Annotated in this window: 53 protein-coding genes, 1 tRNA gene and 1 pseudogene (2 of these 55 running past the window's edge); 35 read left to right on the top strand and 20 right to left on the bottom strand. The window is 63.5% G+C overall.

Annotated elements, in window-relative coordinates:
* Together pyrF and E0E41_RS17965 are read right to left on the bottom strand one after the other, a co-directional pair.
* Positions 1–881, bottom strand: partial view of an orotidine-5'-phosphate decarboxylase gene (pyrF, locus tag E0E41_RS17970; protein WP_130871242.1) — the 5' portion only. The gene continues 46 nt to the left of window position 1, outside the view; only the first 881 of its 927 coding nucleotides appear in the window; it begins with the start codon at positions 879–881; its stop codon lies off the left edge, out of view.
* A 42-nt stretch (positions 882–923) separates the two neighbouring features.
* Positions 924–2,207, bottom strand: coding sequence for a dihydroorotase (locus E0E41_RS17965; protein WP_130871241.1), 1,284 nt, complete (start codon positions 2,205–2,207; stop codon positions 924–926).
* Between the two features lie 174 nt (positions 2,208–2,381).
* Here E0E41_RS17965 and E0E41_RS18665 point away from each other — a divergent pair, with 174 nt between their 5' ends.
* Positions 2,382–2,558, top strand: coding sequence for a hypothetical protein (locus E0E41_RS18665; RefSeq protein WP_165450611.1), 177 nt, complete (start codon positions 2,382–2,384; stop codon positions 2,556–2,558).
* 151 nt (positions 2,559–2,709) lie between these two features.
* Here E0E41_RS18665 and E0E41_RS17960 read toward each other — a convergent pair whose 3' ends face one another.
* The 5 genes from E0E41_RS17960 to E0E41_RS17940 form a co-directional block, all read right to left on the bottom strand.
* Positions 2,710–4,857 (bottom strand): leucine-rich repeat protein, encoded by a 2,148-nt coding sequence (locus E0E41_RS17960; protein WP_130871240.1) that lies wholly within the window; start codon positions 4,855–4,857, stop codon positions 2,710–2,712.
* 120 nt (positions 4,858–4,977) lie between these two features.
* Positions 4,978–5,706: an RNA polymerase sporulation sigma factor SigE gene (gene sigE, locus E0E41_RS17955; protein WP_130871239.1), complete on the bottom strand. Its 729-nt coding sequence runs from the start codon at positions 5,704–5,706 to the stop codon at positions 4,978–4,980.
* A 17-nt stretch (positions 5,707–5,723) separates the two neighbouring features.
* Complete coding sequence (locus E0E41_RS17950) at positions 5,724–6,578, bottom strand: sigma-E processing peptidase SpoIIGA (RefSeq protein ID WP_130871238.1); 855 nt, start codon at positions 6,576–6,578, stop codon at positions 5,724–5,726.
* A gap of 124 nt (positions 6,579–6,702) precedes the next feature.
* A complete protein-coding gene (gene hisC / locus E0E41_RS17945) occupies positions 6,703–7,770 on the bottom strand; it encodes a histidinol-phosphate transaminase (protein WP_130871237.1) in 1,068 nt (355 codons plus the stop codon).
* A complete protein-coding gene (locus E0E41_RS17940; protein ID WP_130871236.1) occupies positions 7,767–7,964 on the bottom strand; it encodes a DUF951 domain-containing protein in 198 nt (65 codons plus the stop codon). Before E0E41_RS17940 ends, hisC begins: the two co-directional genes overlap by 4 nt.
* 133 nt (positions 7,965–8,097) lie before the next feature.
* Between E0E41_RS17940 and E0E41_RS17935 the strand changes: the two genes are divergently transcribed.
* Entirely contained in the window at positions 8,098–9,042 is a 945-nt protein-coding gene (locus E0E41_RS17935) for a S1 RNA-binding domain-containing protein (protein ID WP_242623872.1), read from the top strand.
* 40 nt (positions 9,043–9,082) lie between these two features.
* Here E0E41_RS17935 and guaB read toward each other — a convergent pair whose 3' ends face one another.
* From guaB to E0E41_RS17920, 3 genes are read right to left on the bottom strand one after another with little or no spacing between them, the layout of a single operon-like run.
* Entirely contained in the window at positions 9,083–10,558 is a 1,476-nt protein-coding gene (gene guaB / locus E0E41_RS17930) for an IMP dehydrogenase (protein ID WP_130871235.1), read from the bottom strand.
* A gap of 42 nt (positions 10,559–10,600) precedes the next feature.
* Positions 10,601–11,359, bottom strand: coding sequence for an acyl-[acyl-carrier-protein] thioesterase (locus E0E41_RS17925; protein WP_242623871.1), 759 nt, complete (start codon positions 11,357–11,359; stop codon positions 10,601–10,603).
* 2 nt (positions 11,360–11,361) lie between these two features.
* Positions 11,362–11,979, bottom strand: a complete 618-nt coding sequence (locus E0E41_RS17920; protein WP_165450610.1) for a hypothetical protein — start codon at positions 11,977–11,979, stop codon at positions 11,362–11,364.
* A gap of 151 nt (positions 11,980–12,130) precedes the next feature.
* Between E0E41_RS17920 and spoVAD the strand changes: the two genes are divergently transcribed.
* Both spoVAD and spoVAE read left to right on the top strand, forming a co-directional pair.
* Complete coding sequence (spoVAD, locus tag E0E41_RS17915) at positions 12,131–13,153, top strand: stage V sporulation protein AD (protein WP_130871232.1); 1,023 nt, start codon at positions 12,131–12,133, stop codon at positions 13,151–13,153.
* Positions 13,153–13,521, top strand: coding sequence for a stage V sporulation protein AE (spoVAE, locus tag E0E41_RS17910; RefSeq protein ID WP_130871304.1), 369 nt, complete (start codon positions 13,153–13,155; stop codon positions 13,519–13,521). The genes spoVAD and spoVAE overlap by 1 nt, the downstream gene beginning before the upstream one ends.
* A gap of 35 nt (positions 13,522–13,556) precedes the next feature.
* Here spoVAE and brnQ read toward each other — a convergent pair whose 3' ends face one another.
* A complete protein-coding gene (gene brnQ, locus E0E41_RS17905; protein WP_130871231.1) occupies positions 13,557–14,849 on the bottom strand; it encodes a branched-chain amino acid transport system II carrier protein in 1,293 nt (430 codons plus the stop codon).
* 76 nt (positions 14,850–14,925) lie between these two features.
* Entirely contained in the window at positions 14,926–15,096 is a 171-nt protein-coding gene (locus tag E0E41_RS17900; protein WP_087241378.1) for a DUF362 domain-containing protein, read from the bottom strand.
* 325 nt (positions 15,097–15,421) lie between these two features.
* On the opposite strand from E0E41_RS17900, the gene E0E41_RS17895 reads away from it, so the two are divergent.
* The 7 genes from E0E41_RS17895 to E0E41_RS17865 all read left to right on the top strand — a co-directional run bounded on the left by E0E41_RS17895 (position 15,422) and on the right by E0E41_RS17865 (position 26,460).
* Complete coding sequence (locus E0E41_RS17895) at positions 15,422–17,908, top strand: ATP-dependent Clp protease ATP-binding subunit (protein WP_130871230.1); 2,487 nt, start codon at positions 15,422–15,424, stop codon at positions 17,906–17,908.
* Positions 17,905–18,414, top strand: coding sequence for a DUF4358 domain-containing protein (locus E0E41_RS17890; RefSeq protein ID WP_130871229.1), 510 nt, complete (start codon positions 17,905–17,907; stop codon positions 18,412–18,414). The genes E0E41_RS17895 and E0E41_RS17890 overlap by 4 nt, the downstream gene beginning before the upstream one ends.
* Positions 18,415–18,499: 85 nt before the next feature.
* Positions 18,500–19,978, top strand: coding sequence for a 4-alpha-glucanotransferase (gene malQ, locus E0E41_RS17885; protein ID WP_130871228.1), 1,479 nt, complete (start codon positions 18,500–18,502; stop codon positions 19,976–19,978).
* Between the two features lie 164 nt (positions 19,979–20,142).
* The gene (locus E0E41_RS17880; RefSeq protein ID WP_130871227.1) at positions 20,143–23,109 is read left to right on the top strand and encodes an acyl-CoA dehydratase activase; all 2,967 of its coding nucleotides are present in this window, start codon (positions 20,143–20,145) and stop codon (positions 23,107–23,109) included.
* Positions 23,110–23,156: 47 nt separating this feature from the next.
* On the top strand, positions 23,157–24,467 hold the full coding sequence (locus tag E0E41_RS17875; protein WP_130871226.1) for a 2-hydroxyacyl-CoA dehydratase: 1,311 nt from the start codon (positions 23,157–23,159) through the stop codon (positions 24,465–24,467).
* Positions 24,460–25,020 (top strand): GNAT family N-acetyltransferase, encoded by a 561-nt coding sequence (locus tag E0E41_RS17870; protein ID WP_130871225.1) that lies wholly within the window; start codon positions 24,460–24,462, stop codon positions 25,018–25,020. Before E0E41_RS17875 ends, E0E41_RS17870 begins: the two co-directional genes overlap by 8 nt.
* Positions 25,021–25,116: 96 nt before the next feature.
* Positions 25,117–26,460, top strand: coding sequence for an MATE family efflux transporter (locus tag E0E41_RS17865; RefSeq protein ID WP_130871224.1), 1,344 nt, complete (start codon positions 25,117–25,119; stop codon positions 26,458–26,460).
* On the opposite strand, the gene E0E41_RS17860 is transcribed toward E0E41_RS17865, so the two are convergent.
* A complete protein-coding gene (locus E0E41_RS17860; protein WP_242623870.1) occupies positions 26,457–27,071 on the bottom strand; it encodes a hypothetical protein in 615 nt (204 codons plus the stop codon). The genes E0E41_RS17865 and E0E41_RS17860 overlap by 4 nt on opposite strands.
* A gap of 15 nt (positions 27,072–27,086) precedes the next feature.
* Positions 27,087–28,616 (bottom strand): NAD(P)H-hydrate dehydratase, encoded by a 1,530-nt coding sequence (locus E0E41_RS17855; RefSeq protein ID WP_130871223.1) that lies wholly within the window; start codon positions 28,614–28,616, stop codon positions 27,087–27,089.
* 370 nt (positions 28,617–28,986) lie between these two features.
* Between E0E41_RS17855 and pheS the strand changes: the two genes are divergently transcribed.
* The 3 genes and pseudogenes from pheS to pheT all read left to right on the top strand — a co-directional run bounded on the left by pheS (position 28,987) and on the right by pheT (position 32,721).
* Entirely contained in the window at positions 28,987–30,012 is a 1,026-nt protein-coding gene (pheS, locus tag E0E41_RS17850) for a phenylalanine--tRNA ligase subunit alpha (protein ID WP_130871302.1), read from the top strand.
* Positions 30,013–30,030: 18 nt separating this feature from the next.
* Positions 30,031–30,420: pseudogene (locus E0E41_RS19360) on the top strand (phenylalanine--tRNA ligase subunit beta); the annotation flags it as partial.
* A gap of 240 nt (positions 30,421–30,660) precedes the next feature.
* On the top strand, positions 30,661–32,721 hold the full coding sequence (gene pheT / locus E0E41_RS17845) for a phenylalanine--tRNA ligase subunit beta (RefSeq protein ID WP_438819475.1): 2,061 nt from the start codon (positions 30,661–30,663) through the stop codon (positions 32,719–32,721).
* A gap of 49 nt (positions 32,722–32,770) precedes the next feature.
* On the opposite strand, the gene E0E41_RS17840 is transcribed toward pheT, so the two are convergent.
* Complete coding sequence (locus E0E41_RS17840) at positions 32,771–34,237, bottom strand: serpin family protein (protein WP_130871221.1); 1,467 nt, start codon at positions 34,235–34,237, stop codon at positions 32,771–32,773.
* Positions 34,234–34,707, bottom strand: a complete 474-nt coding sequence (locus E0E41_RS17835) for an RNA polymerase sigma factor (protein WP_165450609.1) — start codon at positions 34,705–34,707, stop codon at positions 34,234–34,236. The genes E0E41_RS17840 and E0E41_RS17835 overlap by 4 nt, the downstream gene beginning before the upstream one ends.
* Positions 34,708–34,931: 224 nt before the next feature.
* Between E0E41_RS17835 and E0E41_RS17830 the strand changes: the two genes are divergently transcribed.
* The 11 genes from E0E41_RS17830 (at position 34,932) to purD (ending at position 44,558) form a co-directional block, all read left to right on the top strand.
* The gene (locus tag E0E41_RS17830; protein WP_087341123.1) at positions 34,932–35,180 is read left to right on the top strand and encodes an IreB family regulatory phosphoprotein; all 249 of its coding nucleotides are present in this window, start codon (positions 34,932–34,934) and stop codon (positions 35,178–35,180) included.
* Between the two features lie 126 nt (positions 35,181–35,306).
* Positions 35,307–36,005, top strand: coding sequence for an ATP-binding protein (locus E0E41_RS17825; protein ID WP_130871219.1), 699 nt, complete (start codon positions 35,307–35,309; stop codon positions 36,003–36,005).
* A gap of 293 nt (positions 36,006–36,298) precedes the next feature.
* On the top strand, positions 36,299–36,793 hold the full coding sequence (gene purE / locus E0E41_RS17820; RefSeq protein ID WP_130871218.1) for a 5-(carboxyamino)imidazole ribonucleotide mutase: 495 nt from the start codon (positions 36,299–36,301) through the stop codon (positions 36,791–36,793).
* 1 nt (position 36,794) lies between these two features.
* On the top strand, positions 36,795–37,514 hold the full coding sequence (gene purC, locus E0E41_RS17815) for a phosphoribosylaminoimidazolesuccinocarboxamide synthase (RefSeq protein ID WP_130871217.1): 720 nt from the start codon (positions 36,795–36,797) through the stop codon (positions 37,512–37,514).
* 3 nt (positions 37,515–37,517) lie between these two features.
* Positions 37,518–38,939, top strand: coding sequence for an amidophosphoribosyltransferase (locus E0E41_RS17810; protein WP_130871216.1), 1,422 nt, complete (start codon positions 37,518–37,520; stop codon positions 38,937–38,939).
* Positions 38,940–38,944: 5 nt separating this feature from the next.
* Positions 38,945–39,988 (top strand): phosphoribosylformylglycinamidine cyclo-ligase, encoded by a 1,044-nt coding sequence (gene purM / locus E0E41_RS17805; protein ID WP_130871215.1) that lies wholly within the window; start codon positions 38,945–38,947, stop codon positions 39,986–39,988.
* Positions 39,985–40,617 carry a phosphoribosylglycinamide formyltransferase gene (purN, locus tag E0E41_RS17800; RefSeq protein ID WP_130871214.1) on the top strand — a complete coding sequence of 211 codons (633 nt, stop codon included), beginning with the start codon at positions 39,985–39,987 and terminating at the stop codon, positions 40,615–40,617. Before purM ends, purN begins: the two co-directional genes overlap by 4 nt.
* A 1-nt stretch (position 40,618) precedes the next feature.
* The gene (locus E0E41_RS17795) at positions 40,619–41,326 is read left to right on the top strand and encodes an IMP cyclohydrolase (RefSeq protein WP_130871213.1); all 708 of its coding nucleotides are present in this window, start codon (positions 40,619–40,621) and stop codon (positions 41,324–41,326) included.
* 17 nt (positions 41,327–41,343) lie between these two features.
* Entirely contained in the window at positions 41,344–42,516 is a 1,173-nt protein-coding gene (locus E0E41_RS17790; RefSeq protein ID WP_130871212.1) for a phosphoribosylaminoimidazolecarboxamide formyltransferase, read from the top strand.
* A gap of 1 nt (position 42,517) precedes the next feature.
* Complete coding sequence (locus E0E41_RS17785; RefSeq protein ID WP_130871211.1) at positions 42,518–43,291, top strand: TraX family protein; 774 nt, start codon at positions 42,518–42,520, stop codon at positions 43,289–43,291.
* Between the two features lie 10 nt (positions 43,292–43,301).
* Entirely contained in the window at positions 43,302–44,558 is a 1,257-nt protein-coding gene (gene purD, locus E0E41_RS17780) for a phosphoribosylamine--glycine ligase (RefSeq protein ID WP_130871210.1), read from the top strand.
* A 100-nt stretch (positions 44,559–44,658) separates the two neighbouring features.
* On the opposite strand, the gene E0E41_RS17775 is transcribed toward purD, so the two are convergent.
* From E0E41_RS17775 to E0E41_RS17765, 3 genes are all read right to left on the bottom strand, one after another.
* Complete coding sequence (locus E0E41_RS17775; protein ID WP_242623869.1) at positions 44,659–45,462, bottom strand: IS3 family transposase; 804 nt, start codon at positions 45,460–45,462, stop codon at positions 44,659–44,661.
* Between the two features lie 50 nt (positions 45,463–45,512).
* Complete coding sequence (locus E0E41_RS17770; protein ID WP_130868367.1) at positions 45,513–45,827, bottom strand: imidazolonepropionase; 315 nt, start codon at positions 45,825–45,827, stop codon at positions 45,513–45,515.
* A 99-nt stretch (positions 45,828–45,926) separates the two neighbouring features.
* Positions 45,927–46,631 (bottom strand): hypothetical protein, encoded by a 705-nt coding sequence (locus tag E0E41_RS17765; RefSeq protein WP_130871208.1) that lies wholly within the window; start codon positions 46,629–46,631, stop codon positions 45,927–45,929.
* Positions 46,632–46,806: 175 nt separating this feature from the next.
* Here E0E41_RS17765 and E0E41_RS17760 point away from each other — a divergent pair, with 175 nt between their 5' ends.
* From E0E41_RS17760 to E0E41_RS17725, 8 genes are all read left to right on the top strand, one after another.
* Entirely contained in the window at positions 46,807–47,673 is an 867-nt protein-coding gene (locus tag E0E41_RS17760; RefSeq protein ID WP_130871207.1) for a class I SAM-dependent methyltransferase, read from the top strand.
* A gap of 30 nt (positions 47,674–47,703) precedes the next feature.
* Entirely contained in the window at positions 47,704–48,567 is an 864-nt protein-coding gene (locus tag E0E41_RS17755) for an energy-coupling factor transporter ATPase (RefSeq protein WP_130871206.1), read from the top strand.
* A 36-nt stretch (positions 48,568–48,603) separates the two neighbouring features.
* Positions 48,604–49,467, top strand: coding sequence for an energy-coupling factor transporter ATPase (locus E0E41_RS17750; RefSeq protein WP_130871205.1), 864 nt, complete (start codon positions 48,604–48,606; stop codon positions 49,465–49,467).
* Complete coding sequence (locus E0E41_RS17745; protein ID WP_130871204.1) at positions 49,468–50,280, top strand: energy-coupling factor transporter transmembrane component T family protein; 813 nt, start codon at positions 49,468–49,470, stop codon at positions 50,278–50,280.
* 23 nt (positions 50,281–50,303) lie between these two features.
* A complete protein-coding gene (truA, locus tag E0E41_RS17740; protein WP_130871203.1) occupies positions 50,304–51,053 on the top strand; it encodes a tRNA pseudouridine(38-40) synthase TruA in 750 nt (249 codons plus the stop codon).
* 33 nt (positions 51,054–51,086) lie between these two features.
* Positions 51,087–52,280: a DUF5711 family protein gene (locus tag E0E41_RS17735; protein ID WP_130871202.1), complete on the top strand. Its 1,194-nt coding sequence runs from the start codon at positions 51,087–51,089 to the stop codon at positions 52,278–52,280.
* A 15-nt stretch (positions 52,281–52,295) separates the two neighbouring features.
* Positions 52,296–53,018, top strand: a complete 723-nt coding sequence (locus tag E0E41_RS17730; protein WP_130871201.1) for a CvpA family protein — start codon at positions 52,296–52,298, stop codon at positions 53,016–53,018.
* Positions 53,019–53,113: 95 nt separating this feature from the next.
* Positions 53,114–55,657: an ATP-dependent Clp protease ATP-binding subunit gene (locus tag E0E41_RS17725; protein WP_130871200.1), complete on the top strand. Its 2,544-nt coding sequence runs from the start codon at positions 53,114–53,116 to the stop codon at positions 55,655–55,657.
* Positions 55,658–55,705: 48 nt separating this feature from the next.
* Here E0E41_RS17725 and E0E41_RS17720 read toward each other — a convergent pair whose 3' ends face one another.
* The gene (locus E0E41_RS17720; RefSeq protein ID WP_130871199.1) at positions 55,706–56,341 is read right to left on the bottom strand and encodes a TetR/AcrR family transcriptional regulator; all 636 of its coding nucleotides are present in this window, start codon (positions 56,339–56,341) and stop codon (positions 55,706–55,708) included.
* Positions 56,342–56,514: 173 nt separating this feature from the next.
* Between E0E41_RS17720 and E0E41_RS17715 the strand changes: the two genes are divergently transcribed.
* Both E0E41_RS17715 and E0E41_RS17710 read left to right on the top strand, forming a co-directional pair.
* Positions 56,515–56,588 (top strand) — tRNA-Gly (locus E0E41_RS17715).
* 797 nt (positions 56,589–57,385) lie between these two features.
* A protein-coding gene (locus tag E0E41_RS17710) for a TVP38/TMEM64 family protein (RefSeq protein ID WP_130871198.1) crosses the window boundary here: on the top strand, positions 57,386–57,671 show its beginning. 389 nt of this gene lie beyond the right edge of the window; the window shows 286 of its 675 coding nt (coding positions 1–286); the start codon lies at positions 57,386–57,388; its stop codon lies off the right edge, out of view.

Below are 57,671 nucleotides of genomic sequence, written 5' to 3'. Positions count from 1 at the left end.
GCAGCATTGCGGGCGGCCTCCTGGTAGTCGGCCCCGTCCTTGCCGGTCTTCTGCCAGGCGCAGATGATGCCACGGGAGGAGTTGACAATGGCGCCCCGGCCCTTGGCCTGGAAGGCATACTGTACGTCCTCGGCGGTGCCGCCCTGGGCGCCGTAGCCGGGCACCAGCAGGAAGGTGTGGGGCATCCGGGCCCGGATCTGCTTCAGCTCGTCGGGGTGAGTGGCACCGGCCACGCCGCCGGCCATGGTATAGCCGTACTTGCCTTCGGTACCGGCGCCCCACTTCTCGATCAGGTCGGCCATCAGGCCGTACACGGTGTCTCCGTCGCCGGCGGTCACGTTCTGCAGCTCGCCGGAGCCGGGGTTGGAGGTCTTGACCAGGGAGAAGGTACACTTGTTGGTCTGCTTGCACACCTTCAGGAAGGGGTTGACGCTGTCGCCCCCCATGTAGCCGTTGAGGGTGACGCAGTCGGCGTCAAACACGCTCAGGTCATGCTCTCCCACCTTGGTGGTGCCCAGCCAGGCGTCGGCATAGGCCTCGGCGGTGGAGCCGATGTCGCCCCGCTTGATGTCGGCGATGACAAAGAAGCCCTTCTCCTTTGCGTAGCGGATGGTGCGCTCCAGCACCTCCATGCCCCGCCAGCCCAGGCGTTCATAGTAGGCGGACTGAGGCTTCACGGCGGGCACGATGTCACACAGGGCGTCCATCAGGCCGCAGTTGAAGCGGTACAGAGCCTCAGCGGCGCCCTCCAGGGTCTCGCCGTACTGCTCATAGCAGGCCTTGCGGATGTGCTCAGGCACATACTCGGGCTTGGGGTCCAGACCCACCACGGTGGGGTTCTTGCAAGCGATGATCTTCTCCTGCAGCGCGTCAAAGGACATAATTCTCAAACTCCTCTTTTTTCTATTTCTGTTTTCATGCGGTCAGGGCTTGTCCTGATAGACTACCTTGCCGCCCACGATGGTATATTTCACTTTCCCCTTCAGCTTTTTCCCCGCGAAGGGGGTGTTGCGGCCCTTGGAGGCGAACTGCTCCGGGTCCACCGTCCACTCTTCCATCGGGTCAAAGATGACCATATCGCCGTCCGCCCCGATGGACAGCCGGCCCTTGGTGGGCAGGCGGAGGATGCAGGCGGGGTTGATGGTCATTTTCCGCAGAATGTCGGACAGGGGCAGCTCCTTGGTGTGGTACAGATAGGTCAGGGTCACACCCAGAGCGGTCTCCAGACCCACCATGCCGCTGGGGGCCTCGGTCAGAGTGCGGGCCTTCTCCTCGGCGGAGTGGGGGGCGTGGTCGGTGGCGATGGCGTCGATGGTGCCGTCCTTCAGGCCCTCAATGATGGCCTCCACATCTGTCTTGGTCCGCAGGGGCGGGTTCACCCGGGCCATAGTGCCCTGGGTGAGGATCTCGTCCTCGGTGAGGCTGAAATACTGGGGGCAGGTCTCGCAGGTGATCTGCACCCCCTTGCGCTTATACCGGCGGACCAGAGCCACCGACTTGGCGGTGGAGATGTGGCAGATATGTACCGCCGCCCCCGTCTCCTCCGCCAGCATGGCGTCCCGGGCCACCATCAGCTCCTCAGCGATGGCGGGCCGGCCGTTGATGCGCAGCTGGCGGGAGATCCGGCCCTCGTTCACGGCGTAGTTCTTCACCATGTCCGCGTCCTCACAGTGGGAGAGAACCGTGAGATTCTGGCGGTGGGCCAGAATCAGGCCGTCCCGCATCAGGTTGGCATTCTGTACCGGCACCCCGTCGTCGGACAGGGCCACCGCGCCCGCCGCCTTCAGGGCCTCAAAATCAGTGAGTTCCTGCCCCTTCTGTCCCCTGGACACCGCGCCGATGGGCCAGACGTGGATGCCGCAGGCCTGAGCCGCCTTCTGCTTAACGAAGTCGATCCCCTCCGGGGTATCGGTGACAGGCCTGGTGTTGGGCATACAGGCGATAGAGGTAAATCCTCCGTGGGCGGCTGCCGCCGCGCCGGTCTCAATGGTCTCCTTATACTCAAAGCCGGGCTCCCGCAGGTGCACGTGCATATCCACCAGGCCGGCACATACCGTCAGGCCCCTGGCGTCGATGATCTCCGCGTCCGACTCTCTGATATCGCTGCCGATGACGGCTACCTTGCCGTCCTCCAGTAAAATATCCATGATGCCGCCGATGCCCCCCACCGGGTCCACCAGACGTCCCTGGCGTATCAGCAGTTTCACGCGATCGCTCCTTTCTCACGCAAAAAAAGGGTCCAGGCGTCTTCCCCCGACCCTCCGTACGAGTTTACTCTTCGTTTTTTCATTATACCTTGAATCGCATTTTTTAGCAACGGATTTTTCTGCATTTCGGGCAATAATAGAGACGGACACCAATGCAGAAGGGAGCGTCACAACATGACAAAGCACGCGTTTCTGGAAGGAATGGGCATGGGCATCATCGCCGGAGCCGCCATCGGTATGGCGGTGGCCACCAAAGGGATGCAGGGCCCCGATATGCGCCGGATGGCCAAGAAAGCCGCCCGCAAGATGGACCATATGAAGGACGATCTGGCGGACACCCTGGGCTTCTGAGGCAGAAGAGGTGCGGTTTCAAAAACCGCACCTCTTTTTTTATGCTCAATATTATTAAAACCAAAATGAAAGGGATCACACGGTATTTTTCAAAAATCTTGTCCTCCGGTCCGGCTTCTTGAAGAAGAATCTGCAGGAAGCAGACGGGCCGTTACTGCCGGGGAATGACTGGCTGGCCCAGCGGAATCAGATCTTCGTCCAGCAGGAAGCACTTCAGGACTGGCGCGTCAAGCGCTCCGGTGTCGATCAGCACCACGCTGTCCTCTTCCGCAGCGATATACTGCACATCCGTCAGCTTCCCTGTCTCCTCATAGCCGGCCAGAATCAGCTGGGGAGTGTCCGAAGAAGTGCCCAGATTGAGATAGCAGATTGTGTCCTCTTTCAGGGAGACGACGGGCTGGGCCTCAATATCTGAAAAAGACAGGGTGCCGGAGAGGCCGGGCAGCTGGGTCTGGAGTTTCGTACCCGTCCGGCCGATCAGGTTCAGCGTGCAGCCGCTGAAGGCGGAGGTTTCGGCGCTTATCTGCCGGCTGGGCACATACAGGGTGTCCAGCTTCTGGGCGCCGCTGAAGCTGCTGGCGGCAAGGGCAGTCACTATATTGGGCACGACATAGATGGTGCGGGGGGAGGCAGCGGGGTAGCTCACCAGGGTGGTGAGGGCGCCGTTGAAGTCCTTTTCGAACAGGACGCCGTCCAGGCTGGCGTAGGAGTCATTTTCCGCCATTTCAAAGGCTGTGACGCCGGGCAGGGAGGCGAAGGCATTCTCCCCGATTTTGGCCACAGAGGACGGGATGGACACTGTCCCCGTAATGGCGCTGCCCGCAAAGGCATCGTCGCCGATGGCGATGACCGGCAGGCCGGCGTATTCATCGGGTATCGTCAACGGGCCGCCGGCGCTCTGGTCGGTCAGCCCCACAACGGTGAGGGTGCCTCTGGGGCCTACGGAGTAGGAGAACGTGCCGTCGGAAAGGGTGCCGGTGAGGGCGTCCTGGAAGAGCACTTTGATCTCAGTGTCCTGGGAGACCCGCTCAATGGTGTAGGTGGTCTGGATGGGCTGAGACTGGCCGTTTACACTTACGAAAGCGGTGCTGTACCCGCTGTCCGGAGTGACGGTAAAGGAGGTACTGCACCCGGCGGTGACCTGCTGGGCGCTGAGGGAGACGGTGCCCCCACCGGAGGTGGAGGCGCTCACGGTGTACTCGGGCAGCGGGACGGCGGAGACGTCAAAAAAGTCCACGTCATAGGAGAGATTGGCGGCGCTGCCGTTAATTTTGGTGAGGCCGGACACAGTCACGTGATAGGTGCCGTCATAGAGCTCGTCATCCCAGCTGTCCTGGTCGGGTTGGAAGATGATGCAGTTGTTCACGCCGTAATTTTGGGTGTTCACCGTGAAAAATCCGTCCGCGCTGCCGGAGGAGAAGTTCCACGTCTTGCCGTCGCTCTCCCGGGTGATGGTGACGCTGACCTGGCTTGCAGTGGGCCGCTTATACAGGCTGGGATTGAGGGTGACCGACCAGGGGTCCTGCTTGGTGATAAGCTCCGAGGGGAAATTGCCGGAAGCAGGCCAGGCCACGTACTCATAGTCAACGGTCGGCAGCTTTCCGTAGCTGCCGCTTTCAAAGACCTTGGTGACGACATAAACGCTGCCCCCCTCGGACTCGGCCTGCCCAAAGCCGACCTGCATATCCTCCAGGGGGTTGAGCAGCCAGCGGCGGTGGCCCAGGGCGGAGCGGTTGCTGTTGGAATTGTCGCTCATGCAGCCCTCCAGAGAGGAAATGATGAAATTCTGGTCGCCGTATCCCCAGCGGTAGGAGATATTGGAGGATTCTGTAGTCTCACGCCCCTTATCATAGAAATCCTGGGACATATCGGCAGGCTTGTAGGGATAGTGGGTCAGCGTATCGATGGACGCCAGCAGCGTGGCGCCGTACTGGCTCAGCTCGTTCCACTCGGGCACCAGGGTGGCGGCGGGCAGGCCGGCCGCGTAGCGGATGTAGTTCAGGTGGGCCAGGCCGCTTTGCAGGTATTGGTCGGTGAGAGCGCCCTGGGCGTAGGGCGCGGCAGCGTTGGGCACAGTCTTATAGGCCGAATCGTAGGTAAATTGCTTTGCATAGTTGCGCTCGGTGGCGATGTCCACCTGGCTGGGCAGGTGCCGCCCCGTCTCCCCACTGGGGACGCTGATACTCACATTCTGGGGCTGTATCTCCTCCGGAGAGCCGGTGGAAACCGCGGATGCGTCTATGGAACCGATGTACGTGATGACCGCCAGCAGGAGCAGTGCTTGTAAGGCCTTCTTCATTTTCCAACCCTCCGTTTTTATGACGGGCCATTTGGCCGCTTTAATGTAATAATACCTGAAAGTTGGAAAATGTAAAGACGGTTTTATGCCCTGAAAAAGAAAACTGGTCAGCCCGCCTGCCTACAGCATCCGCAGGATCTCCCGCTTCAGCCGGGCGATGATCCGCTTCTCCAGTCGTGAGATATAGGACTGGGAGATGCCCAGGCTGTCCGCCACCTCCTTCTGGGTGCGCTCCGGCCGTCCGTCCAGGCCGAAGCGCATGGTGATGATCTGCCGCTCCCGGCCTTCCAGCTTCTCCAGGGCGTCCAGCAGCAGCTTGCGGTCCACGTCGTCCTCGATGGGCTTCATCACCAGATCGTTCTCCGTGCCCAGAATATCGGACAAAAGCAGCTCGTTGCCGTCCCAGTCGGTATTCAGAGGCTCGTCAAAGGACACCTCGCTCTTCAGATTGGCCGTCTTGCGCAGGTGCATCAGGATCTCGTTTTCGATGCACCGGGAGGCGTAGGTGGCCAGCTTGATGTTTTTGGACGGCTGGAAGGTGTTGATGGCCTTGATGAGGCCGATGGTCCCGATGGAGATCAGGTCCTCGATACCCACCCCGGTGTTCTCGAACCGGCGGGCGATGTACACCACCAGACGGAGGTTGCGCTCGATGAGCTTGGCGCGCACCTCCTCCTCTCCCTGGTCCAGGCGGGCGATCAGCCCGGCCTCCTCCTCCCGGGACAAAGGCGGAGGCAGCGTATCGCTGCCTCCGATGTACATGACCTTGCCAGGCAGGCGCAGGCCCAGCCTGGCAAGCAGCTTTTGCAGATTCACGTACCAGCGTACCCTCCAGCCCATCCGATCCATCCCCCTTTTCCTGTCTGTTACGCGCCGATCAGGGCGCAGTAGCCGCCGCCGTCCGACAGCGGCGTGGGCGACAGGGCCAGCAGCAGCTTTCCCCACTCCTCGCCGCCCACCCTGGCCCCGTCCAGCCGGAGAGCCAGCAGCATCCCGCACTCCACTCCCACCGCCCGGTAAGGCAGCAGCCGGCAGCGGCCCCGCCAGCCCTGCCGGTCCAGCCGCTCCATCAGCTCCGCCGGTTCCCGCAGCTCCGCCGCTCCCGGCGCCTGCCCCGGAGGAAAAAGGGCACTTACCTTCTCCCCCTCTGCCACCATCACCGGCTTTCCGGTGGCCGGATCGGTGAGGGTGTTTCCCGTGTCCACCAGAGCGGTGAGGACCGCCCGCCGCCCGTCCAGCCGGAGCACCGCCGGCACCAGCTCCCGGGTCCCGCTGTGCCGGGCGGCCCGGCCCAGCACCAGCGTAATACCCGCATAGCACCCCGCTGCCGACAGCAGGATGAGCTGCAGATCCATAGCGGAGGACAGCACCCCGTTTTCCAGGGCCAGCCCCCGACTGCCCAGGGTGTTCAGGGCAAAAATACCGCCGCCAAAGGCGGCGGACACGGCAAAAAACACCAGGCTGACCCGCAGCAGCCTCCGGCTGCCGCCGTAGCCCGTCAGCACCATCCCCACCGCCGCCCCCAGCTTGCACAAGGGGTGGAGCAGGAAGGCGCACCCGGGCAGGAAGACCGCCGCGGTATAGGCGGCGCCCAGCAGCGCCCCCAGTGCCAGCCGGCCCCGGCGGAGCACCTCCCCCACCAGCCGCCCGGCGGCCAGCAGCAGCAGGTAGTCTACCACCAGATTCAGCAGGAACAGCTCATCCAGATAGACCGTCCGCATCCGCCTCTCCCCCTCTGCCCGCCGTCAGGCCCATTATACCCAGTCCCGTCCACAAAAAAGGTCAGAACGGGTAGGGGTACAAAAAAGATGTGCCCGGGCGCTGCCGCCCGGGCACATCTGCTGTTCAGGATACTTCCGGCACCATCTGGGCCAGGGCCTCGCACAGGGCCTCCATCTCCTGGTCGGTACCCACGGTGACCCGCAGATAGTCGCGGATCCTGGGCTTGTCCCACCAGCGCACCAGGATGCCCCGCTCCCGCAGGCCGTCCAGCAGGGTCTTGGCGGACACCTCCGGGTGGGAAATAAACAGGAAGTTGGCGGCGGAATCGCTGACCTCGAAGCCCATCCGCTTCAGCCGGTCGGCCGCCCAGTCCCGGGTGCTGGAGATCTTCATGGTGGTGGCCCGCAGGTACGCCCCGTCCCGCAGAGCCCCCTCCGCCCCGGCCAGAGCCAGCCGGTCCAGGGTGTAGGAGTTGAAGGAGTTCTTCACACTGTTGAGGGCGGCCATCAGATTCTCATTGCCCAGGGCAAAGCCCACCCGCAGGCCCGCCAGAGCCCGGGACTTGGACATGGTCTGCACCACCACCAGGTTGGGATAGCTGTCGATCAGCGGCACAGCAGACTGGGCGCCGAAGTCCACATAGGCCTCGTCCACCACCACCACCGAGTCCGGATTGCCCTCCAGCAGGGCCCGGATGTCGCACAGGGACACCGCCCGGCCGGTGGGGGCGTTGGGGTTGGCGATCACCACGCCGCCGTTGTTTCCCAGGAAAGGCTCCAGAGGCAGGCCGAACCGCTCATCCAGGGGCACCTCCCGGTAGCTCAGGCCGTACAGATCGGCAAACACGGGATAGAAACTGTATGTAATGTCGGGAAACAGGATGGTGCGGTCCGGATCAAAAAAGGCCTGGAAGCACAGGGCCAGCACCTCATCCGAGCCGTTGCCCACAAAGACCTGGTTGGGCTTCAGGTCAAAGGTGGCGGCCAGGGCCTCCCGCAGGGAGGTGCACTCCGGGTCGGGATAGAGCCTCAGGCTCTCGCCGGCGGCCTCCCGGATGGCAGCCAGGGCCGCCTGGGAGGGGGGATAGGGATTTTCATTGGTATTGAGCTTGATGAACTTCCGCTCCCTGGGCTGCTCCCCCGGCACATAGGGCGTCAGTTCTTTTGCCCGCTTGCTCCAGAATTCCTTCATGTCTGTTCGTCCTCCCCGCTTCGGATCACCTTTTTGATACTTTTTTCCGCCTTGCTCCGGGGCAGCATCAGTTCATGGCCGCAGCCCTGGCAGCGCAGGCGGAAGTCCATACCCACCCGCAGCACCTGCCAGCGGCGGCTCCCGCAGGGGTGCTCTTTCTTTAATTCCAGCACGTCGCCTACCCGGATATCCATGGCCTGTTCTCCTTCCGCCGCGCTTTATCGCTATAAAGTATATTATAATTTCCCCGCTTCTCCCTGTCAATTCAAGGTTGCCCGGCGCATATACTGACCCATCGAGAAAAAAGCGTCCGGAACACAGAAAGGATTGGTCATATTGACGAGCCGTTTTCCGCCCGAAGGGCGGCTGCTGCACACACCGGAAAATCAGGGGGCCTGCGCCTCTCCCGACACTCTGCGCCGGGCCATGGAGGAGAACGCCATTCTGGAGGGTACCGCTCTCTCCTGCGACGCCAGCCATGATCTGGCCGTGGCGCTGGGACCCTACACCGGCCGGATCCCCCGGGAGGAGGCCGCTCTGGGCATTGCCGAGGGAGAGACCCGGGACATCGCCATCCTCTCCCGGGTTGGAAAGCCGGTGTGCTTTACCGTGGAGGCGCTGGAGGAGCGGGATGGTCAGCTGGTCCCTCTGCTCTCCCGCCGCCGGGCCCAGCAGATGGCCCTGGACCACATGCTGGAACAGTGGCGGCCCGGCCAGATCATCCCGGCCGCCGTCACCCATCTGGAGCCCTTCGGGGCCTTTGTGGACATCGGCTGCGGAGTGGTCTCCCTCATCGGCATCGAAAATATCTCAGTGGCCCGCATTCCCCACCCCCAGGCCCGTTTTTCCGTAGGAGACGATATCCTGGCGGTGGTACAGGACCTGGACCCGGTCCGCAGGCGGATCTACCTGACCCACAAGGAGCTGCTGGGCACCTGGCAGGAGAACGCCGCCCGGTTCCACGCGGGTATGACGGTACCGGGCATCGTCCGGGGGATGAAGGAGTACGGCGCCTTCGTGGAGCTCACCCCCAACCTGTCCGGCCTGGCGGAGCACAGCCCCCTGCTCCGGGAGGGAGGCCGGGTCTCGGTGTACATCAAGGCCATCCTGCCTGAGCGGATGAAGATCAAGCTGCTGGTCATCGACGCCCTGCCCCCCGCCGCCGAACCGGAACCCCTGCACTACTTCCTCACCCAGGGCCGCATTGAAAAGTGGAAATACGCGCCGCCTGGATGCTGCAAAATAGGGATGGAATCCATCTTTTCCGATTAAAAAAAGGCCGCCGTCCTGTGGACGGCGGCCTTTGCATTGCTTATTGGGGATTGAGCGTGTAGTTGGGCGCTTCCTTGGTGATATAGATATCGTGGGGGTGGGACTCCTTCAGGCCGGCGGCGGTGATCTGCATGAACTGGGCCTTGGTGTGCAGCTCCTCCACGTTGTGGCAGCCGGTGTAGCCCATGCCGGCCCGCAGGCCGCCCATGAGCTGATAGACAGTCTCGCCGGTCAGTCCCTTGTAGGGCACACGGCCCTCCACGCCCTCCGGCACCAGCTTCTTGTTGTTCTGCTGGAAATAGCGGTCCTTGGAGCCGCAGGCCATGGCGCCCAGGGAGCCCATGCCCCGGTAGACCTTGAACTGACGGCCCTGATAGACCTCGGTGTCCCCGGGGGACTCCTCACAGCCGGCCAGCAGGGAGCCCAGCATGACCACGTTGGCACCGGCGGCCAGGGCCTTGGCAATGTCGCCGGAGTACTTCACGCCGCCGTCGGCGATGATGGGGATCCCGTACTCCGCCGCTACGCAGGCCGCGTCATACACGGCGGTGATCTGGGGCACGCCGATACCGGCCACCACGCGGGTGGTGCAGATGGAGCCGGGGCCGATACCGATCTTCACGCAGTCGGCGCCCGCCTCGATGAGGGCCCGGGTGCCCTCGGCAGTGGCTACGTTGCCGGCGATCAGCTGCACATCGGGATACAGGGCCTTGATCCGGCGGACACAGTCCAGAATGTTGTGGGAGTGGCCGTGGGCGGAGTCCAGGCAGAGCACATCGGCTCCCGCCTCCACCAGAGCGGCCACCCGGTCCAGCACGTCGGAGGTGACGCCGATGGCGGCGCCCACCAGCAGACGGCCCTTCTCGTCACGGGCGGAGTTGGGATACACGGTGGCCTTCTCAATGTCCTTGATGGTGATGAGGCCCTTCAGGTGGAACTGCTCGTCCACGATGGGCAGCTTCTCCACCTTGTGGCGGCGGAGGATCTCCTTGGCCTCCTCCAGAGTGACTCCCTCTTTGGCGGTGACCAGGTGGTCCTTGGTCATCACGTTGTCCACCAGCTGGCTCATGTCCGTCTCAAACTTCATGTCACGGTTGGTGATGATGCCGATGAGCTTGCCGTCCTTGCAGATGGGCACGCCGGAGATGCGGTATTTGGCCATCAGTTCGTCCGCCTCGGCCAGGGTGTGGCCGGGAGCCAGCCAGAAGGGGTTGGTGATAACGCCGTTCTCACTGCGCTTGACCATGTCCACCTGCTCGGCCTGAGCCCCGATGGACATATTCTTGTGGATGATGCCGATACCGCCCTCCCGGGCGATGGCAATGGCCATACGGTACTCGGTGACCGTATCCATGGCGGCACTCATCAGGGGGATATTCAGCCGGATCTTGCGGGTGAGTTGGGTGTGCAGATCGATGTCGGCAGGCAGGACGTCGCTCTCCGCGGGAATGAGCAGGACGTCGTCAAAGGTCAGGCCCTGCCGGGTGAACTTCTGGCTTTGCTCGGTATTGACCATGGTGCATCTCCTTTTCCTTTTTTTATTAAAATTTTATCTATTTTACTTGATGGCGGCCGTTCCGTCAAGAGGAATCTGGGCCAGCGTCACGGCCCCGTCAAAACGGCTCTTTCCGCCGGAGTCCGTCCCGTGGACATACCACAGGCCGTCCTGCTCCCCGGTGTAGAGTTCCAGGGTCTCCCCCGCCTGGCATTCCGCCAGGTAGCCCACCTGGAGTGAGGAAACAAACCGCTCCGGCCCCAGCCGCTCCATATGGAGCGCGTCGCAGATGAAGTCGGCATAGCGCACGTTGTTTACATGGCCGTTGACGTCGGTATCGCTGTAGTGCATGGCCCGCCGGTCAGCCAGCGCCATGTTTCCGGGCATCCGCAGGTGGGACAGCATTTTTTTCTTGCACAGTTCCCCGCCGTCGGTGCCCTGGAACTCCTCAATGCCGCTCATACGGCCCAGGCGGTGGGTCTGCTCGTCAGCCACCACCCAGAGGGAGACCGCCTCCCCCACCGGTTTGCCGTTTACCAGCAGATCGAAGTCCCGGTAGGTGGAAACGCCCTTGCCGCCCCGGTGCCAGGTACGCACCGTGACCCGCTCCCCCCATTTCAGGGGCCGGTCCAGCCGGTACCACAGCCGGGCCATCATCCAGAACAGGTTGTACTTGTTCAGCATCTCCTCCCGGGAGGCGTGGAGGGCGCAGGCTGCGGACACCGCCGCCTCCTGCAGGATCCCCAGCAGGCCGGAGGGGCGGCAGTTGTACCACTGGTCCACATCCCGGGAATCCACCAGATATTCTCCCTCGTAAAACACCCTTACCCCTCCCCCTTGCTGCCGTGGATCAGCAGCTTGGTCTTGCAGCAGATGTCGTCGATATCGCTGGAGGTGGCGGCCGGGATACGCATGGCGCCTCCACAGTCGGCGCAGAACAGGTCAATGGAGCTGTAATTCACCTGGAGCTTCCAGCGGTGGGAGCCGCAGGTGCAGGAGATGCCGTCCCGCTGGGCGATCTCCTTCAGCTCGGAGAGCACCTCGTGCATGATGAACTCATCCAGAAAGCTGCCCTTTTCCCCGCCGTTGGGGTCCAGCTTGTCCACCGCCTCCTCCAGGCGCTTGAGGGCGGCGAACACCGCTCCCTCCTCCCCCACGTAGCAGCAGTCCAGGCCGGACTGGGCGCAGGAGAAGGCCAGCAGCCGCTGGTGGAGAAAGGCGTGGGAAGAGCAGATCACCGAGTGGTCCTTGCCGCAGAACAGGCAGGGCACCGTCAGCTTTACCCGGTCCCCCATCAGCTCCACCCGCAGGCTGGACTTGCCGCAGGGACAGGGCAGGGTATTGGTTGACGCGGCCAGCTGGAAGATCGTGCGCTCCGCCGCCACGATCTGGCGGCAGGCGGGACAGAAATAGGCCAGCGTGCGTTTGGCTTCCTCGGCCATGGTATGCCTCCTTTTCTCAAGAAAAATGACATTTTGTTTATTATACCGCAAAGCACCTTTCTTGACCAGCGCCCGCCCCGTAAAATCCGCCCTCATATTTTTTCGCCTTTTCGTTCAAAATAGCACCACACAAGAAAAAAGGGATGAGGCTATGAACAAAAAGCAGCCCGGCGGCCAGACCGCCGTACTTCCCTCCCGGCCCTGCCTGCTCTCCTGGGCCAGCGTGGTGGGGAAAAAAGAGGGAGAGGGGCCTCTGGCCGCCACCTTTGATATGGTGAACCAGGACGACACCTTTGGAGAAAAGAGCTGGGAAAAGGCGGAGAGCGCCATGCAGAAGCTGGCCCTCTCCACCGCCCTGAAAAAGGCCAACCTGGCCCCCGGCGCTCTGGACTATCTGCTGGCGGGCGATCTGCTCAACCAGTGCATCGGCTCCGCTTTCGCCGCCCGGGACCAGGAGGTGCCCTTCCTGGGGCTGTACGGTGCCTGCTCCACCATGGCGGAGAGCCTGTCCCTGGCCGCGCTGCTGCTGGACGGCGGGTTCGGGGAGCACGCGGCGGCCATGACCTCCTCCCACTTCTGCTCGGCGGAGCGGCAGTACCGCACCCCCCTGGAGTACGGCAGCCAGCGCACCCCCACCGCCCAGTGGACGGTCACCGGCTCCGGATGCGTCATCCTGGGCCGGGAGGGCCAGGGTCCGAAGGTCACCCACGTCACCACCGGCAAGATCGTGGACAAGGGCATCAAGGACGCCAACAACATGGGGGCCGCCATGGCCCCCGCCGCCGCCGACACCATCCTGGCCCACTTCCGGGACACCGGCCGAAAACCCTCGGACTACGACCTGGTGATCACCGGCGACCTGGGGCAGCTGGGCCACGAGCTGCTGGCCCAGCTCTTACAGATGGAGGGGCTCCAGCTCCCCCATCTGGCCGACTGCGGCACCCTGATCTACGACCTGGAGGGGCAGGACGTCCACTGCGGCGGCTCCGGCTGCGGCTGCTCGGGGGCGGTGCTGTGCGGGCTCCTCCTCAACGGCATGACGGAAGGCCGGTGGAAACGCATCCTCTTCTGCGGCACCGGAGCCCTTCTCTCCCCCACCTCCACCCAGCAGGGGGAGAGCATCCCCTCGGTGTGCCATGCGGTGGCCATCGAACAGGAAAGGCAGGAATCATGATGGAAGTGTTTTGGGAATACGGCAGGGCGTTTCTATGCGGCGGCGTGCTGTGCCTCATCGGTCAGGTGCTCATTGACAGGACCAAGCTGACCCCCGCCCGCATCCTGGTGACCTATGTGGTGGCGGGCGTCATTCTGGGCGGGCTGGGCATTTACAAATATATCGCCCAGTTCGGCGGGGCCGGGGCCACCGTGCCCCTCACCGGCTTCGGCTGGCTGCTGTCCAAGGGCGTGGCCAAGGCGGTGGCGGAGCATGGCGTGCTGGGGGCCCTCACCGGCGGCGTCACAGCCGCCGCAGGGGGCATCACCGCCGCGGTATTCTTCGGCCTGGTGGTGGCTCTGCTGTTCAAGCCCAAGTCCAAGTCATGAAAAAAGAGCGTCCGCGGACTGCGGACGCTCTTCCTTTATTTCTGCTTGGAGGGCAGGATCAGGCCCAGCACGATACCCACCGCGGCAGGCAGTACCCAGCCCAGCCCGATGGAGGCCAGGGGCATGGCCGCCAGCACATCCTTCAGGCCGGGAATCAGGCCCTTCAGGGCGTCCAGCACGCTGAAGGCGCCGGCGAACAGCACGCCCAGGGGATAGACCCACCGCTTTCCCTCCAGCCAGCGGTGGAAGAAGGACAGGGCGATGAGCACAATGGCCATGGGGTACAGGATGCCCAGAACCGGCGCGGACACCGAGATGATCTGGGCCAGGCCCGCGTTGGAGATCACCATGCTCACTACCGCGAAGAGCACCGCCCAGCCCTTATAACTCAGCTTGGGGCAGATGGAGTAAAAGTACTCGCCGCAGGAGCTGATGAGACCCACGCACACGTTGAAGCAGGCGATGATGAAGATACCGGCCAGCAGCACGTTGCCCCAGGTGCCGAAGAGCAGGCCCACTACGTTGGTCAGGGCCTGGGCCCCGTCGGTGGGATCGGGCATGGCCCCGGCGGACAGAGCGCCGATATGGGCCAGCATGCAGTAGATGATGAGGAGCATTATCCCGGCAATGACGCCGGAGCGGACGGTGCCCCGGACCACGGCGCGCTCCTCCTCCACCCCTCTGGCCCGGATGTTGACGGAGATGATGATGCCGAAGGCCAGGGCGGCAATGGTGTCCATGGTCTGGTACCCCTCCAGGAAGCCCTGGATCACCGGGTGGGTCACATAGTTCCCCATAGCCGGTCCGTATCCCTCCAGGGGGTTGGCCAGGCAGCCCACGAAAGTGATGATGATGAGAGCCACCAGAATGGGACACAGGACCTTGCCCAGCCGGTCGGTCAGCTTCTCCGGACGCAGGGCAATGACCAGGGCGGCGGCAAAGAACACCAGGGAGTAGATCAGCCGGAACAGCGGGATGGGAGCATCCGCCCCCGCAAAGGGGGGCACCGCCATCTCAAAGGAGGTAGTGGCGGTGCGGGGAATGGCCAGGCAGGGACCGATGGCCAGATAGGCGGCAATGGTAAAGGCCCGGGAGAACAGCGGGTGTACCCGGCTGCCCAGGGTATCTATTCCGCCGGAGCGGGCCACCGCCACCACACCCAGCACCGGCAGACCCACGGCGCTCACCGCCAGACCAACTACGGCCAGCCAGGTGGCGGTACCCGCCTGAGCGGCGATGCCCGGCGGGAAGATCAGGTTGCCCGCACCAAAGAACATGGAAAACAGCGTAAAGCCCACCAAAATCAGGTTTTTCCCCCGCAGCTGCATGTCTCTACCTCCTGATTGGGTTAAAAACAGCGGCACACCGGACGGCGTGCCGCTGTTTTTTACTGTATGCACCAAATTAGCCCTGGGAAATAGCACCCGTGGGGCAGGTGTCGGCGCAGCTGCCGCAATCGATGCAGGAACCGGCGTCGATGACGTACTGGCTATCGCCCTGAGAGATGGCGCCCACGGGGCAAGCGCCCTCGCAAGAACCACAGCTCACGCAAGCGTCGCTGATGACATAGGCCATTGGAATACACCTCCAAACTCTAAAACTACAGTTATTGTATCATAACTTTTCAAAATTGCAATGCTAAAATGAGCCGTCGATGGGTATATTTTTTCTCGGCGGGAAAAACTAGAAGACACGCCAAAGGAGGCGGAAGCATCCATGGATCATCCATCCCCATTTCATATGGAGGCCGCCGGGAGCCTGACCCCGGAACTGGAGGGGGCGCCGCGGAGCGGCGTTCACCGCCGGAGAACAAAAGCGAAAGGGCGTGAAACAGCGCATGAAGCCCGTCAAACGGCAGAAAAAGCTCCTGTTCCGGGGCCGGAAGAGGCGGGGCCCGGCCATGAATGAAACCCGGTTCACCCAGCGGGCCCAGACCGCCCTGAAGCTGGCCCAGCAGTGCTCGGCGGAGCTGGGACACGGCTATGTGGGCAGCGAGCACCTGCTGCTGGGTCTGGCACGGGAGGGCAGCGGCGTGGCGGCCAAAGTGCTGATCGCCGCGGGTCTGGACCCGGAAACCCTGAAATCCGCCATCGCCGCCCTGGTGGGTACCGGGGACGGGGGCACCGCCCCCTCCCAGGGGCTCACCCCCCGGTGCAAGAAGATCATTGAGCTCTCCCTCACCGAGGCCGCCCGGCTGGGCCACCAGTTCGTGGGCACCGAGCACCTGCTGCTGGGTATCCTACGGGAGGGAGACGGGGTGGCGGTGCGGGTACTGGCCAACGTGGGGGCGGAGCCCCGGCGGCTGAGGGCTGACGTCACCGCCGCCATGGGGGGCGACCCCTCCTCCTCTTCCCCCTTCCGGGCGAACGGACGGCCCAGGGAGCGGGAGTACGGCGGGGACACCAAGCTGCTGGACCAGTTCTGCCGGGACCTGACCCGGCTGGCCGCCGGCGGGGTACTGGATCCGGTGATCGGGCGGGACCGGGAGATCGGACGCGCCATCCAGATCCTGGCCCGGCGCCAAAAGAACAATCCCGCCCTCATCGGGGAGCCCGGCGTGGGCAAGACGGCCGTGGCTGAGGGGCTGGCCTGGCGAATCGCCACCGGGCAGGTGCCCGACGACCTCCAGAGCAAGCGGCTGCTCTCCCTGGACCTGTCCTCCATGATCGCGGGCACCAAGTACCGGGGTGAGTTCGAAGAGCGGGTGAAGAACATCCTGGCGGAGGTCCGCCGGGCGGGAAACATCATTCTCTTCATCGATGAGCTCCACACCATCGTGGGGGCGGGCTCGGCGGAGGGGGCCATCGACGCCGCCAATATCATCAAGCCCGCCCTTGGCCGGGGGGAGCTCCAGGTCATAGGCGCCACCACCACCGATGAGTATCGGAAGTATATCGAAAAGGACGCCGCCCTGGAGCGGCGGTTCCAGCCGGTGGTGGTAAACGAGCCGGACACCGACACCGCCCGGGCTATTCTGCTGGGCCTGCGGGACCGGTATGAGGCCCACCACAAGCTGACCATCACCGACCAGGCCATTGACGCCGCCATCGCCCTGTCGGTGCGCTATATCGGGGACCGGCGGCTGCCCGACAAGGCCATCGACCTGATGGATGAGGCCGCCTCCCGGGTGCGCATCCAGCGGCTGGCCGCGCCCCCCGACCTCCAGGCCCTGGAGGAGCGCACCGCCCGCACCCGGCGGGAAAAGGAGGAGGCCATCCGAGACCAGGACTTTGAAAAGGCCGCCATGCTCCGGGACGCGGAGGAGGACTTTCACCGGGAGCTGGAGCAGCAGAAGGCCCGGTGGCAGTCTGGGCAGAACACCGGCTCGGTGACGGCGGAGGACATCGCCGAAGTGGTGGCCGGGTGGACCGGCGTCCCCGTCACCACTCTGACCCAGGCGGAGAGCGACCGGCTGCTCCAGCTGGAGGAGGACCTCCACCGGAGGGTGGTGGGCCAGGAGGACGCGGTCAAGGCGGTGGCCAAGGCGGTGCGCCGGGGCCGGGTGGGCCTGAAGGAGCCCGGCCGTCCCACCGGCTGTTTTCTCTTCCTGGGTCCCACCGGCGTGGGCAAGACCGAGCTGTGCAAGGCCCTGGCCCAGGCCATGTTCGGCAGCGAGGAGGCCCTGCTCCGCTTCGACATGTCGGAGTATATGGAAAAGCACGCCGTCTCCCGGCTCATCGGCTCCCCGCCGGGCTACGTGGGATACGAGGAGGGCGGCCAGCTCACCGAGAAGGTCCGCCGGAGGCCCTACTGCGTGGTGCTCTTTGACGAGATCGAAAAGGCCCACCCGGACATCTGGGGCATTCTGCTCCAGATGATGGAGGACGGGGTGGTCACCGATTCCCAGGGCCGGAAGGCCGACTTCAAAAATGCCATTGTGGTACTCACCTCCAACGTGGGGGCCCAGCGCATCACCGCCAAAGGCGGGCGGCTGGGCTTCTCCGCCGCCGACCACACCGACGGCCGGACCCGCTCGCCGGAGGAGCTGAAAACCCTGGTGACCGAAGATCTGAAAAAAGTGTTCCGGCCGGAATTTCTCAACCGGCTGGACGAGACCATCGTCTTTACCCAGCTGGGCCGCACCGAGATCCGGGCCATCGCCCGGCGGATGCTGGAGCAGGTGGGCATGCGGCTGGAGGCCCTGGGGGTCACCCTGTCCTGGACGGACGAGGCCCTGGACCTGCTGGCCAAAGAGGGCTTTGACCCCAGCTACGGCGCCCGTCCCCTCCGCCGCACCATCCGCACCCGGGTGGAGGACCCCGCCGCCGAAGGGCTGCTCAGCGGCCGGCTCAAGGCGGGCGACACCGCCCTGGTCTGCTGTGAGGAGGGAGAGCTGAACCTCCGGTTCCAGCCCGCCCCAGCCGTTACAAAGGAGGAATCCGTATGAAATCGTTCCGTATCGCCCCTCTGGCTTTAGCTTTGGTCCTGCTGGCCGGGTGCGGCAGCACCGCCGGCAAGGACCTGACCCCGGAGGAGCGCACCCAGCTCTACCGCACCGCCATCGAATCCGCCCGGGATCAGGAGCTCAACGAAGCCGTGCCCGTGGTCACCTCTACCGAGGACGACCTGGGCCAGGCGGTCTTTGACATCCTGGGTCTGGACCCGGCGGACTGCGCCGCCTGCGCCCTGTCGGCCTCCCTGATGAACGTGAAGGCCTACGGCATCGCCGCCGTCTGCCCTGTCTCCGGGAAGGAGGAGCAGGTGTGGGACGGCCTGTCCGCCTTCATCGACCGGCAGCAGCAGAATTTCCAGATGTATCTGCCCGATCAGTATGCCATCGCCCAGAACGCCCGGCTGGACACCCTGTCCGACGGGACCGTACTGCTGGTGATGTGCGAGGATCAGGACGGGGTATTCGATACCATCCGTTCCGCCATCGAGGGGGAGGGCTGACGCCCTCCCCCTCTTGCTCTTGCGGCAGGGCGGCAAAAGGGGTATAATACAGAGGTTCTTTATCCTTTATTTAGGAGGCCAGTTTATGCAAGCAAGAGCCAGTGGTATCCTCCTTCCCGTTTTTTCCCTGCCCGGACCCTACGGCATCGGCACTTTGGGCAAATCCGCCCTGCAGTTCATCAACTTCCTGTCCGACGCCAAGCAGAAGTTCTGGCAGATCCTGCCCCTGGTACCGCCGGGCGGCGGGGATTCTCCCTATATGTCCGCCTCTTCCTTCGCCGGCAATCCCCTGATGCTGGACCTGGACCTGCTCCAGGAGGAGGGGCTGCTTACCCAGGACGAGCTGAATTCCGCCCGCTGGAACAATCCCGACCGGGTGGACTACAGCTGGCTCCACCAGAACCGCCAGCCCCTGTTCCGCAAAGCCTGGGAGCGGGGCCGGGCGATGTACGCCCCTCTGCTGGACAAATTCCTGGCGGACGAGGCGGACTGGCTGCCCGACTACGTCCTGTTTCTGGCCCTGCGGGACCACTTCGGCGGCAAGGCCCTGGCCGACTGGCCGGATGAGGCCCGGCTGCGTCAGCCGGAGGCCATGGAGCGCTACCGGACCGAGCTGGCGGAAGAGTGCCGGTTCCAGGCCTTTTTGCAGCTGCTCTTCTTCCGGCAGTGGACCGCCATCAAGGCCTACGCCAACTCCAAGGGTATCTCCATCATCGGGGATATGCCCATCTATGTCTCCCCCGACAGCGCCGAGGTGTGGAGCGAGCCGGAGCTGTTCCAGCTGGAGAAGGACATGCGGCCCTCCGCCGTGGCGGGTGTGCCCCCGGATGCCTTTACCGACCTGGGCCAGCACTGGGGCAACCCTCTCTACGACTGGGACTACCACAAAAAGACCGGCTTCGCCTGGTGGAAGCGGCGGGCCGCCCACATGGCCCGGCTGTACGACGTGGTGCGCATCGACCACTTCCGGGCCTTCCACACCTACTGGTCCATCCCCGCCGGCGCGCCCGACGCCCGTTCCGGCCACTGGGAAAAGGGGCCGGGCAACGACCTGCTGGACGCTCTGAAAAGCGTGTCCGGCCTGGCCCTCATCGCCGAGGATCTGGGTGCTCTGGAGGCGGACGCCCTGGAGTTTATCGCCCAGAGCGGCCTGCCCGGCATGAAGGTGCTGGTGTATGCCTTTGATCCGGTGGGCGAAAGCTCCTACCTGCCCCACAACTGCCCCCGGGACGCGGTGATCTACACCGGCACCCACGATACCCCCACCTTCGTCCAGTGGCTGTTCTCCGAGGCCAGCCCTGCCGAGCGGGACTACGCCTTCGACTACCTGCGGCTGCGGGAGGACGAGGGCTTCGGCTGGGGCGCGGTGTGCGGGGCCTGGATGTCCCCCTGCCGCCTGGCTATCGCTCCCCTTCAGGACCTGCTGGGCCTGGGCGGGGACGCCCGGATCAACTCTCCCGGCACCATGGGACCCCACAACTGGTCCTGGCGGGTGCGGGGTGAGGCGCTCAACCCCTCCGTGTCCGGCAAGCTGGCCAAGATCACCCGCACCTACCGCCGGTGACCGTCAAATTTTACAAAAGAACACCCCGGGGGAATGCGGCATCTGCCGTATTCCCCCTTTTCCGGTGGTATTTCCTGTATTTCTCTCTTTGGGCTTGTAAAAGTCGAAATTTTGTTATATTATGATGGGTACGAAATTCTTATTAAAGGTAGATAGGTGAACTTATGAGCCTTCGGATCGGAATTGATATCGGTTCCACCACCGTCAAGGTCGTGGTGCTGGACGAACAGAACAAACTGCTGTTCCGCTCCTATGAGCGGCACTACTCCAAGGCCCGGGAACGGGCGGCGGAGACCCTGCGCTCCATCGCCGACAAGCTGGCCGGTCAGCAGGTGCGCATGGTCATCACCGGCTCCGCCGGTCTGGGTGTGGCCAAGGCGGCAGACATTGACTTCGTGCAGGAGGTATACGCCACCGCCGCCGCCGTCAATACCTACATACCGGACACCGACGCGGTGATCGAGCTGGGCGGCGAGGACGCCAAAATCATCTTCTTCGGCGGCGCCCTGGAGGAGCGGATGAACGGCTCCTGCGCCGGCGGCACCGGCGCCTTCATCGACCAGATGGCCACCCTGATGAACGTGACGGTGGATGAGCTGGACGAACTGAGCCTGAAGCACGAGAAGATCTACCCCATCGCCTCCCGCTGCGGCGTGTTCGCCAAAAGCGACATCCAGCCCATCCTGAACCAGGGCGGCCGGAAGGAGGACGTGGCGGCCTCCATCTTCCAGGCCGTGGTAGACCAGACGGTGGCCGGCCTGACCCAGGGCCGGGAGCTGAAGGGCAAAATCGTGTTCCTGGGCGGGCCCCTCCATTTCCTTAAGGGCCTGCGGCAGCGGTTCATCGAGACCCTGAAGCTGGACAGTGAGCACGCCGTCTTCCCCGAGGACGGTGACTGCTTCGCCGGCATCGGCGCGGCCCTGTGCGCCTCCGACTACGGCGAGCAGCTCTTTGACGATGTGCTGGACCGGCTGGAGCGCAGCGTGGACAACGTGGGTCTGGTGGACACCATGCCTCCCCTTTTCGAGAGCAAGGCCGACTATGAGGCCTTTACCGCCCGGCACAACGCCATGCACCCCCCGGAGGTGGACATCCACACCTACACCGGCGACGCCTGGCTGGGCATCGACGCCGGCTCCACCACCACCAAGATGGCCCTCATCGCCGCCGACGGCGGCCTGCTGTACACCTATTACCACTCCAACCTGGGCAACCCGGTGGCGGTGGTGCTGGACCAGCTGAAAACGATCTACCCCCTGTGCGGCGACCGGATCACCATCCGGGGCGCGGCGGTCACCGGCTACGGCGAGGATCTGGTGAAGAACGCCTTCAACTGCGACGCCGGTCTGGTGGAGACGGTGGCCCACTACAAGGCCGCCGCCCACTTCAACCCCGACGTGGACTTCATCATCGACATCGGCGGCCAGGACATGAAGTGCTTCAAGATCCGCAACGGCGCGGTGGATTCCATCATGCTCAACGAGGCCTGCTCCTCCGGCTGCGGCTCCTTCATCGAGACCTTCGCCAAGGCTCTGGGCTACTCCATCGCCGACTTCGCCAAGCTGGGCCTGTTTGCCCGGCACCCGGTGAATCTGGGCTCCCGCTGCACCGTGTTCATGAATTCCAGCGTGAAGCAGGCCCAGAAGGACGGCGCCAGCGTGGAGGACATCTCCGCCGGCCTGTCCATCTCCATCGTGAAGAACGCAGTGTACAAGGTCATCCGGGCGGCCAACGCCGACGACCTGGGCAAGCACATCGTGGTCCAGGGCGGCACCTTCCACAACGACGCGGTGCTCCGGGCCTTTGAGCTGGAGCTGGGCCGCAACGTGACCCGGCCCACCATTGCGGGCATCATGGGGGCCTTCGGCGCCGCCCTGTACGCCCGGGACCTCCACCTGGAGAAGAGCACCATCCTGACTATGGAGGATCTGAAGACCTTCTCCCACACCGCCAAGCCCGCCACCTGCAACCTGTGCACCAACCACTGCTCCCTCACCGTCAACACCTTCGACGGCGGGCGGCGGTTCATCTCGGGCAACCGGTGCTCCCGCCCCCTGGGCAAGCCCAAGGTGGAGAACCCGGACCTGATGGTCTACAAGTACAAAAAGCTCCGCGCCCTCCACGGCAAGGGGACCGGAAACGGCGTCCGGGGCAAGATGGGCATCCCCTTCGGCCTGAACATGTACGAGAACCTGCCTTTCTGGTTCACCTTCTTTACCAAGCTGAACTTTGAGGTGGTCCTCTCCCCCGAGTCCTCCCGGAAGCTCTACCTGAAGGGCCAGCACACCATCCCCTCCGACACGGTGTGCTACCCCGCCAAGCTGCTCCACGGCCACGTGGAGGCCCTGGTGGACGAGGGCGTGGACGCCATCTGGTATCCCTGCATGTCCTACAACAACGACGAGGGCATCGGCGACAACCACTACAACTGCCCGGTGGTGGCCTACTACCCCGAGCTGCTGGCCGCCAACGTGCCCGCCCTGAAGCAGGTCAAGTACCTGAACCCCTACGTGGGCCTGTGGCGGCACAAGGACTTCGGCAAGCGGATCGCCCAGCTGATGGAGGAACAGTTCTCCATCCCCAAGAAGGAGACCGAGCGTGCGGTGAAGGCGGCCTATGAGGCCTACGACGCCTACGTCCACGACGTGCGGGAGACCGGAAAGCAGTACATCGAGTACGCCCGGGAGCACCATATGCCCATCATCGTGGCCTGCGGCCGGCCCTATCACATTGACCCGGAGATCAACCACGGCATCAACGACCTGATCACCTCTCTCGGCTTCGTGCTGGTCACGGAGGACGCCCTCAGCTACCTGGAGGGCTACGCCCCCCGGAAGGTGCTCAACCAGTGGACCTTCCAGAGCCGGATGTACAACGCCGCCCGGTATGTGTGCACCCAGCCCGACATGCAGGTGGTGCAGCTGGTCAGCTTCGGCTGCGGCACCGACGCCATCACCACCGACGAGATGCGGGACATTCTGGAAAAGGGCGGCAAGCTGTACACCCAACTGAAGATCGACGACATCAGCAACCTGGGCGCGGTACGTATCCGGATCCGCTCCCTGATGGCGGCCATGGACGCCCGGTCACTTTCTTTTGAAAAAGAAAGTGACCAAAGAAAACTTTCATAAGGGCTGTCCCACTCCATCGCCAACCATACCGAAAGGAACCACGTTCTATGGCAGAATTAGTTTATGATAAAAACGGGCGTCTTCTGTTTACCCAGGAGATGAAAAAGGAGTACACCATCCTCTTCCCCACCATGCTGCCCGTCCATTTCGGGCTGATGGCCCGGATCCTGGAGACCGAGGGCTTCCATGTGGAAATGCTCACCACCAACCACCGGGGCATCGTGGATGAGGGGCTGAAGTACGTCCACAACGACACCTGCTATCCCGCCCTGCTGGTCATCGGCCAGCTCATCGACGCGGTGAAGAGCGGCAAGTACGACATCCACAAGGTGGCCCTGCTCATCACCCAGACCGGCGGCGGCTGCCGGGCCTCCAACTACATCCACCTGCTGCGCAAGGCCCTGGTGAAGGCCGGTCTGGAGTTCATCCCCGTCATCTCGGTGAACCTGTCCGGTCTGGAGCCCAACCCCGGCTTCAAGCTGGGCCTGGGCACCCTGCGCAAGGCGGTGTTCGCCATGATGTACGGCGACATCATTGTCCAGACCGCCAACCAGGTGCGGCCCTACGAGGTCAACAAGGGTCAGACCGACGAGACCATCGAGAAGGTGGAGGACCACCTGCTGGCCGAGATGAGCAAGGGCAAGGGCCTGTCCTTCAAGAGCATGGTGGAGAATTTCGACCACATCGTCGCCCAGTTCAAGGCCATCCCCGTGGCCGGGGAGCCCAAGGTCCGGGTGGGCGTAGTGGGCGAGATCTACATCAAGTACTCCCCCCTGGGCAACAACAATCTGGAGCAATTCCTCCTGTCCGAGGGGGCCGAGCCGGTGGTGCCCGGCCTCACCGACTTCATCATCTTCAAGATCTACAACCGCGAGGTGGACGTGAACATCTACGGCGGCAAGTGGGTGAAGAAGAAGGCCTGTCAGATCCTGAAAGGCTACGTGGAGAAGTGCCAGCGGGCCATGATCGCCGCCATGAAGAAGGGCGGCTTCCGGGCTCCCGGCACCTTTGAGGATCTGCGTCAGCTCATCCACGGCTATCTGGGCGAGGGCAACAAGATGGGCGAGGGCTGGCTGCTCACCGCCGAGATGCTGGAGCTCATCCACTCCGGCACCCCCAACATCGTCTGCACCCAGCCCTTCGGCTGCCTGCCCAACCACATCGTGGGCAAGGGCATGATCCGCAAGCTGAAGGACGACTACCCCTACTCCAACATCGTGGCCATCGACTACGATCCCAGCGCCACCAAGATCAACCAGGAGAACCGCATCAAGCTGATGCTGGCCAACGCCCGGGGCCTGGCCAAGCAGGAGGCCGAGGCAGAAGCTCATCAGGAGCAGGCGGCCGTTCATGCCTGAGCTCTGCTTTGTGGACGCCTCCACGGAGGAACACTTTGCCGCCATGAGCGCCATTCACTGCCGGGGCTGGCGGGCAACCTATCCCGGGTTCGTGCCCGACGACTACCTGCGGGATGTGACCACCGAGGACCACTGGGTGCCCTTCTTCCGGGAGGACCACGCCACCGGACGGTGCCGGGGCCTGCTGCTCTACGACGGCAAACAGCCGGTGGCCTGCTGCAATTACGGGCCCATCCGCACCGGCCCCAGCCCCCGGCAGAGCGAGGGGCTGGTCATCGATTCCAGCGCCTATGCCGGCTGGGGCGAGGTGATCTCCTTTTACACCGAGCCGGCCTGCACCGGCCGGGGCTACGGCTCCATCCTACTGGAGGAGGCCGTCCGGCGTCTGAAAGCCTGCGGCTATCCCGGCTGCGCCCTGTTCGTGCTGGAGGAAAATGAGGGGGCCCGGCGGTTTTACGAGCGCCATGGCTTTGCCTGGGACGGCACCGTCCAGCTGGTGCCCTTCCCCCATAACATGATCTGTCACGATCTGCGCTACATCCATAAATTCTGAGCCCCCGCGGGCTGCCACGCCGCGGGAAAAAACGGGTATTGGGGCACACTGACGTGTACCCCAATACCCGTTTTCTGTATGACTGGAGGAATTTCCTTGAACGAAAACAAAATGGCGGTGATGCCGGTACGCCGGCTGCTGCTGAACATGTCCTGGCCCATGATGCTGTCTATGCTGATCCAGGGGCTCTACAACCTGGTGGACAGCATGTTCGTGGCCCAGCTCAGCGGCGACAGCTTTGTGGCCCTCTCCCTGGTGTACCCGGTGCAGACCCTGATGGTGGCCGTCTGCGTGGGCGTGGGGGTGGGCTACAACGCCCTGCTCTCCCGCCGGCTGGGCGAGGGCCGCCGGGCGGAGGCCGACCGGGTGGCCGCCAACGGCTACTTCCTCTACCTGGTCTGCTGGCTGGTGTTCCTGACCCTGGGGGTCAGCCTGGCCCGGCCCTTCCTGCGCATCTTTTCCGATGTGCCCCAGGTGGTGACCTACGGCAGCCAGTATCTGGCCATCGTCACCGGCGCCTCCCTGGGCGTGTGTATGCAGTTTGCCGGGGAGCGCACCCTCCAGGCCACCGGCAACACGGTGGGGCCCATGGTGATCCAGGGCATCGGCGCAGTCATCAATCTGATCCTGGACCCCCTGCTCATCTTCGGCATCGGCCCCTTCCCCCGGCTGGAGGTGGCGGGAGCCGCCATCGCCACGGTGGCAGGACAGCTGGTGGGCATGACGGTGGGACTGGTGATGGTGCGGCGCACGCCCTCCGTCACCCTGTCCTTCCGCGGCTTCCGGCCCGTGCCCTCCATTCTGACCGACATGCTGCGGGTGGGTATCCCGGCGGCCATGGTGCAGGCCCTGGCCACGGTGATGAATCTGGGAATGAATCTGATCCTCCCCCTGTTCACCTCCGCCGGCGTGTTCATTCTGGGGGCCTACTTCAAGCTGCAATCCTTCCTGTTCATGCCGCTGTACGGCATCACCAACGCCCTGGTGCCCATCATCAGCTTCAACTACGGGGCCAAACACAGGCTCAGGATCACCGGCACCATCCGCTTCGCCCTGGCCCTGTCCATCGGCCTCATGGCGGCGGGCACAGTGGTGATGGCCGTCCTGCCGGGACCGCTGCTTGGCATCTTTGACGCCGACGCCGCCGTGCTGGCCGAGGGTATCCCGGCCCTGCGGATCATCGCCCTGTCCTTCCTGTGCGCCGGGGTGTCCATCGTACTGTGCTCCGCCCTCCAGGCCCTGGGCGCGGCCAACGCCAGCCTGGCCATCACTCTGCTGCGGCAGGTGGTGCTCCTTCTCCCCGCCGCCCTGCTGCTGGGCACCCTCCACGCCGGCCTGGTGTGGGCGGCCTTCCCGGTGGCTGAGCTGGTCTCCTGCGCCGCGGCCCTGCTCCTGTGCCGGAGCGTGCTCCACCGCAGGCTGGACGGGCTGGAGCCCTAATCCTCCGCCCCCGGGACTGTCTGAAAGTCGGAAAAGACGCACTGGATCACGGTATAGCCGTCCTGGGACAGCTCCCCCCGGAGCAGGGCGTGGGTATCCGGATCAAACCACAGGATACACTCCCGGCCGGTACCCGGCGTCCCCTCCGGGTCCCGGCAGTCCACACGCAGCACCTCCCGGTCCTCCACGGTCTCCATCCCGCAGGCGGCGATATAGCCTCTCTGGGCATAGTCCAGCAGCACCGGTACCGCCGATATCGGGCTCAGGCCGGTGTCGTCCAGAGGACCGGTCTCCACCCGCACCCCGTCATAGTCCAGGGCGGTCTCCCCTTCCGCCAGCCGGGCGGTGACCCCGGCCACGTTCTCCGGCGCGGTAAGGGTGAGCACGCTCTCCCCCTCCCGCTGCCAGGTCAGGTCGATACCGTATTCGTATACCCGCTGGCCGTAGTCGGCAATTACCTCCATGGAGGCAGCACACCCGGTCATGGACATATACTCTCCCCGGATGTCCAGGGCCAGCTGCTCCGCCTGGCTCCCCCCCTCCCCGCCGCAGCAGGTCAGGGTCAGGCAGAGGGTCATCGTCAGTACCAGTACTCCCACACAGCGGCCCACGGACCACCCTCCTTTTTACTCCATATGCTCCCTGATTACCCGGGGCAGGGCGGACACCAGGTCGGAGGGGGTCATGCCGTATTCCCCGATCTCAGCGGCACACAGGTCGCCGGCGGCGCCGTGGAGCCACACCGCCGTGGGCACCGCCTGCCTGGCGGGCATTCCCTGGCCCAGCAGGGCCAGGATGATGCCGGACAGCACGTCGCCGCTGCCCCCCTTGGCCATGCCGGGATTGCCGGTGGTGTTGATGTAGGCCGTGCCGTCGGGGAAGGCGGTGATGGTGTTGTGGCCCTTGAGCACCAGGCAGCAGCCGTGCTCCATGGCAAAGCGCCGGGCCTCTCCCAGCCGGTCCCCGCCGGACAGGTCGCCCCCCAGCCGGGCAAACTCCCCGTCGTGGGGGGTGAGGATGGTGTGCAGCCCCTGCCGGGCGTCCAGTACATCTATATGTCCCTCCAGGGCGTTTATGCCGTCGGCATCCAGCACCACCGGCACGTGGATCTCCCCCAGCAGATGGCGCACCACGGCGGAGACGCTGTTGCCCCGGCCCAGACCGGGCCCGATGAGGCACACCCCGCAGCCGTCCATGCGGCTGTGGACCGCCTCACCGGCGTCCAGGGAGAGCTGCCCCTCCTTGCCGGCAGGCAGTGGGCAGGGCATGGCCTCGTCCAGCTTGGCGGCGGCAATGGGCCAGACAGGAGACGGCACACCTACCGTCACCAGCCCCGCACCGGAGCGCACCGCCGCCTGGGCCGCCAGCACCGGGGCCCCGGAGTAGCCCACGCTGCCCCCCAAAATGTAGCACTTGCCGAAGTCGCCCTTATGGGCGTCCAGAGGCCGGCGGGGGAACCGGACGTCCCCCGCCTCCACGCTGCACACCGGGCAGTCCGCCCCATTCACCAGGTCCGCCGGGATGCCGATGTCGGCCACCACCAGCCTGCCGGTGTGCAGGCCGCCCTTGCCCACATAGTGGCCCGCCTTGGGCAGGGTGAAGGTGACGGTGGCCGCCGCTTCCACCGCGTCCCCCAGCACCCGGCCGGTGTCGGTCTCCACCCCGCTGGGGAGATCGGCAGACACCACCGGGATGTCACAGGTGTTCATCATCCGGACGGCGGTGAGGGCGTCCCCCTCCACCGGACGGCGGAGGCCGGTGCCGAAGATGGCGTCCACCATGGCTCCGCATTCCAGACACCAGGCGGCAAAATCCGCATCATCGGGCCGGAAGGGCTCCACCTTGCCCCCTGCCGCCGCCAGCCTGGCCTCCATGGCCCGGGTGTCCATGGTCATTTTCTCATGGCTGCCCACCAGGACGCAGCGCACCTCAAAGCCCGCCTCCAGCAGCAGCCGGGCACAGGCCACCCCGTCGCCGCCGTTGTTGCCCGGGCCGCAGAAGCACACCACCCGGCCGGGGGTGTCCCCCATCAGGGATATCACCTCATCGGCCACCGCCGCCGCCGCCCGCTCCATCAGGTCGGTGGAGGGGATGCCCCGCTCCTCTATGGCGATCCGGTCCATCTCCCGGCTCTGCTCCGCTGTCACGATCCGCATGGTTTTTGTCCTCCCAACGCTGTCATTTGGGTTCATTATATGCGGCCAACCCTTTTCCGTCAATTTTTATCTTGAATTTTGGAGAAATCTGTGCTATATATAATTTTACATGCGAAGAAGGGAAAAAGATCGGTTCCCGGCCCAGCAGAGAGCGTCCGTCACCGGCTGAAAGCGGATGCGGGGTCCGGCCCCCTCGGTTCGTCCCGGAGCGGCCCTGGAGACAGGGACGGGGTCACGCCACGTTACCGGCGTGAAAGTGCCCGCCTGCGGCGGGAATTGCGGGTGGTACCGCGGAAGGTTTGCCTTTCGTCCCAGATGATTGGGATGGAGGGCTTTTTTCATGCGAAAAAAGCAAAAGGAGCTGTACTATATGAAGGATACATTGGAACAGATCCGCCGGGAGGCACTGGCCGCCCTGGAGGGCGCTCAGAACGCCCAGGAGCTGGACGCTCTGCGGGTCAAGTATCTGGGCAAGAAGGGCGAGCTGACCGCCGTCCTCAAGCAGATGGGCAAGCTGTCCGCCGAGGAGCGGCCCGTCATGGGCCAGCTGGCCAATGAGGTGCGCGCCGCCCTGGAGGGCGCTCTGGAGACCCGTGGCAAGGAGCTGGAGGCCAAAGCCCTGGAGGACCGGCTGGAGGCCGAGGCTCTGGACGTCACCGTCCCCGGCAGGAGCGTGAAGCGGGGCCACCGCCACCCCATGTATATCGCCCTGGACGAGATCAAGGACATCTTCATCGGCATGGGCTTCACCGTGCTGGACGGCCCCGAGGTGGAGCTGGCCAAATACAACTTTGACCGCCTCAACGCCGAGGAGGGCCACCCCTCCCGGGACTGGAGCGACACCTTCTACTTCGACAAGGACAGCCGGGTGATGCTCCGCTCCCAGACCTCCCCCATGCAGGTGCGGGCCATGGACACCATGGAGCTGCCCATCCGCATCATCGCCCCCGGCCGGGTGTACCGCAAGGACGAGGTGGACGCCACCCACTCCCCCATGTTCCACCAGGTGGAGGGCATGGTCATTGACAAGGGCGTCACCATGGCCGACCTGAAGGGCACCCTGAACACGGTGGTGGAGCAGCTCTACGGCAAGGGCACCAAGACCCGGTTCCGCCCCCATCACTTCCCCTTCACCGAGCCCTCCTGCGAGATGGACGTACAGTGCCACAAGTGCGGCGGCGTGGGCTGCCCCACCTGCAAGGGTGAGGGCTGGATCGAGCTGCTGGGCGCCGGGATGATCCACCCCCGGGTGCTGGAGATGAGCGGCATCGACCCCAACGTGTATTCCGGCTGGGCCTTCGGCATCGGCCTGGAGCGCACCGCCATGCGCCGGTTCAAGATCGCCGACCTGCGGCTGATCTTCGAGAACGACGTGCGGTTCCTGGAGCAATTCTGAGAAAGGAGTGTAGGAACAATGAATCTGAGCAGAAAATGGCTGAACGAATTTGTCACTGTGACTGCCTCCGACAAGGAATTTGACGAGGCTATGACCCTCTCCGGCTCCAAGGTGGAGCTGACCCACGACCTGGGGGAGGAGATCTCCAACGTGGTGGTGGGCCGCCTGCTGTCCATGGAGCGCCACCCCGATTCCGACCACATGTGGGTCTGCCAGGTGGACGTGGCGCAGGATGAGCCCATCCAGATCGTCACCGGCGCCTGGAACATCCACCCCGGCGACCTGATGCCGGTGGCCCTCCACAAGTCCACCCTCCCCGGCGGCGTGAAGATCCAGAAGGGCAAGCTGCGGGGCGTGGTGTCCAACGGCATGTTCTGCGGCCTCAGCGAACTGGGCCTGGACGAGCGGGATTTCCCCTATGCCGTTATCGTGCCCGCCGCCATTCTGGGCGATTACAAGCCCCTGGACAAGGAGAAGCCCTCCATTCCCGCCGACATCCAGCCCGGCCACAAGATCTACGGGCCCGTGGTGGCCGCCAGTGTGACGGCTGTTGCCGTCACCGGCTATTCCGCCTATGACGTGACCCTGGACACCGGCGACAAGACCTGCGCCGTTTCCACCCGCTGCCCCAACCTCCACGAGGGGGACATGGTGGCCTATAACACCAAATTCGACACCATCTGCACCCTGGAGGACCTCCACGCCCAGCAGGCCGAGTTCCCCCACTGCATCCCCGACGGCATCTTCGTGCTGGACGAGGACTGCAAGCCCGGCGACGATATCAAGCCCATTATCGGCGCCGACGACCACGTGGTGGAGTTTGAGATCACTCCCAACCGGCCCGACTGCCTGTCCGTCATCGGCCTGGCCCGTGAGGTGGCCGCCACCTTTGACCAGCCTCTGAACCTCCACGATCCCGTGGTGAAGGGCGGCGGCCCGGGCAGCCTGGCCGAGCTGCTGGACGTGGAGACCCCCGCCAGCGACCTGTGCCCCCGGTACACCGCCCGGATGGTGCGCAACGTGAAGATCGCCCCCTCCCCCAAGTGGATGCGGGAGCGGCTACGCTCCATGGGCGTGCGTCCCATCAACAACATCGTGGACATCACCAACTACGTGATGCTGGAGTACGGCCAGCCCATGCACGCCTTTGACTACCGCTACGTGAAGGGCGGCAAGATCATCGTCCGTCGGGCGGAGGAGGGCGAGAAGCTCACCACGCTGGACGGCAAGGAGCATGTCCTCAACGCCAACCACCTGGTCATCGCCGACGAGCACCGGGCCGTGGGCCTGGCCGGCATCATGGGCGGCGAGAACAGCGAGATCGTCTCCGACACCACCGACGTGGTGTTCGAGTCCGCCTGCTTCGACGGCACCTGCATCCGCAAGGGCGCTCTGGCCCTGGGCATGCGCACCGAGGCCTCCGCCAAGTTCGAGAAGGGCCTGGATCCCATGAACACCCTGCCCGCCGTCCAGCGGGCCTGTGAGCTGGTGGAGATGCTGGGGGCCGGCGAGGTGGTGGACGGCACCATCGATATTCTCAACTACGTGCCCCAGCCCCGGGTGCTGAAGCTGGAGCCCGACCGCATCAACGGTCTGCTGGGCACCGACGTGGCTGAGAGCGAGATGGTGTCCATTCTGAAGAAGCTGGACTTCCAGGTGGAGGGCGACCAGGTCACCGTACCCTCCTGGCGGGGCGACGTGATCGGCATGGCCGACCTGGCGGAGGAAGTGGCCCGGTTCCACGGCTACAACAACATCCCCGTCACCCTCATGCGGGGCCAGACCACCCTGGGCGGCTACTCCAGGGAGGAGCAGGTGGAGCGGCAGCTGGGCTCCATGTGCCGGGCCATGGGGTATGACGAGATCATCACCTACTCCTTCATCTCCCCCACCTGCTACGACAAGATCCGCTGGACCGCCGACGATCCCCGCCGGGCGTCCTTCAAGATCCTCAACCCCCTGGGCGAGGATACCTCCATCATGCGCACCACCGTGCTGCCCTCCATGCTGGAGATCCTGACCCGGAACTATAACTACCGCAACCAGAGCGCCCGTCTCTACGAGGTGGGCCGGATCTACCTGCCCGGCGGTGAGGACGGCCTGGCGGTGGAGAACAAGGTACTGTCCATGGGCGCCTACGGCGGCGATATGGACTTCTACACCCTGAAGGGCGCGGTGGAGGCCATCCTCCAGGACCTGCGGGCCGAGGATGTCCGCTTTGAGGTCCCCTGCGTGCCCAATCCCTCCTATCACCCCGGCCGGGTGGCCGACGTGTACGCCGGCGACCGCCGCATCGGCGTGCTGGGCCAGATCCACCCCCTGGTGGCCCAGAACTACGGCGTGGACGCGGAGTTCTACTGCGCCGAGCTGGACTTCAATCAGCTGCTGCTGTCCAAGGGCGCCGATCCCGAGTACGTCCCCCTGCCCAAGTTCCCCTCCGTCACCCGGGACATCGCCGTGGTGTGTGAGGAGAAGATCACCGTGGGCCAGCTGGAGGACTGCATCCGCTCCGCCGGCGGCAAGCTGATCAAGCAGGTGTCCCTGTTCGACATCTACCGCGGCAAGGGCGTGGACGAAGGCAAGAAGTCCGTGGCCTTCAGCCTGGTGCTCCGTGCCGACGACCGCTCCCTCACCGGTGAGGAGGCCGACGCCGACGTGAAGAAGGTGCTGGAGGCCCTGGCCAGCCAGCTGGGCGCTGTTCTGCGCTGATATAACCATAGAAAAAGCCCCGTCGGCCGACGGGGCTTTTTCCGTTCCCTTATACCTGTTCTATAACACCTACGAAGAGGATGGCGCCGCCGTCCCGAATGAGGAAGAGGAAGGGACGGTCCAGGTCCATGACGCAGATTTTGGGGTCCTCCGGCGGAGCACTGCCGCCGCTGTCCGCCATCAGGGTGACGGCGGCGGCCTCCACTCCCTTCTCGTCCACCTTCACCCGGGCAATCTGCTTGACCAGGTCCAGCCACACCGGCTCCAAATCCGTGAGGGGGGTAAAGTCGGAGACGCCGGGGTCAAAGACGTCGGTGATGCCCAGACCCTCCAGGGTGGGCTTCAGGTCCAGCTCGGAGTCCACGTCAAACTTGGGCACCGACCACTGGACCTCCCCCCATATACCGTCCTCAAAGTTCACGGCATCGCAGAGAAAATCCGGGTCCGCCAGCAGGTCGGCGGGGGTGACCCCCTGGTCGGGGAGCACAAAGATCATCTGCCCGCTGGTGGTGGACAGGGAGGCGGCCTGGTAGCCGTCCTGCCGCAGGAAGGTGGCATCCTGGGTCCTGTGCATGAAGTCCACCTTGGTCTCGGTGCCGTCGGCGGCGGTAAAGATGTCCTCCTCCGTCAGCCTGTCGTTGAACTCATCGCTCCACCCCGCCTTGTAGTACAGGGTGGAGGCCAGCACGTTCAGGGTGTCCGTGGAGGTCTCCAGCACCTCGCCCTCCGAGCCGATGAGGCCCCGGGTCTGCTCCGCCACCCAGTCTGCCAGGGCCTGGTCCGCCTCGTCGGTGCCCATGGTCACCTGGTAGGACCCGGCGTAGTAGTGCTCCGCCAGGTTCTCCAGCACGTCCTGATGGAAGGTGACGCTCTCGTTCAGCCAGATGGAGTTGCCCAGCAGGGTGGTGGCCACGCCGTCGTCCTGATAGAGGGCGTGCCACAGGATATCCGCCCAGTCCCGGAGCTGGTCCAGGTCCTCCGCCCCCAGTACATCCAGCACCTGCTGCCGGGTCTCCCCGCCGGTGGTCTCCGCCAGCATGGCCAGGGCGAACCACAGGGACACGGGGGAATAGACCCGATTGTCCTCCCCCGACAGGGCCAGGGTGGTACTCACCTGGGAAAAGGCCGCCAGGGCGATCTCCAGCTCCGGGGTATCGTACAGGGCGGGAGCCTCAGCCCGGAAGTCCCGCCAGGCGTTCCAGTAGGTGTCGTATTCCTCCTGATACCGTTCCCAGGCTACCTCGCTGTTCCCCGTGGGCTCGGCTGGGTATTGAGGCAAATCGGGATAGGTGGGCTGGGCAATGGCGTAGGCGCTGCCCGCCAGAGGTCCGCCGCTGCCGTCCCCCAGGCCCGGGATGCCGGTGACCAGAAGGGCTACAGCCACCACAGCCGCCACCCCCGCCGGAATCAGGGCTTTCAGGGGCTTTCTTTTGTGCCGCTTCCCCGTCACCGCCCGCTCCACCGCCCGAGGGGTGGGATGGAGGGAATCGTTTGCTCGTCTATAGTGATCCATCATGGAAGCTCTTCTCCTTTCAGGGCTGCCGCCAGCTTCTCACGGCCCCGGGCCAGCCAGCTCTTCACCGTGCCCTCTTTCGCGCCGGTGAGGGAGGAAATCTCGGAGACGGAATAGCCCTCGTAGTAGTGGAGGTGGATGGCGGTGCGGTACTTTTGGGGCAGCTCCAGCACCGCCCGGTACACCGCCCGGTCCTCCGGGTCCACGGCCCGGGTCACCGCCTCCTCCAGGGGCAGCCAGCTCCGCCAACGGGCGGACAATAAGGTATTGGTACAGTTCAGGGTACAGCGGATGAGCCAGGCCTTCCGGTGCTCGTCGCTGTCCAGCTCCCCCTCATGGCGGAAGAACCGGGCAAACACCTCCTGGAACACGTCCTCGCTGTCCTGGATATGCCGGGTGCGGGCCAGGGCCAGCCGCCACACAATGTCCCCCCAGCGCTCCACCTGAGCCCGGGCGGTCCTCTCGTCGGTCATGTGCCTCACCTCTCTTTTGGGCATCCAGCGGCGCCCGACTCTCTTCCGCCCATGCCCCGGGGCGGAACAGACCGGATCGCCTCTGTCACCTATCATACCATGGAACAGGCCCAACGGTTGCGTTCCACTTCTTAAAGAATCATAAAATTTTGCGCTTACTCTTTACATCGTGAAAATTTTCGGCTACAATGGGTAACAGATTGATGCAGGGAGGTGTATCAGGCATGGAGATGGACTATACCCGCAAATTCAGCCTGCAGAATGACAAAGACCCGGAGATCAAGCAGATCCTTTCCTCGGTCTACCAGTCTTTGCAGGAGAAGGGCTATAACCCCATCAACCAGATCGTGGGATACATCCTCTCAGAGGATCCCACCTATATCACCAACTACAACAACGCCCGTGCCCTGATCCGCAAGCTGGATCGGGACGAGCTGCTCCAGGAGCTGGTGAAGCAGTATCTCCGCGACTGAGTTGCTGACCGGGCCGTCCAGAGGGACGGCCCGTTTTTTTTGCCCTCCTGTTGCACCTGCAACGGACGGTGGGCCGGGTTTCTGCTATGCTGGTCCCATCAAAACGAAAAAAGGAGCCAACCTTATATGAAGCGTAAGATCATCAAAATCGACCGGAACCTGTGCAACGGCTGCGGCCTGTGCGCCGCCGCCTGCCATGAGGGCGCCATTGAGATGGTGGACGGCAAGGCCGTCCTCACCCGGGAGGACTACTGCGACGGGCTGGGGGACTGCCTGCCCGCCTGCCCCACCGGCGCCATCACCTTTGAGGAGCGGGAGGCTCCCGCCTACGACCACGCGGCGGTGCTGGCCGCCAAGGCCGCCAAGGAAAAGGCCGCCGCCCCCTCCCCCTGCGGCTGCCCCGGCAGCATGAGCCGCTCCATCCGCCGGGAGGCGGCTCCCGTCTCCCCCGCCGGAGCGGTGCCCAGCCAGCTGCGCCAGTGGCCGGTGCAGATCAAGCTGGCCCCGGTGAACGCCCCCTACTTCGACGGCTGTCACCTGCTCATCGCCGCCGACTGCACCGCCTACGCCTACGGCAACTTCCACCAGGACTTCATCCGGGGGAAGGTGACCCTCATCGGCTGCCCCAAGCTGGATGAGGGGGATTACAGCGAGAAGCTGGCCGCCATCCTGGCCCAGAACGACGTGAAGAGCGTCACCGTCACCCGGATGACCGTTCCCTGCTGCGGCGGCATCCTGCGGGCCGTCCAGAACGCCCTGGCGGCCAGCGGCAAGGACATCCCCCTCCAGGTAGTGGTGATCGCCCCGGACGGCTCTCTGGTCTGATTCCACCTTCTTTCACAAGGCGGTGTCCGCATATTCCGCCAAAAGTTGTATAAGCAGACAAAATTCTGTCCGCCCCTTGCAAACACTCCAAAAATCCGATATAGTTTTACTATATCTAACACAAGGAGGTACGGGGATGGCACCGGAGCTTGTTCGGCGCGCAGTCGTTTGGCTCATCCACGGCACCAACCTGTCCTCTATCAGGGAGTGACCAAATCAGGGCATCCGTGCATCGGGTGCCCTGATTTATTTTTTCTTTCCCTAAAAAATTTTTAGCTACACAGGAGGGTTCTATGAGCAAAAAGGTCGCTGTCGTCATGGGTTCCGATTCCGATCTGGACACCATGCGCCCCTGCATCAGCCGTCTCAAGTCCTTCGGCATCCCCACAGAAGTGCGGATCATCTCCGCCCACCGCACGCCCGCCGCCGCCGAGGCTCTGGCCTCCCAAGCCTCAGAAAACGGGTTCGGGGTCATCATTGCCGCCGCCGGCAAGGCCGCCCATCTGGCGGGCGTGCTGGCCGCCTACACCACCCTGCCCGTCATCGGCGTACCCATCAAGACCTCCATGATGGGCGGTCTGGATTCCCTTCTGTCCATGGTACAGATGCCCAAGGGCATCCCCGTGGCCTGCGTGGCAGTGGACGGCGCCGACAACGCCGCCATCCTGGCCGCCCAGATGCTGGCCCTGTCCGATCCTGAGCTGGTGGACAAGCTGGCCCAGTTCAAAGCCGATATGGCAGTGGAAGTAACCAAAAAAGATGAAAAAATCCGAATGGAGGAGTTTTAAGATGTCTTACGAGAAAAAGGAGCAGCTGTACGAGGGCAAGGCCAAGAAGGTATTTGCCAGCAACGACCCGGAAGTGGTCATCGTCTCCTACAAGGACGACGCCACCGCCTTCAACGGTCTGAAGAAGGGCACCATCACCGGCAAGGGCGCCATCAACAACCGCATGACCAACAACCTGATGCGCCGCCTGGAGGAAAAGGGCGTGCCCACCCACTACGTGGAGGAGCTCAGCGACCGGGAGACCGCGGTGAAGAAGGTGTCCATCGTCCCCCTGGAGGTCATCATCCGCAACATCTCCGCCGGCTCCTTCGCCAAGCGCTACGGCGTGGAGGAGGGCATCGTGTTTGACGAGCCCACCATCGAGTTCTCCTACAAGAACGACGACCTGGGCGACCCCCTGCTCAACAGCTACCACGCCCTGGCCCTGAAGCTGGCCACCCGGGAGGAGATCGAGCTCATCAAGAAGTACGCCTTCGCCGTCAACGACCTGCTGAAGGGCTTCATGAAGGAGATCGGCATCGACCTGGTGGATTTCAAGCTGGAGTTCGGCAAGACGGCCGACGGCACCATCGTGCTGGCCGACGAGATCTCCCCCGACACCTGCCGGCTGTGGGACGAGAAGACCCACGAGAAGCTGGACAAGGACCGCTTCCGCCGGGATCTGGGCGGCGCCGAGGAGGCCTATGAAGAGGTCATGCGCCGTCTGATGGGGGACAAATAAGCCATGGGCGGTTTCTTCGGTACCATCTCCAAGCATGACTGCGTGATGGACGTGTTCTTCGGCACTGACTATCACTCCCACCTGGGCACCAAGCGGGGCGGCATGGCCGTCTATGACGCCAAGGACGGGTTCCAGCGGCAGATCCACAACATCGAGAACACCCCCTTCCGCACCAAGTTCGACAAGGACCTGGCGGAATTCCACGGCTGCGCCGGCATCGGCTGCATCAGCGACACCGATCCCCAGCCCCTGCTGGTGCGCTCCCACCTGGGGCTGTACGCCATCATTACCGTGGGCATCATCACCAACTCCGACCAGCTGGTGGAGCGGTACTTCTCCGAGCGGGGCCACCAGTTCATGGCCATGAGCTCCGGCAAGGTCAATTCCACCGAGCTCACCGCCGCCCTCATCAACCAGAAGGAGGACCTGGTGTCCGGCATCCGCCACGCCCAGGAGGAGATCGACGGCTCCTGCACCATGCTCATCCTCACCCCGGAGTCCATCATCGCCGCCCGGGACAAGCTGGGCCGGCTGCCGGTGCTCATCGGGCAGAATGAGGAGGGCTGCTGCGTCTCCTTTGAATCCTTCGCCTACCACAAGCTGGGCTACGCCGACGCCTACGAGCTGGGTCCCGGCGAGATCGTCCGGGTCAACGCCGAGGGCTGGGAGACCCTGGCCCCCGCCGGGGACAAAATGCGCATCTGCGCCTTCCTGTGGACCTACTACGGCTATCCCAACTCCAACTACGAGGGGATGAACGTGGAGGTCATGCGCTACCGCAACGGGGAGATCATGGCCCGGGACGAGATCCGGAAGGGCCAGCTGCCCAAGGTGGACTACGTGGCCGGCGTGCCCGATTCCGGCCTGCCCCACGCCATCGGCTTCGCTAACCGCAGCGGCAAGCCCTTCGCCCGCCCCTTCGTCAAGTACACCCCCACCTGGCCCCGGTCCTTCATGCCCGCCAATCAGGAGGCCCGCAACCAGGTGGCCAAGATGAAGCAGATCCCCGTGCCCGAGCTGATCGAGGGCAAGAAGCTCCTGTTCGTGGACGATTCCATCGTCCGGGGCACTCAGCTGCGGGAGACGGTGGAATTCCTCTATGAATCGGGGGCGGAAGAGGTCCACATGCGCTCCGCCTGCCCGCCCATCATGTACGGCTGCAAGTACCTGAACTTCTCCCGCAGCAACTCCGACATGGAGCTGCTCTCCCGCCGCACCATCCAGGAGCTGGAGGGGGACGAGGGCCAGAACCATCTGGAGGAGTACGCGGATTCCTCCACTGAGCGCGGTCAGTGTATGCTCAAGGCCATCTGTAAGGAGATGGGCTTTGATTCCCTGGGCTATCAGTCCCTGGACGGCCTGCTGGAGGCCATCGGCATCGACCGCGACAAGATCTGCACCTATTGCTGGACCGGAAAGGAATGACCGACATGAAGAACTCTCACTCCGAATCCTACGCCGCCGCCGGTGTGGACGTCACCGCCGGCTATGAATCCGTGGAGCGCATCAAGCCCATGGTGGAGTCCACCTACATCCCCGGCGTCATGGGCACCCTGGGCGGCTTCGGCGGCCTGTTCGCCCCCGACGTGTCCGGCATGAAGAAGCCGGTGCTGGTGTCCGGCACCGACGGCGTGGGCACCAAGCTGCGCCTGGCCCAGCTGATGAACAAGCACGACACCATCGGCATCGACTGCGTGGCCATGTGCGTCAACGACATCATCTGCGGGGGCGCCTCTCCCCTGTTCTTCCTGGACTACATCGCCTGCGGCAAGAATAACCCGGCCCGCATCGCCGACATCGTCTCCGGCATCACCGAGGGCTGCCGCCAGGCGGGCTGCGCCCTGGTGGGCGGCGAGACCGCCGAGCATCCCGGCATGATGCCGGAGGACGACTACGACGTGGCCGGCTTCTCCGTGGGCATCGTGGACGAGGAGAAGATCATCGACGGCAAGGACCTGGCCGTGGGCGACGTGCTCATCGGCCTGGGCTCCAGCGGCGTCCACTCCAACGGCTTCTCCCTGGTGCGCAAGGTCTTTGACGTGGAGCACGCCGACCTGACCTCCCCCATGGAGGAGCTGGAGGGCAAGAGCCTGGGCGAGACCCTGCTCACCCCCACCCGCATCTATGTCAAAACCATCCAGTGTCTGCTGGAGCACGGCATCCACATCAAGGCCATCAGCCACATCACCGGCGGCGGCCTCTATGAGAACGTGCCCCGGATGATGAAAGAGGGGCTCACCGCCCAGATCGAGACCGCCGCCTTCCCCGTGCCCCCCATCTTCCACCTGATCGCCAAGACGGGCAATATCCCCATGCGGGATATGTACAATACCTTCAACATGGGCGTGGGCATGATCCTGGCCATCCCCAAGGAGGAAGTGGGCCACGCCAAGGATATCCTGTGCCGGTCCGGTGAGCGTGCCTACGTCATCGGCTCCGTGGTCAGCGGCGACGCCGGGGTGGAGCTGGTATGACCCGGATCGCGGTACTGGTCTCCGGCGGCGGGACCAATCTTCAGGCCCTCATCGGCGCCCGGGACCGGGGTGAGCTGGGCGGCGGACAGCTGGCCGCCGTCATCTCCTCCAGGGCCGACGCCTACGCCCTGGAGCGGGCCAAGGCGGCCGGCATCCCCGGCTACGTGGTGGCCCGGAAGGACTTTGCCTCCAACCGGGAGATGACCCGGGCCCTGGTGGCCAGGCTGAAGGAGCTGGACATCGGCCTGGTGGTGCTGGCGGGCTTCATGCACATCCTCACCGAGGAGATGGTGCAGGCCTACCCCAACGCCATTCTCAACGTCCACCCCGCCCTCATCCCCTCCTTCTGCGGAGCGGGGTACTACGGCCTCCACGTCCACGAAAAGGCCCTGGCCTACGGGGTGAAGGTCACCGGCGCCACCGTCCACTTCGTCAACGAGGAGCCGGACGGCGGCCCCATCATCCTCCAGAAGGCGGTGGACATCCTGCCCGGCGACACGCCGGAGGTGCTCCAGCGCCGGGTGATGGAGCAGGCCGAGTGGATCATCCTGCCCAAGGCCGTCTCCCTGTTCTGCCAGGGCCGCCTCTCGGCGGAGGGGCGAATCGTAACCATCAAAGGGGAAATGTGATATGAAAACCATGGATCTGACCGAGCTGCTCAAGTCCAATCCCTATCCCGGCCGGGGCATCGTGCTGGGCCGCTCCCCCGACGGGGAGAAGGCCGTTATCGCCTACTTCATCATGGGCCGCAGCGAGAACTCCCGCAACCGGGTCTTTGTGGAGACCCCCGACGGCATCCGCACCCAGGCCTTTGACCCCTCCAAGATGACCGATCCCTCCCTCATCATCTACAACCCCGTCCGGGTGTTCGGCGCCTCCACCATCGTCACCAACGGCGACCAGACCGACACCGTCCGGGAGGGGCTGGCGGCGGGCAAGACCTTTGCCCAGGCCCTCCACACCCGCACCTTTGAGCCGGACGGGCCCAACTACACCCCCCGCATCTCCGGCCTGGTGAAGCATGACGGGGACTACACCCTGTCCATCCTGAAGAGCGCCGACGGGAACCCCGATTCCTGCCGCCGGTACTTCTTCGCCTACGAAAAGCCCCTGGCGGGTCAGGGCCACTTCATCCACACTTATATGGGGGACGGCAATCCCCTGCCCTCCTTTGAGGGGGAGCCGGAGCAGGTGGCCATTACCGCCAAAAATCCCCAGGAGCTGGCCGACCTGATCTGGGCCAGCCTGAACGAGGAAAACAAGGTCTCCCTGTTCGTGCGGTACATCGACCTGATGACCGGCAGCTGGGAGAGCGTTATCATCAACAAGCACGCATAAGGGGAAAGGAACGAACCATGACCGAACTGGAACTGAAATACGGCTGCAACCCCAACCAGAAGCCCGCCCGCATCTTTATGGAATCCGGTGAGCTGCCCATCCGGGTGCTCAACGGCAAGCCGGGCTACATCAACTTCCTGGACGCCCTCAACTCCTGGCAGCTGGTGAAGGAGCTGAAGGAGGCCACCGGCCTGCCCGCCGCCGCCTCCTTCAAGCACGTCTCCCCCGCCGGCGCCGCCGTGGGCACCCCTCTCACCGAGGTGGAGAAGAAGATCTACTTCGCCGAAAACATGGAGCTCTCCCCCATCGCCTGCGCCTATATCCGGGCCCGGGGGGCCGACCGGCTGTGCTCCTACGGCGACTGGGCCGCCCTGTCCGACGTGTGCGACGTCCAGACCGCCCGCTACCTGGCCCTGGAGGTGTCCGACGGCATCATCGCCCCCGGCTACACCGATGAGGCCCTGGCGGTCCTCAAGACCAAGCGCAAGGGCAACTACAACGTGGTGCAGATCGACCCCGACTACGTCCCCAAGGCCATCGAGCACAAGGACGTGTTCGGCATCACCTTCGAGCAGGGCCGCAACAACTACGCCATCAACGCCGACCTGCTGAACAACATCGTCACCGACAACAAGGACCTGCCCGAGCACGCCAAGCGGGACATGGTCCTGGCCCTCATCACCCTGAAGTATACCCAGTCCAACTCCGTCTGCTACGTGAAGGACGGCCAGGCCATCGGCGTGGGCGCCGGCCAGCAGAGCCGCATCCACTGCACCCGCCTGGCGGGCAACAAGGCGGACAACTGGCTGCTGCGCCAGCATCCCAAGACCCTGGGCCTCCAGTTCGTGGACGGCATCCGCCGCCCCGACCGGGACAACGCCATCGACGTGTACCTCTCCGACGAGTACGAGGACGTGCTGGCCGACGGGGTGTGGCAGAACACCTTCAAGGTCAAACCGGAAGTGCTCACCGCGGAGGAGAAGAAGGCCTGGATCGCCACCCAGTCCGGCCTCACTGTGGGCTCCGACGCCTTCTTCCCCTTCGGCGACAATGTGGAGCGGGCCCGCAAGTCCGGCGTCCAGTATATCGTCCAGCCCGGCGGCTCCATCCGGGACGACAACGTGATCGCCACCTGCAATAAGTACGGCATGGTCATGGCCTTCACCGGCATGCGGCTGTTCCACCATTAAGATGGAAAACCGCTACGGCCTCAGCGCCGCCGCCCTCAAGTATCTGGCGGCGCTGTGCATGCTGGTGGACCACATGGGGGTGGTATTCCCCACCATGCTGTCCGACCTGGGGCTGCCCGCCTGGGCCGACCTGCTGCCCAGGCTCATCGGACGGCTGGCCTTCCCCATCTTCGCCTACTTCGTGGCGGAGGGCTGCCGCCGGACCCGGTTCTTCTCCCGGTACCTGATCCGGCTGGGCCTGTTCGCGCTGATCTCCCAGGTCCCCTTCACCCTGGCCACCGGAACCTGGGGCGGCAATGTGATCCTCACCTTCTTCCTGGCCGCCGGGGCGGTGCGGGGCTTTGAGCGGGCCACGCAGGCCGGACGGGGCGCGGCAGCGGCCTCCCTGCCCCTGCTGGCGGCCTGCGTGCTGGCCCTGGCCCTCAGCTGCGACTACGGCTTCCCCGCCGTGCTGCTGGTCTTTACCCTCTATCTCCAGGGGGAGGACCGGAAACGGCTGCTGATCTGCCTGGGAGTGGGGATCGCGCTGATCTATCTGATCTATCAGCCCTTCGTGGGCCTGCTCTCTCTGCCCTGGCTGTCGGCCTCCATGATCCTCCGCTATCTGGCCTCCAGCCTGCCCGTCCAGGCCCTCTGCTGGCTGTGCGCTTCCGCCTCCCTGCTGTTTCTGGCCGGGTACCGGGGCCAGCTGGGCGTCCAGAGCAAGTGGTTCTTCTATGTATTCTATCCGGCGCATCTGCTGGGGCTGTGGGCCCTGAGCTTGGCGCTGAAATGAGGTGCTTTGCATGAATGTACTGATCGTAGGCGGCGGCGGGCGGGAGCACGCCATCGCCTGGGCTCTGTCCAGGAGCGATAAGGTGGACCACCTCTACTGCGCCCCGGGCAACGGCGGCATCTCCGCCCTGGCCCAGTGCGTACCCATCGCCGCCACAGACGTGAAGGCCATGGTGGACTGGGCGGTAACCAACCACATGGACTTTGTGGTGGTGGCCCCTGATGACCCCCTGGCCCTGGGCATGGTGGACGAGCTGGACAAGGCGGGCATCCCCGCCTTCGGCCCCAACGCCGCCGCCGCCATCATCGAGGCCAGCAAGAGCTTTTCCAAGAACCTGATGGAGAAGTATCACATCCCCACCGCCAGGCACAGGACCTTCACCGATATGGACCAGGCCCTGGCCTACGTGGCTGAGCAGGGCGCGCCCATCGTGGTGAAGGCCGACGGCCTGGCCCTGGGCAAGGGCGTAGTGGTGGCCCAGACCGTGGAGGAGGCCCAGCAGGCCGTCCGGTCCATGATGGGGGACCACAAGTTCGGCCAGGCCGGAGCCAAGGTGGTCATCGAGGAGTGCATGACCGGCCCGGAGGTGACGGTGCTGGCCTTCTGCGACGGGGAGCACATCCTCCCCATGCCCTCCTCCCAGGACCACAAGCGGGCCTATGACGGCAACCAGGGCCCCAACACCGGCGGCATGGGAGCCATCTCCCCCTCCCCCAACTACACCCCCGAGGTGGCCAGGCGGTGCATGGAGGAGATCTTCCTGCCCACCGTGGCCGCCCTCAGGGCGGAGGGCCGCCCCTTCCACGGGGTGATCTACTTCGGTCTGATGCTCACCCCCGACGGCCCCAAGGTGGTGGAGTACAACGCCCGCTTCGGCGACCCGGAGTGTCAGGCGGTGCTCTCCCTGCTGGACAGCGACCTGATGGACCTGTTCCTGGCCTGCCGGAACGGCACCCTGGACCAGGTGGACGTGCGCTGGAAGGAGGGCGCCTCCTGCTGCCTGGTGCTGGCCAGCGGCGGCTACCCCGGCAGCTATGTGAAGGGATATCCCATTACAGGCCTTGACGAGGCCGGACAGACCGCCGTCGTGTTCCACGCCGGCACCAAGCTGGGCGAGGACGGCACTGTCCTGACCAACGGCGGCCGGGTATTGGGCGTCACCGCCACCGGCCCCGACCTGGAGGCGGCCATCCAGGGGGCCTACGCCGCTGCCAAGCATATTCACTTTACAGATATGCACTTCCGCACCGACATCGGGCGGGTGTAAAATGTAACAGATAAAAAGTCATCCCGGATTGCCGTTTCGATGAACTGCCCCAGATTGTGCGGACAGTACAAAAAAGAGCCCTGGTAGGAAATATGAAGTTTTAGGAGGAGAGGCGTCGCGCAAGCGGCGCCTCTCCAGTTTTCAACTGGATGCGCTCATGGTTGTAAAAATGGATGTAACGGTCAATCATCTCGTTAGCCTCAGAGAAAGAGGCAGGTTTGTGTCGGTAAATACATTCTGTTTTGAGGATAGAGAAAAAAATCTCTGCCATGGCATTGTCATAAGGGTTTCCGCATCTTGACATAGACGGCGTAATGCCGTATGTTTGAGTCAGCTCAAAATATGCTTGTGAGGCGTACTGAGCACCCTGGTCGCTGTGGAGCTGCAACTCTGCAGCGACCCTCTTTTTCTCTCGCTTCATGGCCAGACGAATCGTGTCCAAACCCAGATTCACAGTTTGTTCTGTCCCGGTTTTGTAAGCTACAATGCTATTGTCATAGAGGTCCCGGATCATGGACAGGTACAGTACGCCCTGGTTGGTGTGGATATAGGAGATGTCCGTTACCCATTTGCTGTTGGGCTTGTCCGCATAAAACTGCCGGTTGAGCAGATTTTTGTACCTGTGAACCTGCTGCCCCATTTGCTGCCATTTCCTGCGGCGGCGGATTTCAGACAGCAGATCGTACTTTTTCATAATTCGCAGCACAGTTTTGGGATTACAGAAAATATTCTGACTTTTCAGCCATATCCACATCCGCCGGTACCCGTAGGTACGCAAGGTGCGTTCCCGCTGCCGTGCAAGCATTTCCGCAAGAGTGGCATCCTTTTCTGGTCTGCCCAGGCGATGGACAAAGGCGTAGTAGCCGCTTCTGGATACTCCAAAAAATTTACACATGACTGCCACTGGATGCTCGGTTCTGTGACGATATATGACATGGTATTTTACCCTTGCCCTCACCTCCTTCCTGTGAAGCACAGAAAATCCCGCAGCAGCTTATTCTCCATACGAAGCCGCTGGATTTCATAGGCCTGCTCTGACACAATGTCTCTTGGTGCGGCGCCTTTCCTCGGCCGTCCTTTGGGCCGCGGGAGAATGCCGGCTTCCAATTTGCGTTCTTTTCTTCGCTCACGCTTAAGCAGCCTTTTTACCACCTGCTTATCCTGAAAGCCGTAGTATTCTGCAACTTCCCGCTGGGTTTTCCCCTCTGCTATCATTGCCTTGATTTCAGGCAGAAGTACTTGAACGTGTGTGTAATTTCGTTTTCCCATGACAAGGCCCCCTGATGTAGTCTATTTTCCTACATCAGGGGGCCTTTTGTCACTGTCCGTTTTTACTGGACCTGTTCAAATGACGCGCCGGGGTTTTTCTTATGCCTTCTTCTGATCTTCCAGGGGAAGGGGGTCGGGGGCCTTGTGCTCCCCGATACAGGACTGGACCATCTTCTCCAGCCGCTCGTCCTGGGCACAGAACCGGTTGGTGACTTCCTCCAGCATGGCCCGCACCCGCTCCAGCTCTCCGGTGGTGTGGGAAATGGTGGCGTCCATATCGGTGCGCAGGTCCTCATAGCTCTTGCGCACCTTGTTCAGCCACTGCTCCAGATCCTGGCGGGCCTTCTCCACCCGCTCCTCCGCCTCGGCCTGCACCGCCTGGGCCCGGCAGTGGGCCTCCAGCTCGATGCCGGCGGTGCGGTCCTTTACCTTCTCATAGGCCTGGGCCGCAGGCTCCGCCTGGGCCAGCTTGCTCTCCGCCTCCGCCAGAGCCGCCTGCACCCGGGCCAGCTCCGCCTCCGCGGTCTCCAGACGGCCCTTCAGGTCCTCCGCCTGGCTTTTGGCCTCCTCCAGTTCCCCTTCCAGCCGCTGGACGGTCTCGTCCTCAGCCTGAGCCTGCTCTTTGGCCTGGGCCTGCTCCGCCTCCAGGTCGGCCCGGGCCTTCCGGGCTTCCTCCAGCTCACGGGTCAGCTCCTCCACCTTCTCCCGGTGGGACTGGTTGGAAGATTCAATATAATTCAGCACATCCTGCTTCTGAAAGCCGCCGAAAGCCGCCGTCCGGAACTGAAGCTCTGTGTCGCTCATAGTGGCAACCCCATTTCTCTCGTTTTCTCCACCGGCCAACCGCCGGGAGGGCATTCTTTGAAGGTATTTTATCACAGATTTCGCCATAACACAATTCTTTCTTCACATTGACTGAGTGGAATGCAGATGATATAATGGGATGATTATGACAAGAAGTACGGTGGGGTTGAAAACTATGTGGATCTCAGACGGATGGAAGGACTACGAACTGCTGGACTGCGGCGGCGGAGAGCGGCTGGAGCGGTGGGGAAAATACACCCTGGTGCGGCCTGATCCCCAGGCCATCTGGCGGCCGGAGGGCAGGCACCCCGGCTGGCGGAAGCACGACGCCCGGTATCAGCGCTCCTCCACCGGCGGCGGCCAGTGGGTGAAAAAGGACCTGCCGGAGCGGTGGACCCTGGGGTACAAGGGCCTGACCTTCAACATCAAGCCCATGAATTTCAAGCACACCGGCCTGTTCCCCGAACAGGCCGCCAACTGGGACTTCGCCATGGAGCGCATCCGCTCCGCCGGACGGCCCATCAGCGTGCTCAACCTGTTCGCCTACACCGGCGGGGCCAGCGTGGCCTGCGCCGCGGCGGGGGCCAGCGTGTGTCACGTGGACGCCGCCCGGGGCATGGTGAGCTGGGCCAGGGAGAACGCCAGGAGCTCCGGGCTGGAGGACGCCCCCATCCGCTGGATCGTGGACGACTGCGGCAAGTTCGTGGAGCGGGAGATCCGCCGGGGCCGCCGGTATGATGCGGTCATCATGGACCCCCCCTCCTATGGCCGGGGTCCCTCCGGTGAGATCTGGAAGCTGGAGGAAAACCTGTTCCCCTTCGTGGAGCTGGTGACCCGGGTGCTCAGCGACAATCCCCTGTTCTTCCTCATCAATTCCTACACCACAGGCCTGGCCCCCTCGGTGCTCACCTATCTGCTGGAGACCCTGGTGGCCCGGCATCACGGCGGACACACCGACAGCCAGGAGCTGGGCCTGCCGGTGACCGCCACCGGGCTGGCGCTGCCCTGCGGCGCCACCGGGCGCTGGACGGCGGCGTTGTAACGTCCGCCCCATATTGAGAGGTATCATACTATGAGCAATACGATTCTGAAAACCCAGGATCTGCACTTCTCCTATCAGGAGGAGACCATTCCCGCCCCTGTGGTGCTGGATGGGGTGGACCTGGAGATCGAGGCCGGCTCCTTCGTGGCGGTGCTGGGCCACAACGGCTCGGGCAAATCCACCCTGGCCAAGCATATGAACGCCATCCTCCTGCCCACCGGCGGGAAGGTATACGTGGACGGCATGGACACCGCCGACGAGGACAAGCTGCTGGACATCCGCCGCACGGTGGGCATGGTGTTCCAGAACCCGGACAACCAGATCGTGGCCAACGTGGTGGAGGAGGATGTGGCCTTCGCCCCGGAGAATCTGGGGGTACCCCCGGAGGAGATCCGCCGCCGGGTGGATGACGCGCTGAAGGCCGTTGGGATGTACGAGTACCGGGAACACGCCCCTCACCTGCTCTCCGGCGGTCAGAAGCAGCGGGTAGCCATTGCCGGCGTCATCGCCATGCGGCCCCGGTGCATCGTGCTGGACGAGCCCACCGCCATGCTGGACCCCATCGGCCGCTCGGAGGTATTAAAGACCATCAAGGAGCTCAACCGCACCTCCGGGGTGACGGTGGTGCTCATCACCCACCACATGGACGAGGCCGCCCAGGCCGACCGGCTGGTGGTCATGGCCAAGGGCAAGGTCATCGCCGACGGCGCTCCCCGGGACGTGTTCCAGCGGGTGGAGGAACTGAAGGCCGTGGGCCTGACCGTGCCTGAGACCACCGAGCTCTTGTGGGAGCTGCGCCAGGCTGGGGTGGACGTGCCCCTGGACGCCCTCAGCGATGAGGAGTGCGCCGCTGTTCTGGCCAAATTGCTCACCAAGGACGTGACCCCGGCTTAAGGGGCATGTACCACCATAATAAAGGAATGAAGTCATTTGGAACCGATTATTGAGACCCGGCATCTGAGCCACATCTACTCCGCCGGCACCCCCTTTGAGCACGGGGCTCTGGTGGACGTGGACTTCACCGCCTACCGCGGGGAGTACCTGGGCATCATCGGCCACACCGGCTCTGGCAAATCCACCCTGATCCAGCATCTCAACGGCCTGCTCAAGCCCACCTCCGGGCAGGTCCTGTTCGAGGGCAAGGACATCTGGGAGACCAAGGAGCGCACCCGCCAGACCCGCTTCCAGGTGGGTCTGGTGTTCCAGTACCCGGAGTACCAGCTCTTTGAGGAGACGGTATACAAGGACATCTCCTTCGGCCCCCGGAACATGGGCCTGGACGAGGGGGAGATCGACCGCCGGGTGCGGCAGGCCGCTCAGTTCGTGGGTCTGAAGGACGAGATCCTGGAAAAGTCCCCCTTTGAGCTGTCCGGCGGCCAGAAGCGCCGGGTGGCCATCGCCGGCGTCATCGCCATGGAGCCCTCGGTGCTCATTCTGGACGAGCCCACCGCCGGTCTGGACCCGGTGGGCGTGGAGGCCATTCTGGGCAACATCCACGACTATCACGCGGCCAAGAACGCCACTATCATCATCGTCTCCCACTCCATGGAGGAGATGGCCCGGACAGTGGACCGGATCGTGGTGGTCAACGACGCCAGGATCCCCTTCTCCGGCACCCCCCGGGAGGTATTCGCCCACGGGGACGAGCTGGAAAAGATGGGCCTGGGCGTGCCCGCCATGACCCGGGTGTTCCACCGTCTGAAAAGCATGGGGGTGGACATCGACCCCTCGGTGTACACCATCCAGCAGGCCAGGGACGCCATTTTGGCCAAACTCGGAAGGGCGGTGGGTTAAGTGGCACTGAAAGACATTACCCTGGGCCAGTACTTCCCCGGCACCACCATTATTCACCGGCTGGATCCCCGGGTGAAGATCATCGGCACCATCGCCTATATCGTGGCCCTGTTCCTGGCCAAGTGGCTGGTGAGCTACGCCGTTCTGCTGGTGCTGCTGGCCGCCCTCATCGCCGTATCCAGGATCGGACTGAAGAGCATCCTGCGGGGCATGAAGCCCATCCTCATCATCGTGGTCATCACCGGCCTGCTCAACCTGTTCTACACCCCCGGCCAGGGAGAGCCTCTGGTCTCCTTCTGGGTGTTCACCATCTACCCCGAGGGCGTGTGGGCGGCCTGCGCCATGGTGCTGCGCATCGCCATGCTCATCACCTGCACCTTCCTGCTGACCTACACCACCTCCCCCATCCAGCTCACCGACGCCCTGGAGCGGCTGATGGGGCCTCTGAAGGCCATCAAGGTACCCGTCCATGAGCTGTCCATGATGATGTCCATCGCCCTGCGGTTCATCCCCACCCTCATTGAGGAGACCGACAAGATCATGTCCGCCCAGAAGGCCCGGGGCGCCGACTTCGAGTCGGGCAACCTGCTCCAGCGGGCCCGGGCCCTGGTGCCCCTGCTGGTGCCTCTGTTCATCTCCGCCTTCCGCCGGGCCGACGAGCTGGCGGTGGCCATGGAGTGCCGCTGCTACCACGGCGGCGAGGGCCGTACCCGTATGCGCCAGCTGAAGCTGACCGGCACAGACATCGCCGCCCTGGTGCTGTCCATCCTTCTGTGCGTGGTCATCGGCGTGCTGGGCCATTACGGATTCTAAAAACAACTGGACGTTAAGGCTTTATGAGAAATATCGCGTTAAAACTGATGTATGTGGGCACCGCCTACCACGGCTGGCAGGTGCAGAAGAATGCGGTTTCCGTGGCGGAGACCCTGGAAAAGGCCCTGGCCACGGTGGTGGGCCACCCGGTGAAATGCACCGGGGCGGGCCGCACCGACGCGGGGGTCCACGCGGAGACCTACGTGGCCAACTTCCGCACCACCTCCCGCATCCCCTGCGACCGGCTGCCCCTGGCGGTGAACACCCGGCTGCCCGACGACATCGTGGTGGTGAAGGCCACCGAGGTGCCGGAGGAGTTCAACGCCATCGGCTCCTGTCTGAAAAAGGAGTACACCTACCGCATCTACAACTCCCACATCCGCAACGCCTTCTATGTGGACCGGGCCTGGTTCTACCCCAAGCATCTGGACGAGAATGTGATGCAGCGGGCGGCCTCCCACTTTGTGGGCACCCACGACTTTGCCGCCGTCCGGTCGGTGGGCACCGAGACCCGCACCACGGTGCGGACGGTGTACTACTTCGACATTTCCCGCAGCGGCGATATCATCCAATGTAAGGTGTGCGCCAACGGCTTCTTGTACAACATGGTGCGGGCCATGGTGGGCACCTGCGTCTACGCCGCCGACGGGAAGTTCTCCCCCGACGACGTGCCCGCCATCCTGGAGGGCAAAAACCGGACGGCCGCCGGACCTACGGTCCCCGCGGGCGGACTGTACATGACGAAGCTGTGGTACAACGAGGACGTGCTGTAAGCCGTCCGCATAAATCCCGGTGAGGAGCATACAATGGACGAGATGAACCGGGGACGGACAGCTCCGCCCCCCAAAAAGCGGCCCAATCTGTTCGTCCGCTTTCTGACCTTTCTGGTCACCCTGGCGCTGGTAGTGGGCGCCGTGGTGCTGGTGGTCAACTATGACAAATTGAATTTCGATTCCATCAAGCGCTGGTTCACCTACCGGAACCTGGAGCGCAGCGAGAGCGGCCAGAGCGAATCCTTCTCCTTCGACAGCGACATCTCCAGCACCTTCGCCGTGCTGGACGGCGACCTGCTGGTGTGCTCGGGCACCAACATCCGGCTCTACTCAGGCAACGCCCAGATCTATGTCAATCAGACGGTATCCATGCAGTCTCCGGCGGTCCGGGTGGCGGGCAACGCCGCACTGATCTACGACATAGGCGGCCAGGACCTGTTCGTGTACCGGGACCGGGCGGAGGCTTTCTCCCTGGCTCTGGACGAGGATCAGCAGATCATCTCCGCCGACCTGAACGACCAGGGCTGGTTGGTGGTGGTCACTCAGGAGAGCGGCTATAAGGGCATCGTCACGGTGTACGACAGCTCCTTTGCCCCTCAGATCCGCTTCAAACTGTCCAGCCGGTTCGTTATGGATGCGGCCATGGCCCCCGACAGCAAGTCGGTGGCTCTGCTCACCATGGGGCTGGACGGCGATTCCTTCCAGAGCCGGGTGGATCTGTACGAGCTGGACCGGACGGAGGAGGAAGCCGATCCCAACTGGACCTGCCCTGTGGGAAACGACGTGATCCTGGCCCTGCGCTGGAACAGCAGCGGCATCTGGGCCCTGGGTGAGAACCCCCTCTCCATCGTATCCGCCGACGGCACTTTATCCGGCACCTGTGACTACAATGGACTTTATCTGAAGAATTTCTCTCTGGACGGTGACGGCACCGCAGTGCTGCTGCTGGGCAAATACCGGGCGGGCACCTCCGCCGAGCTGTGGGTGATCTCCTCCGACGGCACCACCCGCGCCTCCCTGCCCACGGAAGAGCAGGTGCTCTCCCTCTCAGCCTCAGGCCGCTATATCTCCCTGCTGACCGCCAACCGGCTGGATATCTACAACCAGGACCTGGAGGTCTACAACACCCTGGACGGCACCCAGAGCGCCCAGAAGGTGCTCCAGCGGTCCGACGGCAGCGTCATGCTCATCGACAACACCTCGGCCAGAATCTACGTACCCCAGTAAGTTCGGAGGACCCAAATGACAGCATTTCTCATCCTTGACCTGATCATCGTGGCGGTGTTCCTCATTTTCGCCGCCATCGGCGCCCACAGAGGGCTGGTGCTCTCCCTGTGCGGCCTGCTGGCGGTGCTGGTTGCCTTCGTGGGCGCCAGCTTTGCCGCCCGCACCCTGTCCCCCATGGTGGCCAACGCGCTGGAACCCCGGTTCGCCGCCGCCATTGAGGAGCAGCTCAACGAGCAGATCCAGAACAGCCAGGTTCAGACCGACCTGACCGACCCCGGCGCCGGGGAGGTCTCCCCCGACACCCTGCCCCTCCAGGACGTGCTCAACGCCCTGCGGGAGATGGGCTTTTATGAGACCCTGATCGACAGCGTGAATCAGGCGGTGGAGGACGGCATGACCGCCGTGGCGGCCAGCGCGGCGGCCCAGGTGGCGGCAGCCATCGCCCAGTCTGCGGCCTACCTGATCATCTTCCTGGTGGGCTTCGTGCTCATCCTGGTGGCCTGGAAGCTCATCAGCCACACCCTGGACCTGGTGGCCCGGCTGCCCGGCCTGCATTTTCTCAACAAGACCCTGGGCGCCCTGTTCGGGCTGATCCAGGCCTGCATCATCCTGTTTATCGCCGCCTGGCTGCTCCAGTTCTTCGGGGGCATCCTGCCCCAGGATGCGGTGGAAAAGACCTATCTGCTGAAGTTCTTTATGTCCGCCAATCCCTTTGCCCTGCTGAACGGCATCCTGTAAGATAGAAGAAATCCGAAAGATTCATACCCAGTTCATAATTTCGGGTTAGAATCAATCCTCCGAGGGAGCCTGTCCCTCAAAAGGAGCTGAAGCATATGCAACCTACACTTTGTTCTCGCTGCCACAAGAACGTAGCGGTGATTTTCATCCAGAAGATAGAGGGAGGCGTCACCAAGAGTGAAGGCCTCTGCCTGAAGTGCGCCAAAGAGCTGGGCATCAAGCCCGTGGAAGATATGATGCAGAAAATGGGCATCAGCGACGAGGACCTGGAGGGTCTGACCAACGAGATGATGTCCGCCTTCGGCGGAGCCGAGGGCATGGAGGGCCTGGTCCCCAACGAGGACGGGGATCAGGACGAGGAGGACGAGGGCAAGACCGCCACCTTCCCCTTCCTGAACAAGCTGTTCGGGTCGGCCCAGAATCCCCAGGCCCAGCCGCCGGAGCGGGACCCCGGCCGCCAGGACCGGAGCGACAAGGAGAAGAAGGGCGACAAGCCCCCCAAGCGGAAGTTTTTGGAGAACTACTGCATCTCCCTGACCCAGAAGGCCGCCGACGGCAAGCTGGACCGGATCATCGGCCGGGACGAGGAGATCCAGCGCACCATCCAGATCCTCAACCGCCGGCAGAAGAACAACCCCTGCCTCATCGGTGAGCCCGGCGTGGGCAAGACCGCCATCGCCGAGGGTCTGGCGCAGAAGATCTACCAGCGGGATGTGCCCTACAAGCTGCTGGACAAGGAGGTCTATCTGCTGGACCTGACCGCCCTGGTGGCGGGCACCCAGTTCCGCGGCCAGTTTGAGAGCCGGATGAAGGGCCTCATTGAGGAGATCAAGAAGCTGGGCAACATCATCCTGGTCATCGACGAGGTCCACAACATCGTGGGCGCCGGCGACGCGGAGGGCTCCATGAACGCCGCCAACATCCTGAAGCCCGCCCTCAGCCGGGGCGAGATCCAGGTCATCGGCGCCACCACCCTCACCGAGTACCGCAAGTACATCGAGAAGGATTCCGCCCTGGAGCGGCGTTTCCAGCCGGTCATCGTGGAGGAGCCCTCCATCGAGGACAGCGTGAAGATCATCCAGGGCATCGCCCCCTACTATGAGAAGTACCACTTCGTCTCCATCTCCCCGGAAATGTGCCGGCTGGCAGTGACCATGAGCGAGCGGTACATCACCGACCGCTATCTGCCCGACAAGGCCATCGACCTGATCGACGAGGCCTGCTCTGACGTGAACCTCCACAACAAGGCTCTGGCCCGTGAGGTGGAGGTAAAGAAGGAGCTGGAGAAGCTGGGTCAGGAGCGGGAGAACCTGATGGTGGAGGCCAACGACCGGGACTACAAGCGGCAGACCGCCCTGAAGAACAACGAGGGCCGCCAGAGCGAGATCCGGCGGGAGCTGGCGAAGCTCACCGCCGAGCACGATTCCCTCATGGGCAACCCCGCCACCACCGAGGCCCTGGGGGCCAACGAGCGGCGGCAGGCCAACTTCCGCAAGGAGCTGGACAACCTGTCTCAGGAGCGGAACCAGCTGCTGGCCGACCAGGGCAGCAGCAAGGACTATGAGCGGCTGGCCGCCATCAAGAGCCGGGAGATCCAGCTTCAGGACGAGCTGAGCAGGCTGGACGCCCAGAGCGCCCCGCCCCTGACGGTGGAGCATCTGGCCCGGGTCATCGAGCTGTGGACCAAGATCCCCGCCAGCCAGATCCAGGAGGCCGAGTACGAGCGGCTGGCCAAGCTGGAGGACCGGCTGAAGGAGCACCTGATCGGCCAGGACGAGGCAGTCCACGCCGTGGCCGCCGCCGTGCGCCGGGGCCGGGTGGGCATCGCCTCCAAGCGCAAGCCCGTGTCCTTCATCTTCGTGGGCTCCACCGGCGTGGGCAAAACCGAGCTGGTGAAGCGGCTGGCCATGGACATGTTCCACTCCCCTGAATCCCTCATCCGGCTGGATATGTCGGAGTTCATGGAGAAGTTTGCCGTGTCCCGGATCATCGGCTCTCCCCCGGGCTACGTGGGCTATGACGAGGCGGGCCAGCTCACCGAGAAGGTGCGCCGCAAGCCCTACTGCGTCATCCTGTTCGACGAGATCGAGAAGGCCCACCCCGACGTGCTCAACATCCTGCTGCAGATCCTGGACGACGGCCACATCACCGACGCCCAGGGCCGCAACGTGAACTTTGAGAACACCGTCATCGTCATGACCTCCAACGCGGGCTGCGACGCCCGCACCTCCGCCGGCTCCGTGGGCTTCGGCCGCACTGCGGATGAGCAGGGCAAGGAGCGGGCCATGAAGGCTCTGGAGAGCTTCCTGCGGCCTGAGTTCATCAACCGGGTGGACGAGATCGTCTACTTCAACAAGCTCACCGAGGACAACTTCAAGGCCATCGCCGGCATCATGCTGGGTGAGCTGCGGGATACCCTGAAGGAGAAGGGCATCACCTTCACCTGGGACGAGGCCCTGCTGGACCATCTGGTGCGCAAGTCCTACTCCCAGACCTACGGCGCCCGCAACCTGCGCCGTCAGATCCAGAAGGACCTGGAGGACGACATTGCCACCAAGCTCATCGACAGCTACCTCCATCCCCTCTCCGCCATCCACGCCACCTCCGACGGGGAAAAGGCCATCATCACAGCGGAATAAGCAAAAAAGCGGGGCCGCCCCTGACAGGGGCGGCCCCGCTTTTTTTGTTTATTGTCCGGTCCTGACCAGCGCGTCCAGCAGCAGCCGGGAGCCGTGGACCAGATATTCCTCCCGGCTCAGCCCCAGTGTGCGCTGGAGATGATCCGCCCGGAATTCCGCCGTATGGATGATCCCCGACAGGGCGGACCAGAAGAGCAGCACCGTCTCCATGGGGGGCAGCTTGGTGCGCACCACGCCCTCCTCCACGCCGCGGAGCAGGAAGGCGGCCATCTCCTCATCGATCTCGCCGGTCACCCGGATGATATCCGCCTGCCCCTTCTGTATCTCCTCCGAGGCCTGGGACAGAGGCATCACGCCTGTGGCCGCGTCATAGGCCGTGGGGTTTTCATCATAAAACCGCACGATCACCCGGCACACCGCATCATAGGCTTGGAACCAGTCCTGGTGGCTCTCAATGGCCTCATGCAGCTTCCGCTTCAGCAGCACGATGCCGCTGAGCAAAATGGCGTTGATGATCTCCTCCTTGCTCTGGAAGTACACATACAGCGTGGCCTTGCTGTACTCCGCCTCCCGGGCAATGTCGTCCATCGTGGTCTTTTCTGTACCCTTTTCCGCGAACAGCCGCTCAGCTGCCGCCAGGATGGAGCCGCGATGAAATTCCGTCAGCGCCTGCTTTTTGCTCATCGTAATTCCAGCCTTTCCGATTCAAAAATTATACCCTTGGTTTAGTTATCATATTACCATGTCTTTCGCCATTTTGCAAGGGAATCCTCCGCGACTTTTTATAGGGCACAAAAAAACACTTGCAATACAAGATGATCCATGCTATAATTTTTCAGTCAGTTGGCCCAATCAATGCAGGTATAGTTCAGTGGTAGAACGTCAGCTTCCCAAGCTGAATATGGGAGTTCGATTCTCCTTACCTGCTCCACACGAAAAAGCCCTGAAAGTATTGAAAAATCAGTACTTTCAGGGCTTTTTGCTTTCTGTCTTGCCACGCTTGACATGCTTAAAAACAGCCGGTTTTGACGGTTTGGGTGGTGGAAATGGTGGTGTTGCAAAATTTCCGCCTTCAGGCGGCGAACTGCAATTTGTATTTTGCATATCCACGCAAATCAGACAAACACATGCAAAGCAGTGGCAGCCGGGCCAGAAACCAGGCCGCCGAACCGGCGGCCTCTCCCCACCCTGACCGGCATGACCATACACCACGAGTTGCAGAGCGTGTGTCTGGAGTTCGCCAATGAAAGCCATCCCCTCCTGATGGACAAGCCCTATTGGGTTCCGAAAATCCTGGCGTTATTGGGAATTCCGTTCTGATTTTATCTGTCCGGGCCGCTGTCCTGCGGTCCGGATTTTTTCTTTACCATTCCTCTACAAATTTATTATGCAAGTATTACAACTTTCTCTTGCATTTTCAATTAACCTGTGCTATACTGGTTTCAATCAAGATAAGGGAGGTGGATGTGCATGATCATTCTGAACGGAGTTGATATTTCCGATGTGGATGAGCTGATCTTCGGCAGCGATGAATCTGTTGTATACAGCGAGCGCTGACAAGTTCGGACAGAAGCCACACCGGAGGGTGTGGATTTTTTGTTATAGAGTAAAATCTTAATAAAATTCCACTGGAATACAGGCCCAAAACATGGTAGCCTGTTAGAGTGGGGCCGGGTGGTTGCCATCCGGCCCCTTTTGATTTTTCATATGACATGGAGACGAAAAACGATGAAACGGAAAGGTTGGCTTGTGCTGCTGGCGGTCGTTCTGCTGCTGTTGGGCAGCGGGACGCTGCTCTGGAGGAGCGGCTTCTTCGACGCTCTCACCTCCCAGCAGGCCATGCGGGACTATATCCAGCGCTTTGCGCCCTATACCCACCTGTGTTTCTTTCTGATCCAGTTTCTCTCCGTCCTGCTGGCCCCCATCCCCAGCAACATCACCGCCCTGGCGGGCGGGGTGCTGTTCGGCACCTGGGTCTCCTTCCTGCTGACCTGGGCGGCAGTGGTGCTGGGCT

The sequence above is a fragment of the Intestinimonas massiliensis (ex Afouda et al. 2020) genome (genome assembly GCF_900626285.1).
In the GTDB taxonomy this organism is placed as follows: domain Bacteria; phylum Bacillota; class Clostridia; order Oscillospirales; family Oscillospiraceae; genus Flavonifractor; species Flavonifractor massiliensis_A.
Note: the sequence above shows the minus strand (reverse complement) of the source record. Positions and strands in the feature narration are given on the sequence as shown.

Coding starts and splice junctions, on each gene's coding strand:
- E0E41_RS18665 (WP_165450611.1), top strand. CDS start 2,382: ATGACAAAGCACGCGTTTCTGGAAGGAATGGGCATGGGCATCATCGCC.
- E0E41_RS17960 (WP_130871240.1), bottom strand. CDS start 4,857: ATGAAGAAGGCCTTACAAGCACTGCTCCTGCTGGCGGTCATCACGTAC.
- sigE (WP_130871239.1), bottom strand. CDS start 5,706: ATGGATCGGATGGGCTGGAGGGTACGCTGGTACGTGAATCTGCAAAAG.
- E0E41_RS17950 (WP_130871238.1), bottom strand. CDS start 6,578: ATGCGGACGGTCTATCTGGATGAGCTGTTCCTGCTGAATCTGGTGGTA.
- hisC (WP_130871237.1), bottom strand. CDS start 7,770: ATGAAGGAATTCTGGAGCAAGCGGGCAAAAGAACTGACGCCCTATGTG.
- E0E41_RS17940 (WP_130871236.1), bottom strand. CDS start 7,964: ATGGATATCCGGGTAGGCGACGTGCTGGAATTAAAGAAAGAGCACCCC.
- guaB (WP_130871235.1), bottom strand. CDS start 10,558: ATGGTCAATACCGAGCAAAGCCAGAAGTTCACCCGGCAGGGCCTGACC.
- E0E41_RS17920 (WP_165450610.1), bottom strand. CDS start 11,979: ATGGCCGAGGAAGCCAAACGCACGCTGGCCTATTTCTGTCCCGCCTGC.
- spoVAD (WP_130871232.1), top strand. CDS start 12,131: ATGAACAAAAAGCAGCCCGGCGGCCAGACCGCCGTACTTCCCTCCCGG.
- spoVAE (WP_130871304.1), top strand. CDS start 13,153: ATGGAAGTGTTTTGGGAATACGGCAGGGCGTTTCTATGCGGCGGCGTG.
- brnQ (WP_130871231.1), bottom strand. CDS start 14,849: ATGCAGCTGCGGGGGAAAAACCTGATTTTGGTGGGCTTTACGCTGTTT.
- E0E41_RS17900 (WP_087241378.1), bottom strand. CDS start 15,096: ATGGCCTATGTCATCAGCGACGCTTGCGTGAGCTGTGGTTCTTGCGAG.
- E0E41_RS17895 (WP_130871230.1), top strand. CDS start 15,422: ATGAATGAAACCCGGTTCACCCAGCGGGCCCAGACCGCCCTGAAGCTG.
- E0E41_RS17890 (WP_130871229.1), top strand. CDS start 17,905: ATGAAATCGTTCCGTATCGCCCCTCTGGCTTTAGCTTTGGTCCTGCTG.
- malQ (WP_130871228.1), top strand. CDS start 18,500: ATGCAAGCAAGAGCCAGTGGTATCCTCCTTCCCGTTTTTTCCCTGCCC.
- E0E41_RS17880 (WP_130871227.1), top strand. CDS start 20,143: ATGAGCCTTCGGATCGGAATTGATATCGGTTCCACCACCGTCAAGGTC.
- E0E41_RS17875 (WP_130871226.1), top strand. CDS start 23,157: ATGGCAGAATTAGTTTATGATAAAAACGGGCGTCTTCTGTTTACCCAG.
- E0E41_RS17870 (WP_130871225.1), top strand. CDS start 24,460: ATGCCTGAGCTCTGCTTTGTGGACGCCTCCACGGAGGAACACTTTGCC.
- E0E41_RS17855 (WP_130871223.1), bottom strand. CDS start 28,616: ATGCGGATCGTGACAGCGGAGCAGAGCCGGGAGATGGACCGGATCGCC.
- pheS (WP_130871302.1), top strand. CDS start 28,987: ATGAAGGATACATTGGAACAGATCCGCCGGGAGGCACTGGCCGCCCTG.
- pheT (WP_438819475.1), top strand. CDS start 30,661: ATGGTGGCCTATAACACCAAATTCGACACCATCTGCACCCTGGAGGAC.
- E0E41_RS17840 (WP_130871221.1), bottom strand. CDS start 34,237: ATGATGGATCACTATAGACGAGCAAACGATTCCCTCCATCCCACCCCT.
- E0E41_RS17835 (WP_165450609.1), bottom strand. CDS start 34,707: ATGACCGACGAGAGGACCGCCCGGGCTCAGGTGGAGCGCTGGGGGGAC.
- E0E41_RS17830 (WP_087341123.1), top strand. CDS start 34,932: ATGGAGATGGACTATACCCGCAAATTCAGCCTGCAGAATGACAAAGAC.
- E0E41_RS17825 (WP_130871219.1), top strand. CDS start 35,307: ATGAAGCGTAAGATCATCAAAATCGACCGGAACCTGTGCAACGGCTGC.
- purE (WP_130871218.1), top strand. CDS start 36,299: ATGAGCAAAAAGGTCGCTGTCGTCATGGGTTCCGATTCCGATCTGGAC.
- purC (WP_130871217.1), top strand. CDS start 36,795: ATGTCTTACGAGAAAAAGGAGCAGCTGTACGAGGGCAAGGCCAAGAAG.
- E0E41_RS17810 (WP_130871216.1), top strand. CDS start 37,518: ATGGGCGGTTTCTTCGGTACCATCTCCAAGCATGACTGCGTGATGGAC.
- purM (WP_130871215.1), top strand. CDS start 38,945: ATGAAGAACTCTCACTCCGAATCCTACGCCGCCGCCGGTGTGGACGTC.
- purN (WP_130871214.1), top strand. CDS start 39,985: ATGACCCGGATCGCGGTACTGGTCTCCGGCGGCGGGACCAATCTTCAG.
- E0E41_RS17795 (WP_130871213.1), top strand. CDS start 40,619: ATGAAAACCATGGATCTGACCGAGCTGCTCAAGTCCAATCCCTATCCC.
- E0E41_RS17790 (WP_130871212.1), top strand. CDS start 41,344: ATGACCGAACTGGAACTGAAATACGGCTGCAACCCCAACCAGAAGCCC.
- E0E41_RS17785 (WP_130871211.1), top strand. CDS start 42,518: ATGGAAAACCGCTACGGCCTCAGCGCCGCCGCCCTCAAGTATCTGGCG.
- purD (WP_130871210.1), top strand. CDS start 43,302: ATGAATGTACTGATCGTAGGCGGCGGCGGGCGGGAGCACGCCATCGCC.
- E0E41_RS17770 (WP_130868367.1), bottom strand. CDS start 45,827: ATGGGAAAACGAAATTACACACACGTTCAAGTACTTCTGCCTGAAATC.
- E0E41_RS17765 (WP_130871208.1), bottom strand. CDS start 46,631: ATGAGCGACACAGAGCTTCAGTTCCGGACGGCGGCTTTCGGCGGCTTT.
- E0E41_RS17760 (WP_130871207.1), top strand. CDS start 46,807: ATGTGGATCTCAGACGGATGGAAGGACTACGAACTGCTGGACTGCGGC.
- E0E41_RS17755 (WP_130871206.1), top strand. CDS start 47,704: ATGAGCAATACGATTCTGAAAACCCAGGATCTGCACTTCTCCTATCAG.
- truA (WP_130871203.1), top strand. CDS start 50,304: ATGAGAAATATCGCGTTAAAACTGATGTATGTGGGCACCGCCTACCAC.
- E0E41_RS17735 (WP_130871202.1), top strand. CDS start 51,087: ATGGACGAGATGAACCGGGGACGGACAGCTCCGCCCCCCAAAAAGCGG.
- E0E41_RS17730 (WP_130871201.1), top strand. CDS start 52,296: ATGACAGCATTTCTCATCCTTGACCTGATCATCGTGGCGGTGTTCCTC.
- E0E41_RS17725 (WP_130871200.1), top strand. CDS start 53,114: ATGCAACCTACACTTTGTTCTCGCTGCCACAAGAACGTAGCGGTGATT.
- E0E41_RS17720 (WP_130871199.1), bottom strand. CDS start 56,341: ATGAGCAAAAAGCAGGCGCTGACGGAATTTCATCGCGGCTCCATCCTG.